This window comes from Methylobacterium phyllosphaerae, assembly GCF_001936175.1.
GTDB lineage: Bacteria > Pseudomonadota > Alphaproteobacteria > Rhizobiales > Beijerinckiaceae > Methylobacterium > Methylobacterium fujisawaense.
Genome location: NZ_CP015367.1, coordinates 444,446 through 502,116 on the forward strand (window position 1 = coordinate 444,446; position 57,671 = coordinate 502,116).

General features: G+C 70.6%; 45 protein-coding genes and 1 tRNA gene (2 of these 46 running past the window's edge). 26 read left to right on the forward strand and 20 right to left on the reverse strand.

Annotation, left to right across the window (positions count from 1 at the left end; translation table 11 throughout):
• A protein-coding gene (locus MCBMB27_RS02150; protein WP_043756023.1) for an MBL fold metallo-hydrolase crosses the window boundary here: on the reverse strand, positions 1-278 show its beginning. The gene continues 598 nt to the left of window position 1, outside the view; only the first 278 of its 876 coding nucleotides appear in the window; its start codon is at positions 276-278; the stop codon falls past the left edge of the window.
• Positions 279-336: 58 nt separating this feature from the next.
• Positions 337-1,347, reverse strand: a complete 1,011-nt coding sequence (locus MCBMB27_RS02155; RefSeq protein ID WP_075379759.1) for an SDR family oxidoreductase — start codon at positions 1,345-1,347, stop codon at positions 337-339.
• Positions 1,348-1,525: 178 nt separating this feature from the next.
• On the opposite strand from MCBMB27_RS02155, the gene MCBMB27_RS02160 reads away from it, so the two are divergent.
• The 4 genes from MCBMB27_RS02160 (at position 1,526) to pbpC (ending at position 7,947) form a co-directional block, all read left to right on the forward strand.
• Positions 1,526-1,774 carry a hypothetical protein gene (locus MCBMB27_RS02160; protein ID WP_043354976.1) on the forward strand — a complete coding sequence of 83 codons (249 nt, stop codon included), beginning with the start codon at positions 1,526-1,528 and terminating at the stop codon, positions 1,772-1,774.
• Between the two features lie 146 nt (positions 1,775-1,920).
• The gene (locus tag MCBMB27_RS02165; RefSeq protein ID WP_043388838.1) at positions 1,921-5,334 is read left to right on the forward strand and encodes an acyl-[ACP]--phospholipid O-acyltransferase; all 3,414 of its coding nucleotides are present in this window, start codon (positions 1,921-1,923) and stop codon (positions 5,332-5,334) included.
• Between the two features lie 111 nt (positions 5,335-5,445).
• Complete coding sequence (locus MCBMB27_RS02170; RefSeq protein WP_236952867.1) at positions 5,446-5,694, forward strand: hypothetical protein; 249 nt, start codon at positions 5,446-5,448, stop codon at positions 5,692-5,694.
• Positions 5,695-5,814: 120 nt separating this feature from the next.
• Entirely contained in the window at positions 5,815-7,947 is a 2,133-nt protein-coding gene (pbpC, locus tag MCBMB27_RS02175) for a penicillin-binding protein 1C (protein WP_075379761.1), read from the forward strand.
• A 64-nt stretch (positions 7,948-8,011) separates the two neighbouring features.
• On the opposite strand, the gene MCBMB27_RS02180 is transcribed toward pbpC, so the two are convergent.
• The 4 genes from MCBMB27_RS02180 to MCBMB27_RS02195 all read right to left on the reverse strand — a co-directional run bounded on the left by MCBMB27_RS02180 (position 8,012) and on the right by MCBMB27_RS02195 (position 11,484).
• Positions 8,012-8,455, reverse strand: coding sequence for a hypothetical protein (locus MCBMB27_RS02180; protein WP_075379762.1), 444 nt, complete (start codon positions 8,453-8,455; stop codon positions 8,012-8,014).
• On the reverse strand, positions 8,452-9,285 hold the full coding sequence (locus tag MCBMB27_RS02185; protein WP_043354968.1) for a nucleotide-binding protein: 834 nt from the start codon (positions 9,283-9,285) through the stop codon (positions 8,452-8,454). The genes MCBMB27_RS02180 and MCBMB27_RS02185 overlap by 4 nt, the downstream gene beginning before the upstream one ends.
• Positions 9,286-9,968: 683 nt before the next feature.
• The gene (locus MCBMB27_RS02190) at positions 9,969-10,682 is read right to left on the reverse strand and encodes a MarC family protein (protein WP_043354982.1); all 714 of its coding nucleotides are present in this window, start codon (positions 10,680-10,682) and stop codon (positions 9,969-9,971) included.
• Between the two features lie 67 nt (positions 10,683-10,749).
• The gene (locus MCBMB27_RS02195) at positions 10,750-11,484 is read right to left on the reverse strand and encodes a methyltransferase domain-containing protein (RefSeq protein ID WP_043354966.1); all 735 of its coding nucleotides are present in this window, start codon (positions 11,482-11,484) and stop codon (positions 10,750-10,752) included.
• A gap of 148 nt (positions 11,485-11,632) precedes the next feature.
• Here MCBMB27_RS02195 and gloB point away from each other — a divergent pair, with 148 nt between their 5' ends.
• The 10 genes from gloB to lpdA all read left to right on the forward strand — a co-directional run bounded on the left by gloB (position 11,633) and on the right by lpdA (position 23,964).
• Positions 11,633-12,409: a hydroxyacylglutathione hydrolase gene (gene gloB, locus MCBMB27_RS02200; protein WP_075379763.1), complete on the forward strand. Its 777-nt coding sequence runs from the start codon at positions 11,633-11,635 to the stop codon at positions 12,407-12,409.
• A 342-nt stretch (positions 12,410-12,751) separates the two neighbouring features.
• Positions 12,752-13,321 carry a TetR family transcriptional regulator gene (locus MCBMB27_RS02205; RefSeq protein ID WP_007560094.1) on the forward strand — a complete coding sequence of 190 codons (570 nt, stop codon included), beginning with the start codon at positions 12,752-12,754 and terminating at the stop codon, positions 13,319-13,321.
• A 400-nt stretch (positions 13,322-13,721) separates the two neighbouring features.
• Positions 13,722-14,684 carry a malate dehydrogenase gene (gene mdh / locus MCBMB27_RS02210; protein ID WP_043354955.1) on the forward strand — a complete coding sequence of 321 codons (963 nt, stop codon included), beginning with the start codon at positions 13,722-13,724 and terminating at the stop codon, positions 14,682-14,684.
• Between the two features lie 102 nt (positions 14,685-14,786).
• Positions 14,787-15,983 (forward strand): ADP-forming succinate--CoA ligase subunit beta, encoded by a 1,197-nt coding sequence (sucC, locus tag MCBMB27_RS02215; RefSeq protein WP_043354953.1) that lies wholly within the window; start codon positions 14,787-14,789, stop codon positions 15,981-15,983.
• A 2-nt stretch (positions 15,984-15,985) separates the two neighbouring features.
• On the forward strand, positions 15,986-16,870 hold the full coding sequence (gene sucD / locus MCBMB27_RS02220; protein ID WP_043354951.1) for a succinate--CoA ligase subunit alpha: 885 nt from the start codon (positions 15,986-15,988) through the stop codon (positions 16,868-16,870).
• Between the two features lie 172 nt (positions 16,871-17,042).
• Complete coding sequence (locus tag MCBMB27_RS02225) at positions 17,043-20,042, forward strand: 2-oxoglutarate dehydrogenase E1 component (protein WP_043388850.1); 3,000 nt, start codon at positions 17,043-17,045, stop codon at positions 20,040-20,042.
• A gap of 10 nt (positions 20,043-20,052) precedes the next feature.
• On the forward strand, positions 20,053-20,352 hold the full coding sequence (locus tag MCBMB27_RS02230; protein WP_075379765.1) for a YciI family protein: 300 nt from the start codon (positions 20,053-20,055) through the stop codon (positions 20,350-20,352).
• Positions 20,353-20,401: 49 nt separating this feature from the next.
• On the forward strand, positions 20,402-21,730 hold the full coding sequence (gene odhB, locus MCBMB27_RS02235; RefSeq protein WP_075379766.1) for a 2-oxoglutarate dehydrogenase complex dihydrolipoyllysine-residue succinyltransferase: 1,329 nt from the start codon (positions 20,402-20,404) through the stop codon (positions 21,728-21,730).
• Positions 21,731-21,737: 7 nt separating this feature from the next.
• Entirely contained in the window at positions 21,738-22,493 is a 756-nt protein-coding gene (locus MCBMB27_RS02240; protein ID WP_075379767.1) for an SDR family oxidoreductase, read from the forward strand.
• 67 nt (positions 22,494-22,560) lie between these two features.
• Positions 22,561-23,964, forward strand: a complete 1,404-nt coding sequence (gene lpdA, locus MCBMB27_RS02245) for a dihydrolipoyl dehydrogenase (protein ID WP_043354940.1) — start codon at positions 22,561-22,563, stop codon at positions 23,962-23,964.
• A 216-nt stretch (positions 23,965-24,180) separates the two neighbouring features.
• Here lpdA and MCBMB27_RS02250 read toward each other — a convergent pair whose 3' ends face one another.
• Both MCBMB27_RS02250 and MCBMB27_RS02255 read right to left on the reverse strand, forming a co-directional pair.
• Complete coding sequence (locus MCBMB27_RS02250; RefSeq protein ID WP_043354938.1) at positions 24,181-25,038, reverse strand: response regulator; 858 nt, start codon at positions 25,036-25,038, stop codon at positions 24,181-24,183.
• A 155-nt stretch (positions 25,039-25,193) separates the two neighbouring features.
• Complete coding sequence (locus MCBMB27_RS02255; RefSeq protein WP_043354936.1) at positions 25,194-26,162, reverse strand: tyrosine recombinase XerC; 969 nt, start codon at positions 26,160-26,162, stop codon at positions 25,194-25,196.
• A 113-nt stretch (positions 26,163-26,275) separates the two neighbouring features.
• On the opposite strand from MCBMB27_RS02255, the gene ruvC reads away from it, so the two are divergent.
• Positions 26,276-26,899 carry a crossover junction endodeoxyribonuclease RuvC gene (gene ruvC / locus MCBMB27_RS02260; RefSeq protein WP_075379768.1) on the forward strand — a complete coding sequence of 208 codons (624 nt, stop codon included), beginning with the start codon at positions 26,276-26,278 and terminating at the stop codon, positions 26,897-26,899.
• A 17-nt stretch (positions 26,900-26,916) separates the two neighbouring features.
• Here the strand turns inward: ruvC and MCBMB27_RS02265 are convergent.
• Positions 26,917-27,000: transfer RNA gene (locus tag MCBMB27_RS02265), tRNA-Tyr, on the reverse strand.
• Positions 27,001-27,256: 256 nt separating this feature from the next.
• On the opposite strand from MCBMB27_RS02265, the gene MCBMB27_RS02270 reads away from it, so the two are divergent.
• The 4 genes from MCBMB27_RS02270 to MCBMB27_RS02285 all read left to right on the forward strand — a co-directional run bounded on the left by MCBMB27_RS02270 (position 27,257) and on the right by MCBMB27_RS02285 (position 30,835).
• Positions 27,257-29,107, forward strand: coding sequence for a DEAD/DEAH box helicase (locus MCBMB27_RS02270; RefSeq protein WP_075379769.1), 1,851 nt, complete (start codon positions 27,257-27,259; stop codon positions 29,105-29,107).
• Between the two features lie 23 nt (positions 29,108-29,130).
• Positions 29,131-29,454, forward strand: a complete 324-nt coding sequence (locus MCBMB27_RS02275) for a hypothetical protein (RefSeq protein WP_043388869.1) — start codon at positions 29,131-29,133, stop codon at positions 29,452-29,454.
• 97 nt (positions 29,455-29,551) lie between these two features.
• Positions 29,552-29,953, forward strand: a complete 402-nt coding sequence (locus MCBMB27_RS02280) for a DUF3597 domain-containing protein (RefSeq protein ID WP_043388871.1) — start codon at positions 29,552-29,554, stop codon at positions 29,951-29,953.
• A gap of 42 nt (positions 29,954-29,995) precedes the next feature.
• Positions 29,996-30,835, forward strand: coding sequence for an ankyrin repeat domain-containing protein (locus MCBMB27_RS02285; RefSeq protein ID WP_236952870.1), 840 nt, complete (start codon positions 29,996-29,998; stop codon positions 30,833-30,835).
• Between the two features lie 147 nt (positions 30,836-30,982).
• Here the strand turns inward: MCBMB27_RS02285 and MCBMB27_RS02290 are convergent, their stop codons facing one another.
• Both MCBMB27_RS02290 and MCBMB27_RS02295 read right to left on the reverse strand, forming a co-directional pair.
• Positions 30,983-32,110, reverse strand: coding sequence for a polyamine ABC transporter substrate-binding protein (locus MCBMB27_RS02290; RefSeq protein WP_075379771.1), 1,128 nt, complete (start codon positions 32,108-32,110; stop codon positions 30,983-30,985).
• Entirely contained in the window at positions 32,107-32,463 is a 357-nt protein-coding gene (locus MCBMB27_RS02295; protein WP_043354990.1) for a RidA family protein, read from the reverse strand. The genes MCBMB27_RS02290 and MCBMB27_RS02295 overlap by 4 nt, the downstream gene beginning before the upstream one ends.
• Positions 32,464-32,645: 182 nt before the next feature.
• Here MCBMB27_RS02295 and MCBMB27_RS02300 point away from each other — a divergent pair, with 182 nt between their 5' ends.
• Positions 32,646-32,909 (forward strand): GlsB/YeaQ/YmgE family stress response membrane protein, encoded by a 264-nt coding sequence (locus MCBMB27_RS02300; protein ID WP_043354988.1) that lies wholly within the window; start codon positions 32,646-32,648, stop codon positions 32,907-32,909.
• An 80-nt stretch (positions 32,910-32,989) separates the two neighbouring features.
• On the opposite strand, the gene MCBMB27_RS02305 is transcribed toward MCBMB27_RS02300, so the two are convergent.
• From MCBMB27_RS02305 to rpsO, 3 genes are all read right to left on the reverse strand, one after another.
• Entirely contained in the window at positions 32,990-33,211 is a 222-nt protein-coding gene (locus MCBMB27_RS02305; protein WP_043354986.1) for a YgaP family membrane protein, read from the reverse strand.
• Positions 33,212-33,994: 783 nt separating this feature from the next.
• Complete coding sequence (gene pnp / locus MCBMB27_RS02310) at positions 33,995-36,214, reverse strand: polyribonucleotide nucleotidyltransferase (RefSeq protein ID WP_075379772.1); 2,220 nt, start codon at positions 36,212-36,214, stop codon at positions 33,995-33,997.
• Positions 36,215-36,422: 208 nt separating this feature from the next.
• A complete protein-coding gene (gene rpsO / locus MCBMB27_RS02315) occupies positions 36,423-36,692 on the reverse strand; it encodes a 30S ribosomal protein S15 (protein ID WP_012317943.1) in 270 nt (89 codons plus the stop codon).
• Between the two features lie 479 nt (positions 36,693-37,171).
• Between rpsO and MCBMB27_RS02320 the strand changes: the two genes are divergently transcribed.
• The 3 genes from MCBMB27_RS02320 (at position 37,172) to MCBMB27_RS02330 (ending at position 41,360) form a co-directional block, all read left to right on the forward strand.
• On the forward strand, positions 37,172-39,172 hold the full coding sequence (locus tag MCBMB27_RS02320) for a hypothetical protein (protein ID WP_075379773.1): 2,001 nt from the start codon (positions 37,172-37,174) through the stop codon (positions 39,170-39,172).
• Complete coding sequence (locus tag MCBMB27_RS02325) at positions 39,165-39,839, forward strand: hypothetical protein (RefSeq protein WP_075379774.1); 675 nt, start codon at positions 39,165-39,167, stop codon at positions 39,837-39,839. Before MCBMB27_RS02320 ends, MCBMB27_RS02325 begins: the two co-directional genes overlap by 8 nt.
• Before the next feature lie 132 nt (positions 39,840-39,971).
• Positions 39,972-41,360 (forward strand): amino acid permease, encoded by a 1,389-nt coding sequence (locus MCBMB27_RS02330; protein ID WP_418287723.1) that lies wholly within the window; start codon positions 39,972-39,974, stop codon positions 41,358-41,360.
• Here MCBMB27_RS02330 and MCBMB27_RS02335 read toward each other — a convergent pair.
• The 4 genes from MCBMB27_RS02335 to MCBMB27_RS02350 form a co-directional block, all read right to left on the reverse strand.
• Complete coding sequence (locus tag MCBMB27_RS02335; RefSeq protein ID WP_043348870.1) at positions 41,344-41,754, reverse strand: flagellar basal body rod protein FlgC; 411 nt, start codon at positions 41,752-41,754, stop codon at positions 41,344-41,346. The genes MCBMB27_RS02330 and MCBMB27_RS02335 overlap by 17 nt on opposite strands.
• 62 nt (positions 41,755-41,816) lie before the next feature.
• Entirely contained in the window at positions 41,817-42,677 is an 861-nt protein-coding gene (locus MCBMB27_RS02340; protein ID WP_075379776.1) for a formyl transferase, read from the reverse strand.
• The gene (locus tag MCBMB27_RS02345; RefSeq protein ID WP_043348866.1) at positions 42,677-43,444 is read right to left on the reverse strand and encodes an SDR family NAD(P)-dependent oxidoreductase; all 768 of its coding nucleotides are present in this window, start codon (positions 43,442-43,444) and stop codon (positions 42,677-42,679) included. Before MCBMB27_RS02345 ends, MCBMB27_RS02340 begins: the two co-directional genes overlap by 1 nt.
• A 109-nt stretch (positions 43,445-43,553) precedes the next feature.
• On the reverse strand, positions 43,554-44,861 hold the full coding sequence (locus MCBMB27_RS02350) for a capsule biosynthesis protein (protein WP_043348864.1): 1,308 nt from the start codon (positions 44,859-44,861) through the stop codon (positions 43,554-43,556).
• A gap of 335 nt (positions 44,862-45,196) precedes the next feature.
• Here MCBMB27_RS02350 and MCBMB27_RS02355 point away from each other — a divergent pair, with 335 nt between their 5' ends.
• The 3 genes from MCBMB27_RS02355 to MCBMB27_RS02365 all read left to right on the forward strand — a co-directional run bounded on the left by MCBMB27_RS02355 (position 45,197) and on the right by MCBMB27_RS02365 (position 49,786).
• Positions 45,197-46,699, forward strand: coding sequence for a capsular polysaccharide export protein, LipB/KpsS family (locus MCBMB27_RS02355; RefSeq protein WP_075381850.1), 1,503 nt, complete (start codon positions 45,197-45,199; stop codon positions 46,697-46,699).
• 218 nt (positions 46,700-46,917) lie between these two features.
• Entirely contained in the window at positions 46,918-48,408 is a 1,491-nt protein-coding gene (locus MCBMB27_RS02360; protein WP_075379777.1) for an LTA synthase family protein, read from the forward strand.
• A gap of 193 nt (positions 48,409-48,601) precedes the next feature.
• Positions 48,602-49,786 carry a polysaccharide biosynthesis/export family protein gene (locus MCBMB27_RS02365; RefSeq protein WP_083683321.1) on the forward strand — a complete coding sequence of 395 codons (1,185 nt, stop codon included), beginning with the start codon at positions 48,602-48,604 and terminating at the stop codon, positions 49,784-49,786.
• A 189-nt stretch (positions 49,787-49,975) separates the two neighbouring features.
• Here the strand turns inward: MCBMB27_RS02365 and MCBMB27_RS02370 are convergent, their stop codons facing one another.
• Both MCBMB27_RS02370 and MCBMB27_RS02375 read right to left on the reverse strand, forming a co-directional pair.
• On the reverse strand, positions 49,976-51,343 hold the full coding sequence (locus MCBMB27_RS02370) for an aminotransferase class I/II-fold pyridoxal phosphate-dependent enzyme (protein ID WP_043351049.1): 1,368 nt from the start codon (positions 51,341-51,343) through the stop codon (positions 49,976-49,978).
• On the reverse strand, positions 51,340-57,671 hold the 3' portion of the coding sequence (locus tag MCBMB27_RS02375; RefSeq protein ID WP_170861887.1) for a type I polyketide synthase. It continues 1,111 nt past the right edge of the window; 6,332 of the gene's 7,443 nt are visible here — the last part of the coding sequence; its start codon lies off the right edge, out of view — the gene reads right to left on this strand; its stop codon occupies positions 51,340-51,342. Before MCBMB27_RS02375 ends, MCBMB27_RS02370 begins: the two co-directional genes overlap by 4 nt.

The window sequence follows — 57,671 nt, forward strand, 5'->3', positions numbered from 1 at the left end:
TCGGTCTGGATCAGGTAGGCGGAGGGCCCGATGCCGGAGACCGGCTCGTTCCAGAAGCGCCAGACGCCCGGCTCCAGCTCCTGCCAGTGACAGGGGAAGGCCTCCTGCGCCTCGCGGGCGGTGCGGAAGCGCCAGCCATCCTGCGGCACCACGTGGCGGGCGTCGAGGCACATCGGGCAGGCGGCCGGCGTTTCGAAGTGTCGCTGCCAGAAGCCGCAATTGTCGCAGGTATAGGCGGGCAGCTTCAGGGCGCCCGCGAAGGGCAGGTAGCCGGGCATCGTGGTGGACCTTCCTCGAGGCGGATCGTGTAACAGGCGGCGCGCTCGGACGCAGCCGTCAGGTCCTCTGAGGCAGCCGGCGCGCCGAACGGGCGGCATGGACGGTGCCGGCAAGCCCGACGAGCGCCAGCCCGGCGAGGCCGGCGACCAGGAGATCGCGGGTGCGGCTCGTGGCGAACTCGGTCCGGCTCGCCTTGGTCCTGTCGGAGAATCGGCCGTCGATCCCGACGGAACCGGGCACGGGCTCGTAGAGGTTGCCCGCCATGGCGGGAATGGTCTCGTCGGAGAGCTGCGCCGACCACATGGATGCAGCCTTGCGGTCGGCGAGCGCCGGCGCCAGCGCCTGCGCTGCGGCCATCATCATCGACGAGCGTCCGACCCAGACCTCCCGGCGCGGATGCTCGACCGCGTACAGGATCGCCTCGGCGCAGAGCCGCGGGTCGAAGACCGGATCCGGCGCGAATTGGCGGTGCCCGGTGCGGTTGCGCGCCCAGTTGAACTGGGGCGTGTTGACCGCCGGCAGGTAGATCACGCTGAGGCTGACATTGACCCGGTCGTGCAGCAGCTCGCAGCGCAGGGCGTCGGTGAAGCCCGACACCGCGAACTTCGCCGCGCAATAGGGCGCCTGCAGCGGCGCCGCCCGGATCGCCAGACCGGACGAGACCTGGATGATCGCGCCGCGATCGCGCCGCTTCATGTAGCGCAGGGCGGCGAGCGTCCCGTAGACCTGGCTGAGATAGGTGGTCTCGGTGACCCGCCGATATTCGTCCGGCGTGATCCGATCAGCCGGGCTCACCACGGTCGACATGGCGTTATTGACCCAGGCGCGGATCGGGCCGAGTTCGCGCTCCACCTGTTCCGCGGCCCCGTCCACGGCCTGCGAATCGGCCACGTCGGCCCCGATCGCCAGGACCGGCTGGCCGTAGGCGGCCAGCGCCCGCTCCACCGCGGCGAGACGACCCGGATCCCGTGCGATCACCGCCACCGACCAGCCGCGCGCAGCGAATTCATGGGCCGTGGCGAGCCCGATCCCGGCCGTGCCCCCAGTGACGACCGCAACCCGTGCCATACCCACCTCACCGTCGACAGATCGAACCGGCAACACGGATCGACGCCCTCGGTTGCGTCGTCGGACCGGGCCGCATCGTCACGGGGCGGCCGAATTCCGTTCCGGCGACGCAACGTCCGACGGCCACAGCTGTTGACTGCCTGTACCGCGTCATGCCGAACCATCGAGGGTCGCAGCCATGCGCACCGGACGACGCTTCTCCCTGCCGATCGATCCCTGGCCGCAGGCCTCTCTGGCCGAGCGGACCGCCGTCGGGATGGTGCTGACGTTCCTGCTGCTGCTGCCGGCCTGTGCGGCCGGGGCCGCGCTCTTCGTGATCACGACGCTCGCGGCCCACATGTACTGGTCCTACGACCTCGGCGCCTCGCTGCACGCCCTCATCGCCCGGCACGTCGGGCGGAAGGAGCGCCTGGCCCCGAAGACCTGACGCGGCCTGCCGGCCGATCCGCCACGGGCGGTGCCGGTTCACACGGTCCGACACCGCGACGGCCGTGATCCCTGTGCGTTCGCATCGGTCCGATTTGACCTGACCGTCTCTCGTAGGCCAGTCAGGGTCGGAACCGAGAGAATGCCATGTTCCGTACCCTGATGACTGCGCGGCGGTTCGCGCCGCTGTTCTGGTGCCAGTTCTTCTCGGCGTTCAACGACAATTTTCTCAAGAACGCGCTGGCCTTCCTGATCCTGTTCGGCATCGGCGGCCAGGCGGATGCCCATGCCGGCGTCCTGGTGACCCTGGCGAGCGCCGTCTTCATCGGGCCGTTTTTCATCCTGTCAGGGCTCGGCGGCCAGTGGGCCGACCGGTACGATAAGGCCCTGATGGCCCGGCGGCTCAAGTTCGCCGAGATCTTCGCGGCCGGCGCCGCCGTGCTCGGCTTCCTGCTGCATTCCGTGCCGATCCTGTTCGTCGCGCTCGGCCTGTTCGGAACGATCGCGGCCCTGTTCGGCCCGATCAAGTACGGGATCCTTCCGGACCATCTCCGGCGCGAGGAGCTGCCCGCCGGCAACGCCCTGGTGGAGGCGGCGACCTTCCTGGCGATTCTGCTGGGGACGATCGCGGCGGGCGCGGCCTCGGCGATGGGCGGGTCCGGAATCGTGTTCGGCGCCCTGGTGATGGGCTTCGCCGTCCTGTGCTGGCTCTCGGCCCGGATGATCCCGGCGACCGGGGAGGGGGCACCGGACCTGCGCGTCGACCCGAACGTCGCCCGCTCCACCTACGCGCTGCTGCGCGACCTCTGGGCCGACACGCGCCTGTGGCGCGGCTCGCTCACCGTGAGCTGGTTCTGGCTCGTCGGCGTGGTGGTGCTGTCGCTGCTGCCCGTCCTGGTCCGCGGCGCCTTCAACGGCACCGAGACGGTGATCACGCTGCTCCTGGCGCTCTTCTCCATCGGCATCGCATTGGGCTCCGGCCTCGCCTCGTGGCTCGCCAGCGGCCGGATCGTGCTGCTGCCGACGCCGGTGGGCGCGGTTCTGATGGGGCTGTTCGGCCTCGATCTCGCCTGGACGGTCGGCCATCTCCCGGCGCCCCCCGCGGAGCCGATCGGGCCCCTCGCGTTCCTGCAGACCGGCCACGGCCTGCGCGCCGGGATCGACTTCCTCGGACTCGCGGTCTCGGGAGGCCTCTACATCGTCCCGTCCTTCGCGGCCGTGCAGGCCTGGGCCGAGAAGGCGATGCGGGCGCGAATCATCGGCGCGGTCAACGTCATGACGGCGGCCTTCATGGTGGCCGGCACCCTGGCGCTCGCGGGTCTGCAGGGCGCGGGCCTGTCGATCGCGAGCCTTCTCGCCGTGGTGGCGGTGCTGAACGTCCTCGTCGGCGCGATCGTGTTCGCGACCCTGCCGACCAGCCCGTTCCGCGACGCCCTGTCGATCCTGTTCCGGGCTTTCTATCGCCTGGAAGTCCGGGGCTTCGACAACCTCGCGGCGGCCGGGCCGAACGCCATCGTGGCGCTCAACCACGTCTCGTTCCTCGACGCGCCGCTGGCCCTGTCGCTCCTCGAGCAGGAGCCGGTCTTCGCCATCGACAGCGGAATCGCGCAGCGCTGGTGGGTGCGGCCGTTCCTGCGCGTCACCAAGGCGATGCCCCTGGACCCGACCCGGCCGCTGGCCACCCGGACGCTGATCAATGCGGTCAAGGGCGGCGAGACCCTGATCATCTTCCCCGAGGGTCGGCTCACCGTCACCGGCAGCCTGATGAAGGTCTATGACGGCGCCGGGCTCATCGCCGACAAGTCCGACGCGATGGTGGTGCCCGTGAAGATCGACGGGCTGGAGCGCACCGCGTTCTCGCGCCTCTCCCGCCGGCAGGTCAGCCGCCGCTGGTGGCCCAAAGTCGTCGTGACGGTGATGCCGCCGGTGCGCCTGACGGTGGACCCGGCCCTCAAGGGCAAGGCGCGACGGCAGGCGGCCGGTGCGGCCCTCTACGGCATCATGTCGGACCTCGTCTTCCGCACCACCGACATCGACCGCGGATTGATGGCGGCTTTGATCGAGGCGGGCGAGCTTCACGGCTGGCGCCGCAACGCCCTGGAGGACCCGGTCGGCGGAAAGCTCAGTTACGGCCGGCTCGTGATGGGCGCCAACATCCTCGGCCGCAAGCTGATGCCGCTCGCGCCCCTCGGCGGGCGGATCGGCGTCATGCTGCCGAACGCCAACGGCGCCGCCGTGACGCTCTTCGCGCTGGCTTCCGCGGGCCGGGTCCCGGCAATGATCAATTTCTCGGCCGGCCCCGCCAACGTCCTCTCCGCCTGCCGGGCGGCCGAGGTGAGCCGGATCCTCACCTCCCGGGCCTTCATCGAGAAGGGGCGGCTCGGACCGCTCGTGGAGGCGATCCGCGACTCGGTGGAGCTCGTCTACCTGGAGGACGTGCGGGCGGGCATCACCACCGGGGACAAGATCCGGGGCTTTCTCGCGCCCCGGCGCCCCCTCGTGGCCCGCCGCGGCGAGGATCCGGGGGCGGTGCTGTTCACCTCGGGCAGCGAGGGCACGCCGAAGGGTGTGGTGCTCGCCAACCGCTGCATGCTCGCCAACGTGGCGCAGGTGGCGGCCCGGATCGATTTCGGGCCGATGGACAAGGTGTTCAACGTCCTGCCCGTGTTCCACGCCTTCGGCCTGACGGCCGGGCTGATCCTGCCCTTGGTCTCGGGCGTGCCGGTCTACCTCTACCCGTCGCCGCTGCACTACCGGATCGTCCCGGAGCTGATCTACGGCTCGAACAGCACCGTTCTGTTCGGGACCGACACGTTCCTCACGGGCTATGCCCGGGCCGCCCATTCCTACGACCTGCGCTCGCTGCGCTACGTCGTCGCCGGCGCCGAGGCCGTGAAGGAGACGACCCGGAGGACCTATGCCGAGAAGTTCGGGCTGCGCATCCTGGAGGGCTACGGCGTCACCGAATGCGGACCGGTCGTGGCGCTCAACACGCCGATGTTCAACCGCTTCGGCACGGTCGGGCGGATCCTGCCCGGTATCGAGACCCGCCTGGACCCGGTGCCGGGGATCGACGAGGGCGGCCGCCTGTCGCTACGCGGCCCCAACATCATGCTGGGCTATCTGCGCGCCGAGAAGCCGGGCGTCCTGGAGCCGCCGCCGGGGGGCTGGCACGACACCGGTGACATCGTGGCGATCGACCCGATGGGCTTCGTGACGATCAAGGGCCGGGCGAAGCGCTTCGCCAAGGTCGCGGGGGAGATGGTCTCGCTCGCCGGCGTCGAGGCGTTGGCCGCCGAACTCTGGCCCGATCGTCCGAGCGCCGTGGCGGCGCTGCCGGACCCGCGCAAGGGCGAGCGGCTGGTCCTGTTCACGCAGGAGACGGGCGCCACCCGGGCGGCCTATCAGAGCTTCGCCAAGAGCCGTGGCGCCTCGGACGTGGCGATCCCGGCCGAAGTCGTGGTGCTGGAGGCGATCCCGATGCTCGGCACCGGCAAGATCGACCAAGTGGCCGTCACCAAGCTGGCCCTGGAGCGCGCGAAAGAGACGGCGGCCGCCTGACCGGAGGCCCTCACGCCCCGCGTCACCCAAACGGGGGATGCGGGGTGCCCCGGGATCCGATGGTATCGCGCATACAGCCGCGATTCGAGACGCTCGGCGCGTACGGGTTGCGTGTCTGAGGGGGACGCGGGTCGGTTCGACGAGGGGCAGATCATGCAGAAGGGCAGGCCTATTCCCGCTTGGCTGGCGAGGCGGACCTATTTCAAGCGGATCGGGCGCTGGACGAAGCCCGGCAAGGCGGCGGCGCCCTCCGAACCGGTGGCGGCCCCGATCCCCTCCAACGTCGTGCCCTTTCCGGTCCGGATGAACCGCCCGGATCGCCCCGTCCTCGAGGACCTGCGCGTGGTCGGCACGGCGTAGGGTCGGGCCTCGCCCGGACCGGACGGTCGCGCGCGGTCGGCGCCCGGGATCGCCGGGGGACTTGTCGGCCGCGCCGGAACGGTAAATCCTGCGCCGTCGGAGCCGGAACCGGGGGGATGCGTGCCGCACGACGGGTCCGATCCGAGCAGGCCGGCGCCCCCGCGGGCGCGGCGCATCGGTTCGCGGCTGGCTTTCGGAGCCGCCGCGCTCGGTCTGAGCCTCCTTGTGGCCGGCGTCGGCGCGCTCTGGCGTTTCGCCGACGCGCTTCCCCCCCTCGACCTCAGCCCCGCAGAGGCGCGCTCGACGGTGGTGCTGGACCGGGCCGGCACGCTGCTGCGCCCTTTCGCGACAGGGGACGGGCGCTGGCGCCTGCCGGTCACCACGGAGACGGTCGATCCACGCTATCGGGCCATGCTGCTCGCCTTCGAAGACCGCCGCTTCGCCGATCATCCCGGCATCGATCCGGCCGCGGTGTTGCGCGCCGCCCTCCAGTGGCTGGTCCGGGGCCACATCGTCTCGGGTGCCTCGACCCTGTCGATGCAGGTGGCCCGCCTGGTCGAGCCGCGACGGGAGCGCTCCCTCGCGGCCAAGCTCCGCCAGATGGTGCGCGCGGTCGCGCTGGAGCGACGTCTCGGGAAGTCCGGGCTCCTCGATCTCTATCTGGCGCTGGCCCCCTATGGCGGTCCGCTGGAGGGCGTCCGGGCGGCGAGCATCGCGTATTTCGGGCGGGAGCCGGTGCGGCTGACCGCGGCGCAGGCGGCTCTCCTCGTCGCCCTGCCGCAATCGCCCGAGACCCGCCGCCCGGACCGGTTCGCGGACCGCGCCCGCGCCGCCCGCGATCGGGTCCTAGCCGTCGCGCAGGCCCGCGGCATCCTCACCGCGGCCGAGGCCGAGGCCGCCCGGGCCGAGCCGGTGCCGACGGCGCGCCGGCCGTTCCCGATGCTCGCGGCGCATGCCGCCGAGGAGGCGGTCGCGGCCGACCCGGAGGCTGCAACGATCCGCCTTGCCATCGACGGCCGCCTGCAGGAGAGACTGGAAGCGCTGGCGGCCGAGCGCGCAGCCGCCGCCGGGCCGGACCTCTCGGCCGCGATCCTCGTCCTCGACAATCGTGACGGGCGGGTGCTCGCCCAGGTGGGCAGCGCCGGCTACCTCGACCCGTCCCGGCGCGGCGCCATCGATATGACCCTGGCGGTGCGCTCCCCCGGCTCGGCGCTGAAGCCGTTCGTCTACGCCATGGCCTTCGCGGACGGCCTCGCGCATCCCGAGACGCTGCTGGAAGACCGGCCCGCCCGCTTCTCGGCAAGCTACGCCCCGGAGAATTTCGACCTGACCTTCCAGGGCACGGTGACGGCCCGCCGGGCCCTGCAGCTTTCGCTCAACGTGCCGGCGGTCGAATTGATGGACGCGGTGGGGCCCGCCCGCTTCATCGCCCGGCTGCGCGCCGCCGGGGCCGGGATTCAGCTCCCCCGAGAGGCCGCGCCGGGGTTGCCGGTCGCACTGGGCGGGCTCGGAATCACGCTCACCGATCTCGCCCGTCTCTATGCCGGGCTCGCCCGCGGCGGCGCGGTTCCAGACCTGCTGCGCCGCGCCGACGGGGTCGCGGCCGAATCCCGGCACCGCGTCGCGGAGCCCGTGGCCGCCTGGTACGTCGCCGACATCCTGCGCGGGACACCGCCGCCGGAGAACGCCCTGCCCAATCGCATCGCCTACAAGACCGGCACCTCCTACGGGTACCGCGACGCCTGGGCGGCGGGCTTCGACCGTCACGTCACGGTCGTCGTCTGGGCCGGTCGGCCGGACGGCGCCGCGGTGCCGGGGCTCGTGGGCCGGACGGTCGCGGCGCCGCTCCTGTTCGACGCCTTCGCGCGCCTCGGGATCGAGCCCGAGCCGGTCCCGCAGCCGCGGGATGCGCTGGTCGTTGGGACGGGGCGCCTGCCGCCGCCGCTGCAGCACCTGCGCCGCGAGGCGGCCGAGACGGCGGGCCCGGCGCTGCGGATCGCGTATCCGCCGGACGGGGCGCGGATCGATCTCGGCCTCGGCGCGGACGCCCACGGCGCGGCGGATGGCGGTCCGGGCCTCGCCTTGAAGGCCCTGGGCGGGGTGCCACCGCTCACCTGGCTGGTCGATGGTCAGCCGGTCATTCAGACGCCGCGACGGCGGGCAGAATGGGTGCCGGGGGGCGCAGGCTTCGCCCGGATCTCGGTCCTGGATGCGACCGGCGCCAGCGACAGCGTGTCTGTCCGGCTCGAATAGGCTTACGCAATCCTGGCTGCCGGCGCAGCACCGGGCGCCGCAGTGGAATCCGGATGCGTCTGGATCAGCGGCCGATCCCGAACCCGCGCGGTGTGTCGGCGGCGCCGCGCTGCCCGCAGACCTCCAGCGCGGCGGCGATCCGCGTCGCGCTGGCCGCGGACCCGTGCGACAGGCTGAGGACGGTGCCGAGGATCCCGGCGCTCACGAGGACGCCGAGGGCTGCCACACCGAGCAGCACGTAGCTCATCAATCTGTTGCGGCGCAGGTCGCCCGTCAGCGCCCGGATCAGATCCTGGTTGTCTTCGGCCAGACGATTCCGCGCCGCCACCAGCTCGTTGTACATGTTGGTGATGGCGTTGGTGGACATGTACACGAGCAGCAGGTGGACGACGAAGTCGTCGTCCGTCGTGGTGTTGAGGGCGGCCGCGATCCGCACGGCGAGCTGGCGCTCCCAGGGCTGCAGATCGCGGCCATGGACCGACCGGTAGAACCGCTCGAGGTTGGTCACGGCCGAAGGGCATCCCGCCACGCCGTGTGGAAGTTGCGCCGCAGGCGGCGGCCCTCGACCCGAAGGCGCATCGGCGCGCTGTTCGCCAGGGCCTGCCAGGTCATGTGCTGGACCCGCAGGGCCTCGATCAGCCGCTCGCCGATCCGCTCCACCTCGATGACGCGGAAGTTCGACTGCTTGCGCAGGGAGCGCACGAGATCGGACGATTCGAGATAATCGAAATTCGTCGCCTGGGCGGTGTTCTTGGCCAGGATCGCCCGATCGCACTCGATCAGCATGGGCCGGAGTTCCCTGAGGACCTCCAGGGCGGTGGGATCGACCGCGCCGGCCGCGACGACCACAGCGAGGCGGATATTCGCCTCCCGGCAGCTCTCCACGATGATCTCGGCACAGCGGCGCGTCGTCTCGGTATCGCCGGCCGGGAAGTCGACCACGATGAAGCGTTCGGGGGTCTCGATGACCCGTTCGATCAGGTCTTGGCACAGGGTCGGGTCGACGCGCCCCGTGCTGTCTTCGGCACGCAGGCGCTGCCGGAAGCCGGTGATTCCGGACCTGCGCGCCACGAAATTGTCGCTGCCGGGGTTGGTCTCCTGCATGAGCGCGGTGTGGAAATGCCGGTTGGCCGGATCGGTGTCGATCGCCAGCACCGGACCCGCCTCCGCACAGAGATCGGCCACCTGAAGGGCGATGGTGGTCTTGCCGACGCCGCCCTTGCCGCCGAGGCAGAGGACGAGAACCTTCGCGGCAGAGCCCAGAAGATCGCGCTGGATGTCCTGGATCTCGTCCGGGCTGTACCAGGCCGGAACTTTACTCTGGGACGTGTCGGTCATGCGCTGTCTCCTTGCTGATTCATGCAGGACGGCCTCGGCACGCGCGGCACCGGGTCTGCGGGCATTCGGGGGTCACGGGACCAGCCCGCACGGGCGCTCCGGGGACGCGGTGCGGGCTCCCGACGGCGCGATCGCGCAAAGGGCTCTCGGGCCTTCGTGAGGGAAGGATCCGATCATGCCGGTGCCGACGGGGGCGGGGAGCCCCACCGGTGACGCTGGCCTGGGCCGAGCGCGGTCGCGTGCGCCGTCCCTTCGCGTCCCCCCGGCGATAGGCGTCTCGGATTGGCGTCCGTCGCCACGGTAGGCACTCCGTTCCTGGATCTCTTTCTTCGACGGTTGGACCCGGAAGCTTTCGCTTCGCCGCAGCCGAGTTCTGGAAAGATCTGGCGCGCCACAGGAAACAACGCAAGCCAGGTCTTATCAGTTTTACTCTTAAATCTCCGTCTAACGTGCGATCATTAAAAAACTTTTATATTTGATCACAACGCACTAATCGTCGATTAAATGAGTAATTTTCTTATACTCATCGATATACGGCAGACATAATCCTCAATTCGGCAGATTCGTCCGGACGGATAGCGAGCCCCTCCGCATATCCGGCATGTGACGGGAAAGGCCCGTCGAAACGATCCGATCCGGGGCGGCCCTCAGCACTTCGCGAATGACGGGTGCGCGCGCGGACGTCAGCGGGCCGCAGCGAGGGGGGCGAACACGTCCAGGAGGCCGTTCACCAGGATCTGCGTGCCAACGCACAGCAGCAGGAAGGCGAAGAGGCGGCCCATCACCCGGGCGCGGGCCGGGCCTATGAACGCCACCACCCGGTCGGCGGAGGCGTAGAGCACGGCGACCGTGGCGGCGACCGCGAGGGCTGCCAGCGTGACGCCGATGTAGAAGCTGAACCGCTCCGCATAGGCCGTCGGCCGGTTCGCCCCCAGGGTGATGGCAACCGCGATCGTCCCCGGTCCCGTGGTGAACGGCAGCGTCAGGGGGAAGAAGGCGATGTCGGAGAGGGGGCCCGGTGCCGGATCGCCCTGCGGCTCTGTCGAGACGGCGCCGCGGCCCGCCGAGCCCGAGGCCTCGGCCTGCTTGCGCGCCTCCCGCGCCTCCGGCCGGTTCAGCTGCGTCCAGGCCGACGACATGACCACGAGGCCGCCGGCGATGCGCAGCGCCCCCAGCGTCACGCCGAAGAAATTGAGGATCGGCGTGCCCGCCCAGAGGGCGCCGAGCATCACCAGGGCGGCGTAACCGCCGATCCGCCGCGACAGCAGCACGCGCTCGGCGTGGCTGAAGGCGCTCGTCACCTGCGCGAAGATGAACGCACCCCCAATCGGGTTCACGATCGAGAACAGGGCCGACAGGGCGAGCAGGAACTGCTGGGTGGTGAGGTCGAGGCTCATCGGGTCCAACCGGATCGCACGCTGTCCTGGACCATCGACCGCCGTGGATGGGGATCGCGCATCCGGATCAGCCCGGGGAGGGGGCCGGCACCAGCACACGGGCCGGCGCGAGACGGCGGGCGCGCCGCACCTGCTGCACGGCGACGGGCCGGTACAGCTGCTTCGTCGCGTCGACCACGTGCAGGCCCGCGAAGGGCAGGGACAGGCTGGTGCCGAGCCACTCCCAGGCGGGTCCGGTGCGCAGCATCAGGCGCGAGCGTGCCGGCGGCATGTACAGGGTCTCGGCCCAGCTCACCGGCGAGAACAGCGTATCCCGCATCAGCCGTCCGAGCTGCGAGCGGCTGTAGGGCTGGCCGTGACCGAAGGGCGTCGCCTCCCGGCGCGCCCAGACGCCCCGGCGGTTGGGCACCACCAGGATCATGCGGCCGCCCGGGGTGAGGGTCCGCCAGACCTCCTGCAGCAGCTCTGTCGGGCTCTCCACCGATTCGAGGGCGTGGACCAGGATGACCCGGTCGATGGCGGCCTCGGGCAGCGGCATCATGGTGGGATCGGCCAAAGCCGCGCAGGAACGCCCGGTGCTCGGCCAGTTCACCACGCCCTGCGTGGCCGGCATGAAGGCGAGCGTGCGCTCGGCGATATAGTGGACCGGCCCGAGATAGGGCGTCGCGTAGCCGATCCCGAGGACGCGCAGCCCCGAGACCGAGCCGAGGAAATCGTGGAGCGCGCGGCCGACCACACGATGCGTCGTGCGGCCCAGAGGGCTGGCGTAGAAGGCCCGCAAGCCGTTGACGTCGAGACGCATGGGAACAGAAGATCGCGATCGGAACGGTCGTTGTACTCAATGGTGAGCCGCGCGCCGCGCGGCAAGCGTCGGAGGAACCCGGCGGGACCATCACCTGTTCACGGCAACAGATTTCGCGCCCCTTCGCGTTCCTGGGAGACCCCGTCCGATGGCCGCCGAGACCGAGATTCGCACCTTCCTCTGCCGCAGCGACAATATCGGCGTGCTCATCCGCGATCCGGCGACCGGCGCCTGCGCGGCGATCGACGTCCCAGAGGCCGGGCCGGTCCTGAAGGCCCTCGACGAGACCGGCTGGCGCTTGACCGACATCCTCGTCACGCACCGGCACGGCGACCATGTCGAGGGCATCCCGGCGGTGAAGCAGGCGACCGGGGCCCGGGTGGTCGCCCCCGCCAAGGCCGGGGACGCGGTTCCGCAGGTGGACGTGACGGTGCGAGAGGGCGACACCGTCGCGATCGGCCGCCTGGAAGCCCAGGTCTGGGAGACGCCGGGCCACTGCGCCGACCATGTGACCTACTGGTTCGCCGAGGCCGGCCTCGTCTGCGCCGGGGACACCCTGTTCACCCTCGGCTGCGGTCGGGTGATGGAGAGCCCGCCCGAGACCCTGTACCGCTCCCTGCGGCGCTTCGACGATCTGCCCGACGCGACGCAGGTGTTCAGCGGCCACGACTACGTACTCTCCAACGCACGCTTCGCCCTGGCGGCCGATCCGGACAATCCGGACCTGAAGGCGCGCTTCGCCGAGGCCGAGCGCGCCAAGGCGGAAGGCCGCTTCCTGATCCCCTCGACCATGGGCGCGGAACGGGCGACCAACCCGTTCCTGCGCAGTGGACAGCCGGCCCTGGCCCGGTCCGTCGACCTACCGCCGGAAAGCGATCCCGAGGCGGTGTTCGTCGCCTTGCGAGCGTGGAAGAACCGCTTTTAACGCAGGTGATAACGAGAAAAATTTGTTGCCTTCTCAAGGCAAACTGACACATAGGGATGTTTAAGCGGTCCTAATCCGCTCAGGTAACCGGGCTCCCGGGGGGAAGCCGTAACGTCAACGCGAAGCGCCGGGACGCTTCAGCCGGTATGATGGGGGTCCGTCTCGCCCTACCACCTGTCCACTTCCCGCCTGCCGCTGCCTTTCCTCAGGCCAGAGTCCGACGGGTCCAAGGAGGAGGCGCTCAGCGCCAAGCCCAAGATTTCCGTCGCCGACGCACTCCGCGAAAATGGTGACGCGGCCAGTCCTGCGCGCCCGCGGGCGCCGGTTGCGGCCGACGTCCGGCTGCTCGGCATCGCCACCGAGCATCTGTCGCGGCTCGGCCCCAAGCGCGTGACGGTTGTGGCCGTTGCCGCTGAGGCCGGCATGACGCACGCCAACGTGTACCGTTACTTCCCGTCGAAGGACGCGCTCCTCGACGCGGTGGCGGGGCGCTGGCTGCGCGAGGTCGAAGCCCGGCTCGCCGGCATCGCCGACGCGCCCGATCCCGCCGACGACAAGATCGAGCGCCTGCTGACAGCCCTCGCGACGGTCCAGCGGGACGCCCTGTTCGACGAACCGAACCTGTTCGCGGTCCATCTCGACGCCACCGTGTCGGCCCGGCCGATCGCCCGGCGGCATCGCGTCCGCCTGCGCAGTCTCGTGGAGCGGGTGGTCGAAGAGGGGATCACGTCCGGGATCTTCTCGGCTCGCGATCGGGAGCGGGCGATCGCCTACATCTTCGACGCGAGCTACCGCTTCACGCATCCCCTGGCGATCCAGCACGATGCCGAAGTGCCCCGCGACCTGATCGAGGCCCGTTTCGGAGCCGTCATCCACGCGATCCAGCGGGTGCTCCGCTCCGGCATCCTCTGATCCACCGCTTTCGCGAACGCCGATCGCCGGGCCCGGACTCCCCTGTCCGGGCCCTTGTCGTTTCCGCGCTGCGGGCCGATCCGAGCGCCGCCCCCGACCGAAATGACAGGTTTCAGAATCTGTCATCGAGACTTCGGAGCGCCTGCGGAGCCGGGTGCACTGCACCTAAAACCTTCGCGACGTTGACGTTTCGGCACACCCCTCGCCTCGTTGAGAGGCCGCCGGATGCCTCGGACGCGCCGGCCGCGCACCCTGCATCGGGTTGAAGCCACGGTGCTTTTCGGCCACACAGCCGCGCAGATTTCAGAGTGACGAATCCGGTCTCGGACCCTGGCGGCCGAGCACGGCCGGCCTCGCGCACCGCATCACCGAAGTCGAACGCAGCGGAGACGAATCCGACATGGCTCGCAACAAGATCGCGCTCATCGGTGCCGGCCAGATCGGCGGCACCCTGGCACTTCTCGCTGGCCTCAAGGATCTCGGGGACGTGGTGCTGTTCGACATCGTCGACGGCGTGCCGCAGGGCAAGGCACTCGACATCGCCGAGGCCGCCCCGGTGGAGGGCTTCGACGCGACCTACGCGGGCGCGAGCGACTACGCCGCCATCAAGGGGGCCGACGTCGTGATCGTCACCGCGGGCGTGCCGCGCAAGCCCGGCATGAGCCGCGACGACCTGATCGGCATCAATCTCAAGGTGATGCAGGCGGTGGGCGAGGGCATCAAGACCCACGCGCCGGACGCCTTCGTGATCTGCATCACCAACCCGCTCGACGCGATGGTCTGGGCGCTCCAGAAGTTCTCCGGTCTGCCCACCAACAAGATCGTCGGCATGGCCGGCGTTCTCGACTCGGCCCGCTTCCGCCACTTCCTGGCCGAGGAGTTCAAGGTCTCGGTCGAGGACGTCACCGCCTTCGTCCTCGGCGGCCACGGCGACGACATGGTGCCGCTGACCCGCTACTCGACGGTGGCGGGCGTGCCGCTGACCGACCTCGTCAAGCTCGGCTGGACCACCCAGGAGAAGCTCGACGCCATGGTCGAGCGCACCCGCAAGGGCGGCGGCGAGATCGTCAACCTGCTCAAGACCGGCTCGGCCTTCTACGCGCCCGCCGCCTCCGCCATCGCCATGGCCGAGAGCTACCTGCGCGACAAGAAGCGGGTCCTGCCCTGCGCCGCCTATCTCGACGGCCAGTACGGCGTCTCCGGCATGTTCATCGGCGTGCCGATCGTGATCGGCGCGAACGGCGTGGAGCGCGTGCTCGAGGTGACCTTCGACGCGGCCGAGAAGACGATGTTCGACAAGTCGGTCGCCTCGGTGGCGGGCCTGATCGAGGCCTGCAAGGGCGTCGACAGCAACCTCGCCTGACCGGTAAGCGGATACCGGGCTGCGCGCAGCGTTCGGGGATTCGAATCCCAGTCGCTCCGCGCTGTTCGTTGCCACCTATTCGCTCCTCCCTACGAGGCTCCGATGAACATCCACGAATACCAGGCCAAGGCCGTGCTGAAGGAGTTCGGCCTGCCCGTCTCCCGCGGCGTGGCCATCTTCAACCCGTCGGAGGCTGAGGCCGCCGCCAAGGAGCTCGGCGGCCCGGTCTGGGTCGTGAAGAGCCAGATCCACGCGGGCGGCCGCGGCAAGGGCACCTTCAAGGGTGCACCCGAGGGCGCTAAGGGCGGCGTGCGCGTCACCAAGTCGATCGACGAGGTGAAGCAGTATGCGGGCGAGATGCTCGGCCAGACGCTGGTGACGATCCAGACCGGCCCGGCCGGCAAGCAGGTCAACCGCCTTTACATCGAGGAAGGCGCGCAGATCGCCGAGGAATTCTACCTCTCGATGCTGGTGGACCGCGCCACGGGCGGCGTCGCCTTCGTGGTCTCCACCGAGGGCGGGATGGACATCGAGGCGGTGGCCCACGACACGCCCGAGAAGATCCACACGATCGCGGTCGATCCGGCCACGGGCGTCATGCCCCATCACGGCCGCGCCGTCGCCAAGGCGCTCGGGCTGTCCGGCGCCCAGGCCAAGGAAGCCGGCGCGCTCACCGAGAAGCTCTACGCGGCCTTCGTCGCCAAGGACATGAGCCTCCTCGAGATCAACCCGCTGGTGCTCACCGCGGACGGGCATCTCAAGTGCCTCGACGCCAAGATGGCCTTCGATTCGAACGCCCTCTACCGGCACCCGGACATCGTGGCGCTCCGCGACGAGACCGAGGAGGACGCCAAGGAGATCGAGGCGTCCAAGTACGACCTCGCCTACATCGCGCTCGACGGCACGATCGGCTGCATGGTGAACGGCGCCGGCCTCGCCATGGCGACCCTCGACATCATCAAGCTCTACGGCGAGGAGCCGGCGAACTTCCTCGATGTCGGCGGCGGCGCCTCGGAGGAGAAGGTCACGGCGGCGTTCAAGATCATCACCGCCGATCCGAACGTGAAGGGGATCCTCGTCAACATCTTCGGCGGGATCATGAAGTGCGACGTGATCGCCAACGGCGTCATCGCGGCCGTGAAGGCGGTGGGCCTGCAGGTGCCGCTGGTTGTGCGCCTCGAGGGCACGAACGTCGAGGAGGGCAAGGCGATCATCCGGAATTCCGGTCTCAACGTGATCCCGGCGGACGACCTCGACGACGCCGCCCAGAAGATCGTCGCCGCCGTGAAGGGAGCCTGATCATGTCGGTGATGATCGACGCCAACACCAAGGTCATCTGCCAGGGTTTCACCGGCAAGAACGGGACCTTCCACTCCGAGCAGGCCATCGCCTACGGCACCAAGATGGTCGGCGGCACGAGCCCCGGTAAGGGTGGCTCGACGCATCTCGGCCTGCCGGTGTTCGACACGGTGGCCGAGGCCCGCGAGGCCACGGGCGCCGATGCCTCGGTGGTCTACGTGCCCCCACCCGGCGCCGCCGACGCGATCTGCGAGGCGATCGCCGCCGAGATCCCGCTGATCGTCTGCATCACCGAGGGCATTCCGGTGCTCGACATGGTCAAGGTGAAGCGGGCGCTCACCGGCTCGAAGTCGCGTCTGGTCGGGCCGAACTGCCCGGGCATCGTCACGGCGGGCGAATCGAAGATCGGCATCATGCCGGCCAACATCTTCCGGCAAGGCTCGGTCGGTATCGTCTCGCGCTCCGGCACGCTGACCTACGAGGCGGTGTTCCAGACCTCCAATGCCGGCCTCGGCCAGACCACCGCGGTGGGCATCGGCGGTGATCCGGTGAAGGGCACCGAGTTCATCGACGTGCTGGAGCTGTTCCTGGCCGACCCGAAGACCGAGTCGATCGTGATGATCGGCGAGATCGGCGGCTCGGCCGAGGAGGAGGCTGCGCAGTTCCTGAAGGACGAGGCCAAGCGCGGGCGCAAGAAGCCGATGGTCGGCTTCATCGCCGGCCGCACGGCGCCTCCGGGCCGCCGCATGGGTCATGCCGGCGCGATCATCTCGGGCGGCAAGGGCGGCGCCGAGGACAAGATCGCCGCCATGGAGGCCGCGGGCATCCGCGTGTCGCCGTCGCCGGCCCGGCTGGGCTCGACGCTCGTCGAGGTCCTGAAGGGCTGAGGGCAAGCGCGCCTGCGTTGCGGCCATCGCAGGGCCGCAACGCCCATATCGGGCGTGCAGACGATTTCAGCGGGGCGGTCACCCGCCCCGTTTCGGTTTGAGGGCGATCCGCCGCGCTGACGGGGAGCCCGAAGGGCAGGGGAGCCTGCCCGCGCGACAGGATGGACGCACCATGGCACGCCAGGACGTGAACGAAGCGCTCCTCGAAACCTCGTTCCTCTACGGCGCGAACGCCGCCTACATCGAGGAATTGCAGGCGGCCTACGCCCGCAACCCGTCCTCGGTGGATCCGGAGTGGCAGACCTTCTTCAAGGGGCTCGGCGAAGACGAGACCCTGGTCGAGAAGAACGCCGCCGGCGCCTCCTGGGAGAAGCCCAACTGGCCGGTGCCGCTGAACGGCGAGCTGGTCTCGGCGCTCGACGGCAACTGGGGTGCCCTGGAGAAGGCGGTCGGCGACCGCATCGTCGCCCGGGACGGCAAGGACGCCAAGGACGCGAAGCCCGGCAAGCCGCAGGATAGCGTCACCGCAACCACCGGCGTGTCTGTGGAGCAGGCGACGAAGGATTCGGTGCGGGCGATCATGCTGATCCGCTCCTACCGCATGCGCGGCCACCTGCACGCCAAGCTCGACCCGCTCGGGCTTGCCCCCCGCGGTGACCACGAGGAGCTGCACCCGCAGCATTACGGCTTCACCGAGGAATCCGACTGGGACCGCCCGATCTTCCTCGACAACGTGCTCGGCCTCCAGTTCGGCACGATCCGCGAGATCGTCGACATCCTGGAGCGGACCTACTGCCAGACGCTCGGCGTCGAGTTCATGCACATCTCCGACCCCGCCGAGAAGGCGTGGATCCAGGAGCGCATCGAGGGCAAGGACAAGGAGATCTCCTTCACGCCCGAGGGCCGCCGCGCGATCCTCAACAAGCTGATCGAGGCCGAGGGCTTCGAGAAGTTCCTGGACCTGAAGTACACCGGCACGAAGCGCTTCGGCCTCGATGGCGGCGAGTCGATGATCCCGGCGCTGGAGCAGATCATCAAGCGCGGCGGCGCGCTCGGCGTCCGCGAGATCGTGCTGGGCATGGCCCATCGCGGCCGGCTCAACGTCCTCACCAACGTGATGGCGAAGCCCTTCCGGGCGGTGTTCCACGAGTTCAAGGGCGGCTCGGCTTCCCCGGCCGAGGTCGAGGGCTCGGGCGACGTGAAGTACCATCTGGGCGCGTCCTCGGACCGCGCCTTCGACGGCAACAACGTCCACCTGTCGCTCACCGCCAACCCCTCGCATCTCGAGATCGTCGATCCGGTGGTGCTCGGGAAGGTCCGCGCCAAGCAGGACCAGTGGGCCAAACCCAACATCGAGCGCCGCACGGTGCTGCCGCTGCTGATTCACGGCGACGCCGCCTTCGCGGGCCAGGGCGTGGTGGCCGAGTGCTTCGGCCTGTCGGGCCTGAAGGGCCACCGCACCGGCGGCTCGATCCACTTCATCATCAACAACCAGATCGGCTTCACCACCGATCCGCGCTTCTCGCGCTCCTCGCCCTACCCGTCCGACGTCGCCAAAATGGTCGAGGCGCCGATCTTCCACTGCAACGGCGACGATCCGGAAGCCGTCACCTTCGCGGCCAAGGTGGCGGTCGAGTACCGGCAGAAGTTCGGCAAGCCGGTCGTGATCGACATGCTCTGCTACCGCCGCTTCGGCCATAACGAGGGCGATGAGCCGGCCTTCACCCAGCCGAAGATGTACCAGCGGATCCGCAAGCATCCCTCGGTGCTGGAGAATTACGGCCGCAAGCTCGTCGAGAACAGCTCCGTGACCCAGGAGGCGCTCGACGCCCGCAAGGCCGAGTTCCGCGGGATGCTCGACACCGAGCTCGACGTCGCCAACACCTACAAGGCCAACAAGGCCGACTGGCTCGACGGCCGCTGGTCCGGCGTGAAGGCGGTCCACGAGGACGTGGACGATCCGCGCCGGGGCCGCACCGCCGTGCCGGCCGAGACCCTGCAGGAGATCGGGCGCAAGATCACCCAGGCGCCGCCCGGCTTCCACCTGCACCGCACGATCCAGCGGTTCATGGACAACCGCGCCAAGGCGGTGGAGACGGGTGTCGGCATCGACTGGGCGACCGCCGAGGCCCTGGCCTTCGGGGCGACCCTGCTCGACGGCAACCGGGTCCGGCTCTCCGGCCAGGATGTCGAGCGCGGCACCTTCTCGCAGCGCCACGCGGTGGTGATCGATCAGGAGAACGAGCAGCGCTACACGCCGCTCAACGCCATCCGTGAGGGCCAGGCCTCCATCGAGATCATCAACTCGATGCTCTCCGAGGAGGCGGTGCTCGGCTTCGAGTACGGCTACTCCCTGGCCGAGCCGAACGCCCTGGTCCTCTGGGAGGCGCAGTTCGGGGATTTCGCCAACGGCGCCCAGGTGGTGATCGACCAGTTCATCGCGTCCGGCGAGCGCAAGTGGCTGCGCATGTCCGGCCTCGTGCTGCTGCTGCCGCACGGCTACGAGGGGCAGGGGCCGGAGCACTCCTCCGCCCGGCTGGAGCGCTACCTCCAGGCCTGCGCCGAGGACAACATGCAGGTCGCCAACGTCACGACGCCGGCGAACTACTTCCACATCCTGCGCCGGCAGCTGAAGCGCGACTTCCGCAAGCCGCTGGTGCTGATGACGCCGAAGTCGCTGCTGCGCCACAAGCGTGCCGTCTCCAGCCTCGACGCGCTGGCCGAGGGCTCGACCTTCCACCGCGTCCTCTGGGACGACGCGGAGGAGGAGGGCGCGCCGAACAAGCTCGTGCGCGACGACAAGATCCGCCGCGTCGTCCTGTGTTCCGGCAAGGTCTATTACGACCTGCTGGAGGAGCGGGAGAAGCGCGGGCTCAACGACATCTACCTGATGCGCGTCGAGCAGCTCTACCCGTTCCCGCTCAAGGCTCTGGCCAACGAGATGGCCCGCTTCCGCAACGCCGACGTGATCTGGTGCCAGGAGGAGCCCAAGAACATGGGCGCCTGGTCCTTCGTCGAGCCCTACCTCGAGTGGGTGCTCGGCCAGGCCGGCTCCGCGGTGAAGCGCGCCCGGTACGTCGGCCGTCCGGCTTCCGCCTCCACGGCGGTCGGCCAGATGTCGAAGCACCAAGCGCAGCTCCAGGCCTTCCTCAACGAGGCCCTGGCGGTCTGATCATCCGGCCATGGCTTATTTCCTGCTCCGTCTGGAACCGCCCCGCCCGAGCTTCCCGTTCGACGCGACGGAGGCCGAGAAGGCGCTGTTCTCGGCTCATTCCGGCTACTGGATGGAGCAGGCGGCCGCAGGGGCCGCCATCGCGGTCGGGCCCGTCTTCGAGTCCGGCGGCACCTGGGGCCTGGCCCTGGTCGAGGCCGACGACGCGGCCCAGGCCGAGGCGCTCGGCGAAGCAGATCCCGTCCTGATGGCGCAGGCAGGCTTCCGGTACAGCGTCTCGCCCGTTCCATCCCTGATCCTGCGGCGCTGACGTCGCGGCCCGACATCCAGAGGAGGCCCCCCGCGGGGCAGAAGAGAGCATGGCAACCGACATCCTCGTCCCGACCCTCGGCGAATCCGTGAGCGAGGCCACGATCGGCCGCTGGTTCAAGAAGCCCGGCGACACGGTCGCGGCCGACGAGCCGATCGTCGAGCTCGAGACCGACAAGGTCACCCTGGAGGTCAACGCCCCGGCGGCCGGCGAGCTCGGCGAGATCCTGGTCAAGGATGGGGAGACCGTGGAGCCCGGCGCCCTGCTCGGCTCGATCGTCGAGGCCGGCGCGGCCGGCAGCGGCAAGAAGGCCGCCCCCAAGGAGGCCCCGAAGGAGGCCGCCGAGATCAAAGCCGAGAGCCGGAGCGAGACCCCGAAGGCCGCCGCCCCCGCGAAGGCCGAAGCGCCCGCCCAGGAATCCTCTGCCGGCTACGGCAACCACGGCGACGCCGCCGCTCCGGCGGCAGCCCAGCAGCGCCCGGTGGGCGACAACGGCCCGGCGGTGGCGAAGCTCGCCCGGGAATCCGGCGTCGACCCGTCGGCGGTCAGTGGCTCCGGCAAGGACGGCCGCGTCACCAAGGGCGACATGCTCGGCGCCATCGCAAAGGGCCCGTCGGCCGCGCCCGCCAAGGAGGCCCGACCGACCCTGCCGCGCGCGCCTTCGGCGCCGGACGACGCCGCGCGCGAGGAACGCGTGCGGATGACGAAGCTGCGCCAGACCATCGCGCGCCGCCTCAAGGACGCGCAGGACACGGCGGCGATGCTGACGACGTTCAACGACGTCGACATGTCGGCCGTGATGGCGATGCGCAGCCAGTACAAGGATATCTTCGAGAAGAAGCACGGCACGAAGCTCGGCTTCATGGGCTTCTTCACCAAGGCGGTGATCGGCGCCCTCAAGGACGTGCCGGCGGTCAACGCCGAGATCGACGGGCAGGACCTTGTCTACAAGAACTACTACCACATCGGCATCGCGGTCGGGACCGATAAGGGGCTCGTCGTGCCGGTGGTGCGCGACGCCGACGACCTGTCGATCGCCGGCATCGAGAAGAAGATCGCGGGCTTCGGCAAGAAGGCCCGCGACGGCAAGCTCTCCATCGAGGAGATGCAGGGCGGCACCTTCACGATCACCAACGGCGGCATCTACGGCTCGCTGATGTCGACGCCGATCCTCAACGCGCCGCAATCGGGCATCCTCGGCATGCACCGCATCGAGGAGCGCCCGGTGGTCCGGGCCGGCAAGATCGAGGCCCGGCCGATGATGTACCTCGCGCTGTCGTACGATCATCGCATCGTCGACGGTAAGGAGGCCGTGACCTTCCTGGTGCGGGTGAAGGAGGCGCTGGAGGATCCGGCGCGGCTCGTGCTGGACCTCTGAGGTCGTCATGTCGGGCGCTGAGAACAGGGTTGCGATCGTCACCGGCGGCAGCCGCGGCATCGGCCGGGCCGTGTCGCTGCTTCTCGCGGAGCGCGGCTACGCGGTCTGCCTGAGCTACGTGTCGGACGCCGCCGCAGCCAAGACCGTGGTGGACGCGATCACCGCCCAGGGCGGCAAGGCGCGCGCCGTGAAGGGCGATGTCGGCAGCGAGGCCGACGTCATCGCGCTGTTCAGGGCGGCCGATGGGCTCGGGCGCCTCGCGGCTTTGGTCAACAATGCCGGCGTCGTCGACGTGAAGTCCGACGTCGCCGACATGACCGAGGGCCGGCTCCAGCGGATGATGACAACCAACGTGGTCGGCAGCTTCCTGTGCGCCCGCGAGGCGGTCCGGCGGATGTCGACCAAGCGCGGCGGGGCAGGGGGCGCCATCGTCAACCTGTCCTCGGTGGCGGCGCGGCTGGGCGGCCCCGGTCAGTTCGTGGATTACGCCGCCTCGAAGGGAGCCATCGACGCGCTGACGATCGGGCTCGCCCGGGAGGTGGCCGCCGAAGGCATCCGGGTCAACGCGGTGGCGCCCGGCATCATCGCCACCGAGATCCATGCCAGCGGCGGCGAGCCGGACCGGGTGGAGCGCCTCGGCCCGGGCGTCCCGATGAAGCGGGCCGGCACCGCCGAGGAGGTGGCCGCACCGATCGTGTGGCTGCTCTCGGAGGAGGCCTCCTACACCACGGGCGCCATCCTCGACGTCGGCGGCGGCCGCTGAGCCTCAGCCCGACCTGACATTCCCTGCCCGTCTCACACGCGGCACGACCGAGCGGAAGCGAAGCCTCATGTCCTACGATCTCGTCGTCATCGGCACCGGTCCCGGCGGCTACGTGTGCGCCATCCGCGCGGCGCAGCTCGGCCTGCGGACCGCCGTGGTCGAGAAGCGCGCGACCCATGGCGGCACCTGCCTCAATGTCGGCTGCATCCCGTCCAAGGCCCTGCTGCACGCCTCCGAGGCGTTCGAGGAGGCCAACACGCATTTCGCCGATCTCGGCATCGATGTCGGCACGCCGAAGCTCGACCTGAAGAAGATGATGGCCTTCAAGGCCGAGGGCGTGGCGGGCAACACCAAAGGCGTCGAGTTCCTGCTCAAGAAGAACAAGGTCGAGACCTTCCACGGCACCGGCCGGATCGCGGGTGCCGGCCGGGTCGAGGTCGTGTCCGAGGATGGCGGCAACCAGATGCTCGAGACCAAGAGCATCGTCATCGCCACCGGCTCGGACGTGGCGCGGCTGCCCGGCGTCACCATCGACGAGAAGGTGGTGGTCTCCTCGACCGGCGCCCTGGAGCTCGACCGGGTGCCGAAGAAGCTCCTGGTCATCGGCGCCGGCGTGATCGGGCTGGAGCTGGGCTCCGTCTGGCGCCGGCTCGGCTCCGAGGTCACCGTGGTCGAGTTTCTCGACCGGGTGCTGCCCGGCATGGACGGAGAGGTCGGCAAGCAGTTCCAGCGGATCCTGACCAAGCAGGGCATCGCCTTCAAGCTGTCCACCAAGGTGACCGGCGTCGAGGTCGGCAAGAAGGGCGGCGCGACCGTCACCGTGGAGCCGGCCGCGGGCGGCGCGGCGGAAACGCTCCAGGCGGACGCGGTGCTCGTCTGCATCGGCCGGGTCCCCTACACGGAGGGCCTGGGCCTCGACACGGTGGGCGTCCAGCGGGACGACAAGGGCCGGATCCTCACGGACTCGCACTACGCCACCAACGTCACCGGCATCTACGCCATCGGTGACGTGATTGCCGGCCCGATGCTGGCCCACAAGGCCGAGGACGAGGGCGTCGCGGTGGCCGAGATGCTGGCCGGCCAGTCCGGCCACGTGAATTACGGCGTGATCCCGAACGTGGTCTACACGTTCCCGGAGGTCGCCTCGGTGGGCAAGACCGAGGAGGAGTTGAAGAAGGACGGCGTCGCCTACAATGCCGGCAAGTTCCCCTTCACGGCCAACGGCCGGGCCAAGGCGAACGGCACCACGGACGGCTTCGTGAAGGTGCTGGCCGACGCCCAGACCGACCGCGTGCTGGGCGTGCACATCGTCGGCGCGGATGCCGGCAACCTGATCGCCGAGGCGGCGGTGGCGATGGAGTTCGGTGCCTCCTCGGAGGACATCGCCCGGACCTGCCACGCGCATCCGACGCTGACCGAGGCCGTCAAGGAAGCCGCCCTGGCGGTGAGCAAGCGCGCGATCCACGTCTGAGTGGCGGGCGGACGCACGAGCGTCCATCCGCAGGGGCGCTGGGACAAAAGGGGCGGCTGACCGAACTGCCCCTTGTCCTGAGTCGCCGGAGCGCAGCGCAGACCATGCGGGAGGGCGCCGGAGACCGTCGCGCTCCCCGAAGCCCTCCTTCGAGGCCCGCTTCGCGGGCACCTCAGAAAGAAGCTGGGAGATCGCAGCCGCCTGCCGGCGGCGGGATCAGGCGATCTTGCGCCTGGAGTTCGGCAGGTCGGCGATCCGCAGGAGGGCACTCGGTGCGGGCGGCGCCGTCAGGGCGTTGAGCAGGTAGGGCCTGCGCAGGCCCAGAGCGTTGTGCAAGGCGAGGTCGATGTCGCGGGCGTAGAACGGCATTCGCAGGACCGCATCGACGCCGAAGTAGCGGCCGGCCTGGGCGACGGGCTCCAGCTCGGACGTCGTCAACAGTGTGATCCGGGTCGGAAGGCTGAGGGGCTGGATCTGGCAGGCCAGTTCGAGCCCGTCGATGCCACCGAGCTTCACGTCGATGAAGGCGAAGTCGTAGGCGGCAAACTTCAGCTGCCTGAGGGCGTGGCGTCCGTCATCCGTCTCGTCGAGGTCGATGGCGAAGCCGCTGCGCGCCACGACACGGCTGATGGCCGAGCGCCCCGCCGGGGTCGAGCAGGCGAGCAGAGCCCGGGTCGGGGCGCGGCGCCGGGCATCGGCGTGGAGCAGCTGCTCGATATGGCCTGGATCGAGGGGGGTCTTCAGGACCTCGTAGGCCCCGAGGCTGGTGGCGATCTCCTGCCAGTGCGGCAGGACGCGGGTGGCGACCAGAACCAGACAGGGCGGCTCCGCACCCGCGCGACGCGCCACGGCGACGGCTTCGGGCCCGCTCAGGTCGTCAAGCTGAAGCCCGACGAAGGCCAGAGTCGGGCGGTGACGCAGCAGGATGTCGCAGAGCGCCTGACCGGAGGTCGCCTCGTCGATCACGGCGCGTGGATCGAAGCGCAGGACGATCTCTCGCAGGGAGAGGCGCCGGCCCGGATCGCAATCCGCGATCACGACACGTGCCGGCGCCCCTCCGTCCTCAAGCTCCATGACGCCCGCCCAAGCCGATCCGAATGTTCATGCTCATAGTGGCTGAAGATCGTGACGAAGCTCTTAAAAAGTGCGGTTGTGCAATGAGCCGATCGAATGACGCGTCTATAGATGATGTTGAACAGCCCCGAAGTCGAAACTTCCAGCACTCTTGATCAGCGACCCGCCCGGGGATGGGCCGCCGCGTAGGCGCTCATGAGACGGGCGGCATCGACCTGGGTGTAGAGCTGAGTGGTGGACAGGGAGGCGTGGCCGAGGAGTTCCTGGATCGCGCGCAATTCTCCCTGGCGGGCCAGCAGATGGGTGGCGAAGGAGTGCCGCAGGGCGTGCGGCGTGGCGCTGTCGGGCAGGCCGAGGGCTCCCCGCGCGCGGGCCACCGTATACTGGATGATCCGCGGCGACAGGGCCCCCCCGCGCGCGCCGACGAAGAGCGGCCCCTCCGGCGGCAGCGGCAGCGGGCAGGCGGCGACGTAGTCGGCCACGGCCTGCGCCACCACGGGCAGGATCGGCACCATGCGCTGCTTGCCGCCCTTGCCGAGCACGGTGACTTGGTCGACCCCGGGCAGGGGCGCGTCGCGGCGAGACAGTCCGAGGGCCTCGGAGATGCGCAGGCCTGCGCCGTAGAGCAGCGCCAGCACGGCGGCATCCCGGGCGAGAACCCAGGGCGCGCGTTCCTCGCCGGCGCGAATCGCCGTGTCGGTCAACGCCACGGCGGCGCTGACGGGCAGGGGTCGCGGAAGCCGCCGCGGAACCTTGGGCGAGCGCACGCCGCCCAGGGCCGAGACGGTGCCGAAGCCCTCGCGTTCGAGGAAGCGTGCGAAGGAGCGCAGGCCCGCGAGCATGCGCATCAGCGAGCGTCCGGAGACCTCCTCGGCCCGGCGCGCCGCCATGAAGGCGCGGATGTCCCGCACCTTCAAGCCGACGAGCATCGGGATGGTCGGCGTGCTCTGCCGCGACGCGAGGTGGTGGAGAAACTGACGGAGGTCACGCCCGTAGGCCTCGACGGTGTTGGGCGACATTCGCCGCTCGCGCGCCAGCCCCTCGATCCAGGCCTGGACGGCCGCGCGGAGGCGGGCATCGCCCGGAAACAGCAGCCGATCGCCTTCGGTTTCGTGCGCGCTCATGGTGCCACTCGACCGGATCATCCTTGCTGGGAGCTTAAGACCCTGCCTTGGTGAAACCGGGCGTTCACGATACGTACGGCAGCCTCGGGCCGTTCACCGAGCCGTGGAGCCCCATGACAACCCCCATCCGCATCCTCGGCATCGATCCCGGCCTGCGCCGCACCGGCTGGGGCCTGATCACCGCGCAGGGCACGAAGCTCACCTACGGCGATTGCGGCGTCGTGACCTCGGACGGCGACCTGCCGCTGGCCCTGCGCCTGCGCGAGCTGTTCGAGGGGATCGGCCGCATCGTCGAGACCGTGCGGCCCGACGAGGTCGCCGTGGAGGAGACCTTCGTCAACAAGGACGCGCAGGCGACGCTCAAGCTGGGTCACGCCCGGGCGATGGCGCTGGTGGTGCCGGCCCTCGCCGGCCTGCCCGTGTTCGAATACGCCGCGAACCTGATCAAGAAGACCGTGGCGGGCTCCGGTCACGCCGAGAAGGTACAGATCCAGGCGATGGTGCGCTTCCTCCTGCCGAAGGCCGAGTTTCGCGTGGCGGACGCCGCCGACGCGCTGGCCATCGCGATCACCCATGCCAGCCATCGGGACGCCCACGCCCTTCGGCAGGCGCATCTGCCGAAGGGCAAGCGCCGCACGCTCACCGGCCAGGCGGCCGCAGGACAGGGGCTCGAAGGGAAGGGATTCTCCGCCGCCGCAGCCGCGCGCATCGAGGCCGCATTGGCGAAACAGGGCTGACGGGATCGGGAAGAACTTGGTGGGGGAAGTAGGACTCGAACCTACGAAGCTTACGCAGCGGATTTACAGTCCGCCCCCTTTGCCGCTCGGGACATTCCCCCAAGGCAGGTTTCTCACCCGCGGCGCCCTTATGGTGAGGGGGCGGCCGGGTGTCAACGCTTATGGTGAGCTGATCCGCGTTGGCGCGTGCGGCAACCGTGGAGAGCGGTGCGGTTTCTATCGATCGCACCGCGCGAGCGCCTCCCTGTCCGCCCCTCGGGGAGGGGGACGAAAACGCGAACGTTCCGCGACTCCAGGGATTCACAAAGGAATCCGGATCGGCCACGGTGCGCGGATGTCATCCTGCTTCGCCAGTCCTTGACCCGCCCCGCCCCGTCTCTGCGGTCCCACCAGCGCACGCTGATGGCCCTGGTCGCGGCCATGGCGCGCGGCGAGGCGGCCCATGTCCGGAAGATCCTGGCCGCGGTGACGCCGGGCGGCGGCAAGTCGCTGCTGCCGGTGATCGCCGCGCACGGGCTGATCGCCGCCGGGCTCGTCGAACGCGTGGTCTGGGTGGTGCCGCGGGATTCCCTGCGATTGCAGGCGGAGGAGGCTTTCGCCGACCCACTCTGGCGTGCCGCGTTCGGGCACGCCCTCAGCGTGCGGGCGGCGGACAACGAGCGCGACCCGGCGCGGGGTCTCGCCGGCTACGTCACCACCTATCAGGCGGTCGCCGCCGCCCCGGCGCTCCACCTCGCGGAAGCCCGGGCGCACCGGACCCTGCTGGTCGTCGATGAGGTCCATCACCTGCCGGTGCCCGGACGGCCCGGCGCCGATGAGAACGCCGCCGAGGACGCGGAAGCGGGGGCGTGGTCCCGCGCGATGCTGCCCGTCATGGAGGCAGCGACCGTTCGCCTCTACCTGTCCGGGACGCTGGAGCGCGCGGACGGGCGACGCATCCTCGGCCTGCCCTATCAGCCCGCCGCGCCCGGCCGCGGGCCGGATCTCGACCTCGACGCGCCCGGCCTCGCGGTGATCGGCTATTCGCGGGCGCAGGCGCTGGCCGAGCGGGCGGTGCTGCCGGTGACCTTCGGCGCCATCGACGGCGAGGCCAGCTGGCTGGAGGGCGGCCGGATCGCCGGCGACAGTCCGCGGGTCGGCCCGCACCGGCTGGGTGCGGGCTCGGTCCGGATCACCACCCGGCCGGCCCTGTTCACCGCCCTGCGGACCGGCTTCGCCCGCGACCTGCTGAGCGAGGCCTTCTTCGCCACGAAGCGCCTGCGTGCCCGGCGCCGGGCCGAGCGGGATCTCCCGCCCGGCGAGCCGGCCCGGGGACTCGGCAAGCTCCTCGTGGTGGCGCCCGATCAGGCGAGCGCGCGGGCCTACCTCGCCACCCTGCGGGACTGGATGCCGGCCGGGCAGGGCGAGCGCGACGTCCGGCTCGCGACCTCCGGCCAGGGCGACGCCCACGCGGCGCTCGCCGCGTTCCGGCTCACGCCGGAACCGGCCGTGCTGGTGACGGTGGCCATGGCGTATGAGGGCCTCGACGCCCCCGAGGTCGCGGTGGTTGCGGCGCTGACCCATATCCGCTCGCGGCCCTGGCTGGAGCAGATGCTCGCCCGGGCCACTCGGGTCGATCCGCATGCGGGCCCCTACGACGGGCAGCAGGCCCTCATCTTCCACCCCGACGACCCGCTCTTCGCCCGGTTCCGCCTGGAACTGGAGACCGAGCAGGGCAGCAGCGTGCGGCCGCCCCGCGAGCGGCCGGCGAGCGCCATCGTGCCCGAGCGGACCCGCTGGCGCGACGACGAGCCGGCCGGGATCACGCCCCTGGAGAGCAACGCGATCGGGCTGCGCTACGCCCTGCTGCGCCCCCGCCTGCCCGAGCCTGTCCCCACGACACCCGCGCCCGAACCGCCGTCGATCACCGAGCGGACCCTGCGCCAGCGGCTCGCCGCCGCGGTGGCGGCCCAGGCGGTCGAGGACGAGACGTCCCTGCGGGTGCCCCGCGGCGGCAACCTCGCCCACCGGTACAACGCCGTGCTCAAGCGCGTCCTCGGCAAGGGGCGTGCGACCATGACCCTGCCCGAGCTGGAGGCGGCCTTGTCCTGGCTTGAACGCAACCGCCTCGCCGACCATCTCGACTGCCTCGACGGCGATGCCCGCTACGCGTGGTCCGCCCGCCAGCGCCGCGGCCGCTGGCAGCCGGAGCGCGCCGCCGGCCGCTGAACCGGCGCGGGAGGGAGAGAGCCGTGACCGAGAGCCTGCCCGCCGCCTTCACCGCGACACTCTCGGCGCCCGAGCCGCCGCCCGGCTGGCCCGCACCGCTCGCCGCGCTCTGGTGGCTCGCCCACGATCCGTCCGGACCCGCCTCTGCCGCCTGGGACCGGGCCCACCGCCTCGTTCAGGACGCCGCCGGGCCCGATGCCGCCTGGGTGCACGCCCATCTCCACCGGATCGAGGGCGATGACGGCAATGCGCGCTACTGGTACGGCCGCGCCGGCCAACCGGGCCCGCATGGCACGCTCGCGCAGGAGCGGGCCGCGCTCGTCGGCGCCCTCTTTAAGCCGATCTGATCGCCCGGCCCCCGCCGAGTCTCGGAACGCCCGGCCTCACAGCCAGTTGAATGGCCGCCCGGTGCGGAGATCGGGCCTCGATCATCGGAGCGGATCCATGAGCCTTCTCGGCAGCATCGTCAGCAAAATCCTCCATCCGTTCGGCGGGGGTAGCGCGGACGCGGCCCCCGCCCCCTCCGGCGGCACGACCGGCACGAGCGCCCCGTCCACCCCGTCGGCCCCCGGCACCGCCGGCGGCGAACCCGTGGACGTCGCGGCGGTCCTCACCGGCCTCGCCGAGAAGAACCCGCAGAAGCTCGACTGGCGCCACTCGATCGTCGACCTGATGAAGCTGCTGGGCCTCGATTCCGGTCTCGCCTCGCGCAAGCAGCTCGCCGACGAGCTGCACTACACCGGCGACAAGGACGATTCGGCCAGCATGAACATCTGGCTGCACAAGCAGGTCATGCAGAAGCTCGCCGAGAACGGCGGCAAGGTCCCGGACGATCTGAAGCACTAGATCGCCCGTTTCATCTTACCTGAGCATCGCCGCGGGCGGCCTGTGACGGCCGCCCGCGGCACTGTCCCGGACGATGCGGGCGGGAGAAGCGAGGCTGCCGAACGCCTGCGCTTGTCCCCGGCAGCGGGCCTTGCAGGGGCCCTCTCCTTTCCGATCACATGGACCGCGTCACACAGCGCCGAATCACGGGGCGCCGGGGAGCGATCGGTCATGTCCATACCGATGGGGCATCACAGGGACCCGTTCCGAGGGCTGCACCTTGCGCCCATCGCCGCCGCCGTCGCCCGCGGCGATCTCGCCGGCATCGCCGCGCTGGCCCCGGGCGTGAACCTGTCCGACCGCGGCGACCAGAACATGACCCTCCTCGAATGGGCAATCTGGAACGGGCAGCCGCGCGCAGTGTCCGCGCTTCTCGAGGCCGGCGCCGACCCGTCCGAACCGGGCCTCGACCAAGAGACCGTCATGCACATGGCGGCGATGGTCGAGGATCCGCACTATCTGGAGATCCTGCTGCGGCACGGCGCGCCGGTCGATCCCGTGAGCGTGCCCCGTCACTGGACGCCCCTGTTCCGTGCAGTCCAGAATCGCCGGGAGGCACAGATTGCGTCGCTGCTGCAGGCCGGCGCGGATCCGAACCGGGTCGATGACACCGGCAATTCCCTGCTCCATCTGGCAGCGCAGGTCGGTGCGGCCAATCCGTGGGTGCTGAGGCTGCTTCAGGCCGGCCTCGACCCGACGCTGCGCAATGCACAGCAGAAGACATTCCAGCCGTATTTCTTCACGACGCCCGATCATCTGCTGAACGATGCCGCGCGGCAGACCCGCTCCGCCGTCCGCACTTGGCTGATCAATCACGACATCCCGCTGGACGAGGCGTGCTGACGGGGCATCCACAGGGTCCGACGCGTCAGCGCGGCCAAGGCATGCCCGGGCCGGCCACGCGCGATCCGTCCGATCCGCCGCGAAGCCCCCGCGGGACATCGCATCGGCGGGGGGCCGAGAGGCACACGCCCCCCCGGCTCTCGCCCGTCAGCGCCCGGTGCGGACCCGGGTCCAGAGCCGGGTGACGAAGCGCTGGGTACGGTCGTCCCAGGCGGTGTTGATCGACAGGCGCTGCATCGTCGCCTCGTCCGGGTAGATGCCGGTATTGTTCAGGATCTCGGGCTTCACGAATTTCTTCGCCGCGAGGTTGCCGCTGGCATAGGACACGAAGTTGGTGTTGGCCGCCGCCACATCGGGCCGCATCATGTAGTCGATGAAGGCCAGGGCCTCGGCCGGGTGGGCGGCATCCTTCGGGATCGCGAAGGTGTCGAACCACATCAGCGCGCCCTCTTTCGGCACCACGTAGGCGATGTCGATCCCGTTCTTGGCCTCCTCGGCCCGGCGCTTGGCCTGCATGATGTCGCCGGAATAGCCCACCGCCAGGCAGATATCGCCGTTGGCCAGCGCCTGGATGTATTCCGACGAGTGGAACTTCCGCACGGCGCCGCGCACCTTGTAGAGGGCGTCGGTCACCAGGGTCAGGTCGTCCCAGCGCTTCGAATCCGCCTTGGCGCCGAAGACCGGGAGCAGGCTGGGGATCAGATCCTCGGGGCTGTCGAGCATCATGATCCCGCACTCCTTCAGCTTGTTCGCCGAAGCGGGATTGAGGACGACGCCCCAAGAGTTCAGCGGCGCATTGGGACCCAGCCGCTCGCGGACGGCGGCGACGTTGTAGCCGATGCCGGTCGTGCCCCACATGTAGTCGACGGCATAGGTGTTGCCGGGGTCGTAGGCCGCCAGCCGGCTGGTGACCTCCGGCCAGAGATTGCCGAGGTTCTTGAGCTTGGACTTGTCCAGCGGCAGGAAGGCGCCGGCCCGGATCAGCCGCTGCAGGTAGGGCCCCGACGGCACGACGATGTCGTAGCCGGACCGGCCGGCGAGCAGCTTGGTCTCCAGGATCTCGTTGTTGTCGTAGGTGTCGTAGACGACCTTGATGCCGGTCTCGCGGGTGAAGGCCTCGAGCACCTTCGGGTCGATGTAATCCGACCAATTGTAGATGTTGACGACCCGCTCCTCGGCGGCCGGGGCGGGCGGCACGAGGGGCAGGGCCGCCAGGACGCCTCCCAGCAGGGCGGCCGCGGCGGCCGCCAGCACCGAGCGACGGCGGCCGCTCATCGGCTCTTCGCGGCCACGATCACGATCTCCACGAGGTACTCGGGCGCCGCGAGCTTGGCCTCGACGGTGGCGCGCGCCGGCGGGTTCTCCGGGGAGACCCAGGCATCCCACGCGGCGTTCATCTCCGCGAAGGTCGCGATGTCGGCGAGGTAGATCGTGGCCGCGAGGATGCGCGCCTTGTCGCTGCCGGCGGCGGCCAGGAGACGGTCGATCTCCGACAGGATCTGCTGGGTCTGGATCGTCACCCCGGTGCCGACCGTGTCGGACGCGACCTGACCGGCGAGATAGACCATGTCGCCGAAGACGACGGCCTGCGACATCCGCTTGCCCGGCTCGATCCGCTGAATGTCCATACCCGCCTCCACAACCTTGAGAACCGGCGTATCTGCCGTCGCACCCACCCGGCCGTAAAGGGCCACACACGCACGCACCGCTGGAACACGCGGAAAATCGTCACCGCGGGGCAGGGTGCGGGCAACCGTCGCGGGTCTCGAAGCGTTCTGCCGCCATCGACAGTCATGCTTTGGGGTTTGTCATGGGTATCCTCTGGACCATCATCATCGGTTTCCTCGCGGGCGTCATCGCCAAGTTTCTCATGCCGGGACCGAATGAGCCGGCGGGCTTCATCCTCACGACGATCCTCGGCATCGTCGGCGCCTTCGTGGCGACGTTCCTCGGCCAGGCCGTGGGCTGGTACGGGCCGAACCAGGGAGCGGGCTTCATCGGCGCCATCGTGGGAGCCGTGGTGGTTCTGTTCATCTACGGCATGATCGCCGGCCGCCGCACCACCACCTACTGATCCTTCCGGCCGACCCGGAAACGATGAGGGGCGCCCCGCGGGGCGCCCCTTTTTCTTTGTCGTCCGATCGGCCTGCGCGCTCAGAAATGCTCGGAGGCGGCCTTCACGGCGCAGTGGCCGGTCGCGCCACGCACCGCCAGGCCGACGCCGACGACGAGCGCCAGCAGGCTCAAAAGCTTGTTGGGCCGCGGCTGCGCGGCCACGGCCGCGATCCCGAGTCCGAGAGCCACCGAGACAGCGCGCTCGGTGGTGGAGATGTTCGGCTCCCCGCTGAAGATGTCGTGCATCATGTCGTTGGCCATGGACGGATCCCTGTTGTGAAGGTCGCCGGTCGAACGCGGGCGCGCCGGCTGCGTTCCCTTCGCCGTCGGACGGGGCGGCCGCGGATGCCGCCGGACCCGTCGCGCAGGGTGTCGGACGCGGCGGCGATCCTGGTCCTCGCTTACGCTTCCGGTGTTCCAGCGCGGCGCCCTAGCGCTACGCCGGCCCGTGACCCGCCGCGGCGAGGCTGCGGGTGCTCGACGACGCCGTGGACGCGCCGCCGGGCCGGAGACTCCGCGGGCCGTGCTGCGGCACCTCGCGGAGGCCGCGCATGCGTGTCCTCCGGACTGGGTGATCGCCCTCGCGGAGCACCGGTCGCCGTCGATCAGGCCTCTTACACATCGGAGGCGCAGGGCCTGTATCCGCCGTTTGGCCTTCGGCTGGCGCCCTTGTCCGCGTGGATCGCGCAGACGCGCGATGTCCTGAAACCCGGAACGGCTTGGGCCGTCGCCCCACTCGCAAGATGACGAGCGACGGGCGCTGATCGCCAAGACAGGTCATGCGCAGGCGTGGCAGCAACGTCCGCTTCGGTGCGTGTGCAGCCGGGACGTGAACCGTCGCGAAGCCACCCATCGCAGCCCCCATGCAGTCGAACCGGGCAGGCTCCGTGCGGGTGCGCGTCGCCGCGCCCGCGATGAGGGAGGGGGCACCGCTCCGGGCGGAGGCGGGGCGATGCGCCATGAAAAAGGGCGCGGCCCCGTAGGACCGCGCCCATCTGAACCATCCCGCGCCGGCCGAAGCCCGCACGGGGTGCGTGCGCGCGCTTACTCGCCCGCCTCGCGGCGGCGCTCGCCGCGGTGACGGCCGCCCTCGCGGAGCTCGCGGGACTCGCCGTCCCGCTCGCCGCGGCTGGAATCGCGCTCGGCCTTCACCTTCTCGGTGATGTCCTCGCCGGTCTGCTGATCGACGACCTTCATGGACAAGCGGATCTTGCCGCGGTCGTCCTGACCGAGGAACTTCACCTTGACCTTGTCGCCCTCCTTGACGACGTCCTGCACCTTGGCGACCCGCTGGGCGGCGAGTTCCGAGATGTGGACGAGGCCGTCCTTGGCGCCGAAGAAGTTCACGAAGGCACCGAACTCCATGCACTTCACGATCGTGCCGTCGTAGATCACGCCGACCTCCGGCTCCGCCACGATCGAGCGGATCCAGTTGTAGGCCGCCTTGATCGCCTTGCCGTCGGCCGAGGCGATCTTGACGATGCCGGTATCCTCGATGTTGATCTTGGCGCCGGTCTTCTCGACGATCTCGCGGATCACCTTGCCGCCGGTGCCGATCACGTCGCGGATCTTGTCGGTCGGGATCTGCATCGTCTCGATGCGCGGCGCGTACTCACCGAGCTCCGGACGGGCAGCGGTCAACGCCTTGGCCATCTCGGCCAGGATGTGGGCGCGCCCGTCCTTCGCCTGATCGAGGGCGACCCGCATGATCTCCTCGGTGATGCCGGCGATCTTGATGTCCATCTGGAGCGAGGTCACGCCCTCGTCCGTGCCGGCCACCTTGAAGTCCATGTCGCCGAGATGATCCTCGTCGCCCAGGATGTCGGACAGGACCGCGAAGCGCTCACCCTCGAGGATGAGGCCCATGGCGATGCCGGCCACGGGACGGCGCAGGGGCACGCCCGCATCCATCAGCGACAGCGAGCCGCCGCAGACCGAGGCCATCGAGGACGAGCCGTTCGACTCGGTGATCTCCGACACGACGCGGATCGTGTAGGGGAACTCGTGGGCCGGCGGCAGGACCGGGCGGATCGCCCGCCACGCCAGCTTGCCGTGGCCGATCTCGCGACGGCCGGGGGAGCCCATCCGGCCGGTCTCGCCGACGGAATAGGGAGGGAAGTTGTAGTGAAGCAGGAAGCGCTCCTTGTAGGTGCCTTCCAGCGAGTCGATGAACTGCTCGTCCTCACCGGTGCCGAGCGTGGCGACCACGAGGGCCTGGGTCTCGCCGCGGGTGAACAGCGACGAGCCGTGGGCGCGGGGCAGGACGCCGACTTCGGAGACGATCGGGCGGACCGTCTTCAGGTCACGGCCGTCTATGCGCGAGCCGGTGTCGAGCACGTTCCAGCGCACGACCTTCGACTGGGCTTCCTTGAAGGCGGCCTTGACCTTCTCGGCCGGGAACTTCTCGGCACCCTCGGGGCAGAGGGCGGCCATCACCTTCGCCTTCACGGCGTCGACGGCGGCGTAGCGCTCCTGCTTGACGGTCTTGGTGTAGGCGGCGCGCAGCTCCGTTTCGCAGATCTCCAGGACCGCCTTCTCGACGTCGGCGTTCTCGGGGGCTTTGAAGTCGCGCGGCTCCTTGGCGGCCTTCTCGGCCAGGCGGATGATCGCCTCGATCACCGGCTGGAAATGCTTGTGGCCGAACATCACGGCGCCGAGCATCACGTCCTCGGAGAGCTCCTTAGCCTCCGACTCGACCATCAGCACCGCGTCCTGCGTGCCGGCGACGACGAGATCGAGGCTGGATTCCTCCTTGGTCTCGGTGACCAGCGGGTTCAGCCGGTAGCCGCCGTTGATGTAGCCGACGCGGGCGCCGCCGATCGGGCCCATGAACGGGACGCCCGACAGGGTCAGGGCCGCGGAAGCCGCCACCATGGCGACGATGTCGGGATCGTTCTCGAGGTCGTGGGTCAGGACGGTGACGACGACCTGCGTGTCGTTGCGCCAGCCCTCGACGAAGAGCGGACGGATCGGGCGGTCGATCAGGCGGGAGACCAGGGTCTCCTTCTCGGAGGGACGGCCCTCGCGCTTGAAGTAGCCGCCGGGGATGCGGCCGGCCGCGTAGGCGCGCTCCTGGTAGTTCACGGTGAGCGGCATGAAGTCGATGCCGGGCTTCGGCTCCTTCGTGGCGACCACGGTGGCGAGCACCGAGGTCTCGCCGTAGGTGGCGACCACGGCGCCGTCGGCCTGACGGGCGACCTTGCCGGTCTCGAGGACGAGCTTGCGGTCGCCCCACATCAGCTCTTCGCGTTGAACGTCGAACATTCTTGATCTCTTCCTTGCCTGCGACGGGCCTGGCCCGGCGCCGCCCGGGGGCAAGACGGCGCGACACTTCCCGCTGAAGTGTCGTGCGATCCTGCCCCGATGCCGGCGCCTCGAAGCGGCCCGTTTGTCGGGAGGCCGGACCCATTCCGGCAGCCCGCGATGGTGAAACGCGGCCCCGGGCCGGGCCCGGAACCGCGCGAAACGCGCCTTAGCGGCGGATGCCGAGACGCTCGATGAGGGCGCGGTAGCGGGCCTCGTCCTTGCGCTTGACGTAGTCGAGCAGCGAGCGGCGCTGCGAGACCAGCTTCAGGAGGCCGCGGCGGGAATGGTTGTCCTTGCCGTGGGTCTTGAAGTGGCCGGTCAGGTTGGTGATCCGCTCGGTGAGGATCGCCACCTGGACCTCGGGGGACCCGGTGTCCTTGGCGTCCTTGCGGTGTTCCTTGATGAGCGCGGTCTTGCGCTCTGCCGTGATCGACATCGCATGCCTTTCGGGTTGTGCTGGTCGGATGCGGCGCCCCGTTCGGGCGCGCGCGGGCTCGGCGTTCGGCCGGTGCCGGGATGTCGTCCAGCACGGTCACAGCGCCAAGCGGCTCAAGCCCCGCCCGGTAACCCGGGTCGAGGCCGCGCGATCCATACACGAAATCGCCAATTATGCCAGCCCTGGGCGAAGCGGTCGCGACTGGACCGTTCTCGCGGCGACCCGCGTGCCGGCCCCGCCGGGCCGGGGCGGGTCGTGCCAACCCGCGGCCCCCTGGCGCAGCACCCGTCCGGGAACGGGCGTCGGGCTCGCGACGCCCCCGCGGCCCCTGGCCCGGACAGGCGGAACGCTCGTGGAAACGGCCCCGATCCTGCGCAAGGACAGGGCGCGAAGCCGCCGCACTAGGGGCCCCGGATTTTCCAAGGGAACGGTTAACGCGTGCATGGTAGCCGAGCCGGAGCACGAAACGCGGCCCGGCGATGAACGGCACCCTCTCGGATGCGTGCGGCGTCGTGGTGGCGACGCTGCTCGGCATCCCCCTCGTCCTCCTGCCGGGCTACGCCCTGGGCAGGCTGACCGGCATCCTCGGCTTCCGTGCGCTCGCGGCCGGCGACCGCCTGCTGTGCGGGGCGCTCCTCGGGATCGGGCTCCTGCCCGCCCTCGACAGTCTGGTGATCCAGGCAGCGGGCGTCCCGGCTGCGGCATTGGCGAATGGCGCGTTGGGACTCGCCGCGCTGCTTCCGGCCCTGCGAAGCCTGCGGACGTCCCTCAACCGGGCGGTCCTGGCGCTCGCCGCACTCTGGCTCGGCGTCGTGGCCTATGCGCTGATCGACATCGACACCGGCACCGCCCTCTATCAGCCCGTGACGGTCATCGACCTCGTCAAGCACGCGGCCCTCACGCGGGCGATCGTCGCGCATGGGCTTCCGCCCGTGGATCCCTTCTTCGCCCGGCCCGATCGGGCGGGCTACTACTATGAGTTCTATACCCTCACCGCGCTGGTCGACGGGGTCGGAGGGCGCCTCGTCGACGGGCGCACCGCCTTCGCGGGGCTGGCCTTCTGGACCGGTCTCGCGCTCCTCGGCCTGCTGGACCGGCTCCTGGCCGCGACCGGCCTCCTGGGAGACGCCGCGCCCCGGCTCGTCCGCCGCGCGGTGCTGTTGTTGCTGCCGGCGGGCGGCCTCGACATCCTGCTGGTCCTCGCCGATCGGGCCGCGTCCGGGACCTGGCTACCGGTTCCGGAATGGGTGAACGAGCAGGTCCTCAACTGGCCCGCCTCCCTGGTCTGGGTGCCGCACCACGTGGCCGGCGCCCTGGCCGGATGGCTCGGCCTCCTGGCGCTGGCCGAGGTGGCCGACCGCACGCAGCCGAGTCGGCATACGGAAGCCGTGGCGATCGGTGTCGCGGGCCTGGCCTTCGCGGCCTGCGCGGGCCTGTCGGTCTGGGTCTGTCTCGGCACGGCGATCGCCGCGGGGATCTGGCTGGTGCTGCTGGGCCTGGAGCGCCGCTGGCGCGCCGCGGCCCGGTTGGCGGTCGCCGGCCTGCTCAGCGCCGCGCTGGCCGCGCCCTGCCTGCTGAGCATCCTGGCGAACCGGACCGATGGTGGCTCGCCGATCCGATTCGCGATCCGGCGATTCGGGCCCCTCGACGGGCTCGTCGACGAGCCGGCCCTGAGCGCGCTCCGGATCGTCCTGCTGCCGCTGAACTACTACGTGGCGCTGGGCGTCTTCGCCGCCGGGACGCTGCTGTTCTGGCGGCTCGTCCCGCGCCGTGAAGCGCATGCCCGGGAGGCGGGACGGTTGCTCACCCTCTGCGCAGCGGCCAGCCTGCTCCTCGGCGGCTTCCTCCGCTCGGCGATCCTCAACAACGACCTCGGCGCCCGCGTGGTCCTGCTGGCGCAGGTCGCGGCCCTCGTCTGGACCGTCGTGGCCCTGAGCCGCCTGGTCGAGGCGCGGCGACTCCGGTTCCCCGGCCTGCTCGCCACGCTGTTGATCCTCGGATACGCGACGACCCTCTACGGCTTCGTCGGGTTGCGCGCCTATTCCGCCTCCGACCGGCCCGCCTTCGCCCGCTTGGCCGGCCGTCCCGACATCGACCGGGCGCTGCGCGCGGCCTATGCCTGGGCCGGCCTGCACCTGCCCCGGGATCTGGTGCTGCAGCAATCGCCCGTGCCGCGGCGGGTGTTCGATTTCGGCCTCTACGGGCTCCAGCCGACGGGAGTGGCCGACGCAGAGGCGCGGCTGTTCGGCGCCCCGCCCGAGGCCGTGGCGTCCCGGCTCGCCGATGTCGCGCCGATCTTCCGCGACCGCCTGGACGGTCGCGAGGTGCGCCGCCGGGCCGAAACGGCCGGGATCGGCGCCCTGGTCGTCACCGCGCAGGATGCCCCCTGGAGCAGCCAGGATTCCTGGGTCTGGCGGCACCGTGCGGTCTATGCCGATCCGCTCGTCCGGATCCTGCGGGTCGAGGATCTTCATGACTGACGCCGGCTCCAGGCCCCCCGCAGGCCGGCGCGCCGGACAGGTCGTGCGCTGGCTCTGCGCCCAGGCGCTGCTGCAGGCCGGCGCCGTCGCCCTCGGCCTCGGCTGCTTCGTGCTGCTGTTCCAGACGGATCTCTGGTCCGGCGTGACCATCCTGTTCTACCGCGGCCTGATCCTGCTGGGCGTGGCCTTCCTGCTGACCCTGGCGGCGACGGCGGCGCTGGCCGGCCTCGGCCGGGCCTGGGGGCTGCGCCGCCGGGACGCCCTCGGCGCCTGCGTCCTGTCGCTGGCCCTCAACCTAAGCGCCTTCGTGATCCTGCCGGTGACGGTCGACCGCTCGATCAGCGTATTCCTGCTCGCCCAGATGGCGGCCCATCCCGAGGAGCGCTTCACCCCGGAGCGGGCGCGGACGGTGTTCGAGACGGTCTATCTCGGCGCCTTCCGGCAGATGGAGCGGCGCCTGTCCGAGCAGCAGGCCTCGGGCAACGTCGCGCAGACGGCCGACGGCTACGTCATCACCCCCCAGGGCCGCGCCTTCATCCGCTTCTGCGGCCTCGTGGCCCGGGCATTCCGGACCGACACCCGGATGATCGACGCCGCAGCGTCCGCCCCGTCTGCCGCGCGCGATCCGGGAGCGCCCGACGGGTCCGCGGGCGTGGTGCCGCGATAGGCTGGTCCGCCAACGACAGGACTTGGACCGGACCGGATTTGGTCACGCCTCCGGGGAGGCCGGCATCCCGGCATGGACTGTGCCAGATGACCATCCGGGCGAGGGAGAAGGGACGCGATGGCGGATCCCGCGATGACCAGGAATGAGCGCGCGGATGCCGGGGAGGGGCGTGAGCTCGCCCGGAGCCTCACCGCTCCGGGCCTCGTCGCCATCGGCCTCGGCGCCACGATCGGCGCCGGCATCTTCGTGCTGACCGGAACGGCGGCGGCGCAGTATGCGGGTCCCGCGCTCAGCCTCTCCTTCGTGATCGGCGGCATCGCCTGCGGCTTGGTCGGCCTGTGCTACGCCGAATTGGCCGCCATGATCCCGGAGGCGGGATCCACCTACACCTACACCCGCGCCAGCCTCGGCCGCCTCCCGGCCTGGATCATCGGCTGGGACCTCGTCCTCGAATTCGCCGTGGCGGCGGCGACCGTGGCGGTCGGCTGGTCCGGCTACGCGCAATCGCTCGCGGCGGAGTTCGGTCTGCATCTGCCGCCGGCTTTGGCCAGGGCGCCCGGCGATGGCGGGCTCGTCAACCTGCCGGCCGTCGGCATCGTGCTGCTGCTCAGCGCGCTCCTGATGCGCGCGACGAAGCAGGCTTCCCTGGTCAACGGGCTGCTGGTCGCCTGCAAGGTCGCGATCATCCTGGCCTTCGTGGGCGTCGGCGCCGCCCATCTCCGGCCCGAACTCTGGCACCCCTTCGTGCCCGAGAATACCGGCGCCTTCGGCGCCTATGGCTGGAGCGGCGTGTTCCGCGGCGCCGCGGTGGTGTTCTTCGCCTTCGTGGGCTTCGAGACCGTGGCGACGGCCGCGGGCGAGTGCCGGGCGCCGCAGCGCGACGCGCCGGTCGGCCTGATCGGATCGCTCCTGATCACCACGATCCTGTACGTGGCCATGGCGGCCGTCCTCACCGGCCTCGTGCCCTATCGCGATCTGAACGTTGCCGACCCGGTGGCCAAGGCGGTGGACGTGATCGGCCTGTCGGGGTTCTCGACCGTGATCAAGGTCGGCGCCCTGATCGGCCTGACCACCTCGGCGCTGACCGCCCTCTACGGACAGAGCCGGATCTTCTTCGCCATCGCCCGGGACGGACTCCTCCCGGAGATCTTCTGCCGGGTCCATCCGGTCACGCGGGTGCCCGTGACGAGCCAGCTCGTCATCGGCGTGTTCACCGCTGGTGTCGCGGGGCTCGTGCCCATCGACGTGCTCGGCGAGATCGTCAGCATCGGCACGCTCCTGGCGTTCTGCCTCGTCTGCGCCACGGTGCTGATCCTGCGCCGCACCGCCCCGGACCGGGCGCGTCCGTTCCGCGTGCCGGTGGTGACGCTCACGGCGGGGCTCGGGATCCTGTCCTGCGTGACGCTGATGGCCGCCCTTCCGGCCGACACCTGGATCCGCCTCGCGATCTGGCTGGCGATCGGCCTCGCGATCTACGCCGGCTACGGCCGGCGGCACGCCCGGTTCAGCCGATCAGGTTGATCGTGGCCTGCGTGAGCGTTTTGATCGACGACGAGGCGTTGAGGCTGAGCTCGTAGTTCCGGATCACCCGCTGCAGGTCGGCCGATTCCACCGCGATGTTCACGTTCGGCAGGCGGACATAGCCCTGGAGGTCGGCACCGGGATTGGTCGGGTCGTAGCGGCTGCGGAAGCCGGTGGTGTCGCGGACGATCCGGCCGACCGGGTCTCCGGGGGCGTCGGCGACCACGGGGGCGAACACCGCGATCTTGCGCGCATAGGGGGCACCGCCGGGGGTGGTCGGGACCGAATCGGCGTTGGCGAGGTTCTCGGAGATCGCGCGGATCCGCCCGCTCTGCACCTGCCGGCCGGCGGCCAGCGCGCTGGAGGCCGAGTGGAGGGCGCTGGAATCCGGCATGCGCGGGCCCTGTCGACGGCGAGGATCTGACCGAAACCTTGCCGAACAGCCTTAACCCGCGGTTAAGACGCCCGGGCGGAGAGGCTCAGCGCCTCGCGGAGATCCTGCCCATCCGTCAGACGCAGCCCGCGGCGGCGCAGGGAGGCCAGCATCGCGCGGTCCGGGAATGGGCAGTAGGGCAGCACCGGCTCGGTCCGCCCCTCGGGCAGGCTACCGGTCCGGTCGATCGTGTCGAGCAGCCCGTCCAGCATGCCGCGCCCGTGGGCATGCAGCGCCACGGCGGCCCGGGTGGCGGTGGTGCCGGCAGGCAGCGGCACGGCCTCCTGGGCGAGGATCGCCCCGGTATCGATCGCGGCCGCCAGCCGGTGCAGGGTCATGCCGAAGTTGCCGGGGCCCTCGGCGAGGGCGTGGATCGTCGGCACCGGACCACGGTGGCGCGGCAGCAGGCCGGGATGTCCGTTGATGCCGCCGAGCCGCGCCAGCCCGATCGTCTCGGGCTTGAGGATCTGGTCGAAATGGTAGGTGAGGATCAGGTCCGGCGCCGTGTCCCGCAGGGTCCGCGCGACCTCGGGACCGTTGACGTCGTCGACCGTCACGGTCGGGATGCCCATGCGGCGGCACAGGGTCTTGAGCGGTGTCGCCTCCGGCGCATCGCCGCTTCCGGACGCCGCCTGGGTCAGGGGCGCCAGGGGGCGCAGCAGGTCCGGCAGGCCGAAATTGACCGCCAGATACGGCAGGATCCCAGTGCCCGAGCGCGCGAGGTGTCGCCGGATCTGGCCGGTGAGGCCGCCGCTCGAGGGCCGCTCGGCATTGGAGAGGCCCACGAACGCGATGTCGGCCCGGTAATCGGCGACGAGCCGGCGCACCACGCGGGCGTTCGGCAGCGCCTCCAGGACGAACAGCGCGATCCGGGGCCGCGCCATCAGCGCCGCTTCCGGCGCTGGAATCGGAAGGCGTAGAGACCGGCCTTGCGGACGTTCTCCGGCAGGAGCAGCACGGTGCGGGCGAGCGCCGTGAGGATGAAGGGGAAGGCGATCACGTCGCGGTTGGCCGCGATGCCCTTGGCGATGCGCACGGCGGCCGCCTCGGCACTGATCTCGAGGGGGCGCCAGCCCTTCAACTCGCCGCCCATCGGCGTCTTCACGTAGCCGGGCGTGACGACGTTGACCTTCACGCCCCGGGGCGCGACCTTCTGGCGCAGGGCGAGGCCGTGGGCGACGAGCGCCGCCTTGGCGCCGCTATAGGCCGGCGCGTCCTGAAGCGGCGCGTAGGCCGCCAGCGACGACAGCAGCACGATCTGACCGCGCCCGCGCTCCAGCATCCGCGTCAGGGCGGGCAGCATCACGTTGAGCGAGCCGGTGTAGTTGATGTCCGCGGTCTCGAAGGCGACGTCCTCGGCCTCCACCTGGCCCTCTTGATTGCCGCCGTTCACCGCCGCATTGGCGATGACGAGGTCGAGGGGCGCCTCCGTGTCCGACTGCCGCACGAGCGCCACCGTGGCGGCCCGGTCGCGGGTGTCGAGGCGGGCGGTCTCGGCGGTGGCGCCGCTGGCACGGCAGTCGCGGGCGACCGCCTCCAGGCGTTCGGCGTTGCGTCCGACGAGGACGAGGCTCACGCCGGGTTGCGCGTAGTGGCGCGCCAGCGCGGCGCCGATGCCGCTCGACGCGCCGGTGATCAGAATGCGGGGCATGGGGCGGGTTACGCCGCCGCGCATGGAAAGATCAAGGTCGCGAAAGACTCACCGGCGGCGAAAGCCGCATCAAAGGCCGCCGAATGAAGACGGGTCGGCGGCCGGCCGGTCAGTAGACCGGCGCGAGTTCGCCGTCCCGCTCGGCCGCCTCGACGACCGCCCGCGCCGCCGCCAGCATCGAATCGGGCAGGGCCGATTCCATCCGCGGAACCGAGCCGGCCACGGCCCGGTCAATCGCTTCCTTGGAAAAGAAGCCGCCATTGACCTGGGTCCGGTGCAGGACGACGCGGCGGAAATCCGCCATCAAGTCCATTTCCGGCGGCGTCGGGCTCTTCCAGAAGCTGTCGAGATCGCCCTGATGGGTCAGGCCGGCCATGTTGTAGATCGCGGTGCCGACCGCGTGGGTCGGACAGCCCATCTCCAGGGACAGCATCCCCACCGTCGAGTTGACGATGACCACGCCGCGGGCGCTCTTGATCAGGGCCGGGAGGTCGCCGCCGTCGATGAAGTCAAGCCGATCGCTGACGCCGTGGCGGCGGGCCGAAGCGCGGGCGAACTTGCGCCAGTTGATCAGGCCGCTGTCGAGCGGATGCAGCTTCACCAGGAGCCGGGTCGGCGCCGAGGAGCCGTCCGCGAAAGACTTGATCACCCGGTCCATGAAGCCCTCGACGCCGAGGAACGGCGAGTGGACCCGGATCTGGTAGTCGCTGTCGAGCTGGAGCGGCAGCAGGAAGTAGTCGCAGCCGACCGCGCGGTAGATCTCGTCGCAGCGCGCCGCCTCGCGGCGGGTATGGGCGCGGCGGGCGAACTTCTTGACCCAGCCGGCATACTCGGCGGCGATATGGGTCGGCCGGTGGCTGCGGAAATGCGGGAAGAGGTACGGGAACAGGACGTTGGCGAGGTTGTAACCGACGTCCCAGACGCTGCGGCGGGCCATGTCGCCGGTCGAGGGCATCGCTCGGCCGGGCTGCGGCAGGCGCCGCGCCAGAGCCCGGATCTCGGCGGCCGTCCGGGGGAGGGACGAGAAGCCGTTCACGCCGCCGAGTTCGCAGGTGATCCAGTTCGGCCGGATATAGCCTTCCTCGAACACATGCACCCGCAGGCCGCGATACTCGGCGATCATGCGGGCGGCCTTGTGGAACGGCCGGCAATCGCCGAACAGAACGATGTCGGTCACGGTTTCGCGGTCGAGATAGGCCTCGAGATACTCGCCCCAGGCCTCGCGGCGACCGCGGTAATTGTCAGCGTCGCCGCTCCAGAACAGCCAGTCGCCGGGGCAGAGATTGATGCGCCGGACAGTGTGTCCCCGTGCGCGCAGCGCCTTCCCGAGGTCGGAGAAGAACGGCGTCGCGATGCCCTGCAGGAAGAGGAAGGTCGCGGGGCGGTCGCGAGGGACGTCGAGGGCGGGCTGTTGCATTCCGCGGCGCTTCTGTCCTTGACCCAGGGCCGGATGAACCGAACCGACGAGAGACTCTTGAGGTGGCACGGCGCCCGGCGGGCCCGCAATCCGAAGCCATGCCGCGGCATGGCATTTCCGCGCCTGCGTGGCCCGTCTGCAACGGTCGCACGCCTGCGGCTCAGCCTTCGGATTAGGCGGGCAATCGCGGCGACGATATGTCCAAATCCTTTCCAGGACGTGGCGACGGCGACGCGCGCTCAGGTTGTCCCCGCCTTGCACCACATCCCAGGCCGACGAAAATGCGCTACAGGCGGGCCCAGCACCTCACCCGACCGGAGCCGGACGCACCGACCATGCCCCCTGACCCGACCTCGTCGCTCTACGCGACCGGCCGCACGATCCGCCGCCTGCGGGCGGAAATCGAGGCCGCGACGGGCCTCGCCTTCGGGGCGGCGCGTCCGGGCGCGATCGGCGCGGTCTGGGGCGCGGGAAGCTTGGCCGCGCGGATTCTGGCGCTGACGGGCCGGCGCCGCCTCGTGGCCGCCCCCGGGCCGCTCCTGAGTCCGTACGACTCGCCGGAGACCGGCTTCGCATCCCTGCGGATCAGTCTCGACGGGGCGCCGGTCGGCGGGGAGGGGGGCGTCCACTACCTCGACCCCTGGACCCGGCTGCCGATCGACCGCGCGGCCTGCGCCGAGCGGGTGGCATGGCTCGCCGCGCGCTTCGCCGAGAACGACCGGCGGGTGGTCTATGTCGGGATGTCTCGCTGGAAGCGGCCCGCCTTGGACGTCCTCGGCGCCGGGCCCGCCGGCCGGCCGATCCACACCATGACCACCGAGGCCGCGATCGCGGCGGGGCGGCGCCATGACGGCCGCCTCCTCGCCTGGGCGACGCGGGCCCCGGGCCAGCTCGAGGAGGCCTGCGCGCGGGCCGGCCTGCCCCTCGCCCGGGTGGAGGACGGGTTCCTGCGCTCGGTGGGCCTCGGCGCCAGCCTTCAGCCCGGCGCCTCCGTGGTGGTGGACGACCTCGGCATCTACTACGACCCGCGCCGGGAGAGCCGCCTGCAGCGCCTGCTGGCCGAGGCCGACTTCACCCCGGACCTCGTCGCCCGGGCGCGGCGCCTGCGCGAGGAGGTCGTGGCGCGCCGGCTCAGCAAGTACAATGTCGGCCTCGACGCCGCGGCCCTCGACTGGCCCGCCGGACGGCGGATCGTGCTGGTGCCGGGACAGGTGGAGGACGACGCCTCGGTGCGTCACGGTTCGCCGCTGGTCCGCTCGAACCGGGCCTTGCTGGAGGCGGCGCGGCGGCGGAATCCGGACGCGTTCCTGCTCTACAAACCGCATCCCGACGTGGAGGCCGGGTTCCGTCCCGGCATCATCCCGGAGGCGGAGGCCCTGACCCTGGCCGACCGGATCGTCGCGGGCATCAGCATCGTCGACCTCCTCGACCGGGTGCATCACGTCGAGACCATGACGTCATTGGCCGGATTCGAGGCCCTGATCCGCGGACTCAGCGTGGCGACGCACGGCCGGCCGTTCTACTCGGGCTGGGGCCTGTCGGAGGATCTCGCGCCGGGCGCCGATCGCGGCCGCCGGCTGAGCCTCGACGAGTTGGTGGCGGGCGCCATGATCCTCTATTCGCGCTACCTCGACCCCGTGGCGATGAAGCCGTGCAGCCCGGAGCAACTCCTCGACCGCTTGAGCGCGGCCCGGGCGGCGGCGCCGCGCAACGCCCTCTCCCTCGGCCGGACGGCCCATTTGGTGATGCGCGCGCGCTACGGCCTCCTCAATCCCGTGGTCCGGGCCCTGCGCCTCCGGCGCGGCGTCGGCCGCGAGGCCGGAGGCGGCCCGCGCTAGACCGGGGCCGTCGCGCGGAATCCGGTTTCACGAGACTCTGATGTGACACCAAAGCGATAGCGCGCGCTGCTAGAGTCAGACCTCAGCAGCCAGCCCCGGGGCCGGTCCCGATCATTCCGGATCAGGAACGGCTCGCAACTCCTTGCTCCCGCGCGCTGTTTCCCGCCGGACCGGATTCCGGCGGAGAGCAGGCCCGCCCCACGCCGAGTGTCCGAGTCTTGACGACGTTCCTCATCGCCACCGGTCTCGCGCTCGCCGTCTGCCTCGCCCTGGAGGTTTTGGCGGGCGACTCGCTCAGCCGGGCGAGCCTCGCGCCGCGGGATCTCGGCCTTCGGCTGCTCGGCTACCTGCTGATCCTGCTGTTCTGGTTCGCATTCTCCTGGCGCCCCTGGCTCGCCGGGCTGACCTGCGTGATCACGGTGGCGATCCTCATCGTCGTCAGCCGCGCCAAGCGTTCGGTGATCGGCGAGCCGCTGCTGTTCAGCGATTTCGCCCTGCTGCCCCAGGTGCCGCGGCATCCGCAGCTCTACTACATCCCGCCCCTGTGGGATCCGCGCATCGCGGGTCCGGTCCTGCTCACCCTGGCGGTGACCGTGTTGTGGTACCGGACCGAGCCGAGCGTGCTGCCCGCCGCCACGCTGCCGCGCGTCCTGGCCCTGCTCGGCCTGCCGCTCGCGCTCTGGCTGCTGGTCAAGGCCGCGCCGCGCCCGCCGCTCGCAGGGCTGATCGCCCGGTGGTTCCCCCAGCCCGACCTGGAGTCGGACGTGACCCGGGTCGGCCTGCCGGCGAGCCTTCTGGGCTACACCGCCCGGGCGATGGCGGGCGGTGAGCCCGTGCCCGAGGCGCCGGCGCTGCCGCACGGGCCGGGCGACGACGTCGTGGTGGTGATCCAGCTGGAATCCTTCGTCGATCCGGAGCGGCTGGGCGGCGCGAAGCTGCCGGTGATGGACCTGTTCCGCACCCGGGCCGCCCAGTACGGGCGCCTTCGGGTCCCGGCGCACGGTGCCTACACGATGCGCAGCGAGCACGCGGTGCTCACCGGCCGGCCCTCCGACAGCCTCGGCTTCGGCCGGTACGACCCCTACACGTCCCGGAGCGGGGACGAGCCGACGAGCCTCGCCAGGCTCGCCCGCGGACGGGGCTACGGCACGTTGTTCCTGCACCCGTTCCACAGGGACTTCTTCCGCCGGGCACGGGTGATGGAGGCCTTCGGCTTCGCCGACCTCGTGATGGGCGAAGCCTTCACGGACACGCCGCGAGTCGGCCCCTATGTCGGAGACATCGCCCTCGGCGACCGCCTCCTCGCGGAGGTCCGGGCCCGGCAGACGCCGCTGTTCCTGTTCTGCGTGACCATGGAGAACCACGGCCCCTGGAAGCCGGGGCGGCTGCCGGACATCGACGACCCGCAGGCCCAGTATCTCCACCACGTCGCCAATACCGGACAGATGGTGGAGGACATCGTGGCGGGCCTCGACGTCATCGCCCGCGAGCGCCACCAGACCATCACGCTCTGCGTGTTTGGTGACCACGCACCGTCGCTGCCGAGTTGCAAGCCGGGCTTTGGAGGCCGGACCACCGACTACGCCCTGTTCCGCTTCGGCCAACCGCAGGGCGCTCCGGCTCAGGTCGACATCGCCGCCGACGAGCTCGGGCGGGCGCTGCGGGGGATTCTCGCGAGCGCACCGGCGGACATGGCTGCCGGGACATGATAAGGTTAAGCTTGCGCGCCATAAGCGTGGCTGTGCCACGCTGGTGACGCATTGCCCACGGATAGCGCGACCGTCCGCGAGGCGGCCGCCGGTTCGGCGCGGCCGTTAAAGCGATCGCAGCGTTTGGCGGTCAAACTGGATGTCCCGGCCCGGGCCAGCGATGGCGCGGGGTCGGCGAGGAGAAGTCTCTGTGATGCTGCGTAAGACGGCGCGCACCGCCCTGATGGCCGCTCTGGCGGCGGGATCTGCAGGGGGTTGCACCTACCTGCCTGCGGCGGGTCCGACGGCGAGCGCGATCCAGGCGGGGGCGGAGGTGGCCACCGCCGACGGCGGCCTGCTCGCCCGCTACGAGATCATCGACGTCACGCCCTCGGTGGTCGAGGCCCTGCGCGGCCGGCCGCTGGACAGCCTGCTCGCCTCCTTCGGCGACCACCGTCCCTCCTCGGAGCCGGTGATCGGCGTCGGCGACATGGTCTCGGTCTCGATCTGGGAAGCCGGGTCGGGCGGCCTGTTCTCCGGGCCGCTGGTGGCCGACCGCTTCTCGGCGGGCTCCAAGTCCGCCCTCATCCCCGAGCAGCCCGTCGGGCGCGACGGCGCCATCTCGGTGCCCTATGCCGGCCGCATCAAGGTCGCCGGCCGCCGCACCCAGGACGTCCAGGCGCTCATCGAGAACGAACTCGCCGGCAAGGCCATCCAGCCGCAGGTGCTGGTCTCGGTCACCCGGCCGATCAGCCAGGCGGTGACCGTCACCGGCGAGGGCGCCGCCGGCGCCCGCCTGCCGCTCTCGGGCCACGGCGACCGCATCCTCGACGTCATCGCCGCCGCCGGCGGCAACCGCGCGCCGGTCAACGAGACCTTCGTGCGGCTCTCGCGCGGCCCGGTGACCGCGACCGTGCCGCTGACCACGGTGGTGTCGAACCCCAAGGAGAACATCTACCTGCGGCCCAACGACGTGCTCACCCTGGTGCGCGACCCGCAGACCTTCATCGCGGTGGGCGCGCTGGGCAACAGCACCGAGCTGCCGTTCCAGGCCGACGGCATCACCCTGGCCCAGGCGCTGGCGAAGGCGCGCGGCCTGTCGGACTTCGCCGCCGACCCGGCCGGGACGTTCATCTTCCGGTTCGAGCCGGCCAGCGTCGTGCGGCGCCTCAGCCCCAGCTCGCGGCTGCTCGGCACGCCGCTGGTGCCGGTGGTCTACCGGATCGACATGCGCGATCCCAACAGCCTGTTCGTCTCCCAGGCGTTCCGCATGCGCAACCGCGATCTGATCTACGTGTCGAACGCGCCGTTCACCGAGGTCCAGAAGGTGCTCACCGCCTTCAGCGGCGTCACCGGACCAGTCTCCTCCGCCGCCTTGGCCTACTCCTACGCCAAGTAGGGAGCGGCCCGCATAGGGGACGATCGGGATCGCGGCGCCGCCTGTGCGCGCGATCCCGGATCCCGGCCCTTCCTTATCGAGCCTGCGGACACCCTGGGTTCAAAGCGAAACGGGGCGCGGATGTCATCCGCGCCCCGTTTCCCGTCATAACGCTCGTCGTGGATCCGGGGCCCACGGCCCCGGACGGGCTCAGACCCGCTTGGCCAGCAGCTGCTCGATCAGCGAGCCGCCCTTGTCGATGGCCGCCAGTTCCTCGGCCACCGCGTTCACGGTGTCGCGGATCTGGTCGGGGGTGTGCTCGGAGGTCAGGAAGAAACGCAGGCGCGATGCCCGCTCCGGCACCGCCGGGTGGATGATCGGCTGGACGTTGATGCCCCGGCGGAACAGCCGGTCCGACAGGGTGACGGCTTTCAGCGAGTCACCGACGATGATCGGCACGACCGCGAGGCCCAGGCTGAAGCCGGTATCGAGGCCCAGCTTCTTGGCGGTCGCCAGGAACAGGGTGCCGTTCTGGCGCAGGCGCTCGACCCGCTCCGGCTCGGCATGCATCACCGCGAGGGCCACCTCGGCAGCGGCGGCGAGCGGCGGCGACATGCCGACGCTGTACACAAATCCGCCCGCCGTGTGCTTGAGGTACTCGATCAGGGCAATCGGCCCGCAGATGTAGCCGCCGCAGGTGGACAGGGTCTTCGACAGCGTGCCCATCCAGATGTCGACCTCCTTCGGGTCGACACCGCAATGTTCGAACAGGCCCGCGCCGGTGCGGCCGGTGACGCCGAGACCATGGGCCTCGTCGACCATCAGCCAGGCGTCGTAGCGCTTCTTGAGGGCCACGAGCCCGGCGAGGTCCGGCGCATCGCCGTCCATACTGTAGAGGCCCTCGACCACGATCAGCGCCCGGCGGTGCTCGTGGCGGGTCGACTGGAGCAGAGTCTCCAGGGCATCGAGGTCGTTATGCGCGAAGGAGCGTCGCTGCGCCCCCGAGAGTTGCGCGCCCGTGACGATGCTGTTGTGGGAGAGGGCGTCGTGGAAGATGACGTCGCCGGATTCCAGCAGGGCGCCGATCGTCGTGACGTTGGTGGCGTGCCCGCTCACCATCACGACGCAGCCCTCGGACTGATAGTGCTTGGCCAAAGCCTGTTCGAGGCTGATATGGCCCGGCCGCTCCCCCGCCACGACACGGCTCGCCGACGAGGAGGTGCCGTAGGCATCGATCGCCTCGCGGGCGGCGTTGCTCACCCGCGGATGGCCGTTCAGGCCGAGATAGTCATACGACGAGAAGTTGGTGAAGGCCTTCTGGTCGATCCGGGTGGTTGCTCCGGCCTTGGCGTCGTGGACGCGGAAGAACGGGTTGCCCAGGCCGATCAGCTCCGCCGCCTGCCGCTGAAGCTTCAGCTCCCGGTAGCCCGGCAGGTTCTCGAAGTTCTGCGCCGCCGACTTCCCGGCCGGCGAGGCCGCTTTGACGGGGGCCGGGCGCGGCGTGGCGCGCCCGAGCCGGTTGGTCACGAAGCCGGCGAGCGCCGCCCGCCCGCCGTCCGGCCGTGCCGTGTCGGTCATGAGTTGGTCTCTTTGATCCCGCTGGACGTCTGCTCGATGAGTTCCTTGAGAGGCGCGATCATCTGCGCATCCACCTCACCGCCGACATGCTTCGCCACGAGGCTCATCGCGACGCCGGCGGTCTCATCCATGGGCGCGGAAACCGCCTGAATTAAGGACTCCGACAGTTCGGTGACGGTCATGCCCGAGGACAGGCCCGCGGGCGGCGCGTCGAGGGCGAAGCGCTCCTGCAGGCTGGCGCCGAGTTCGACGCCCATCAGCGAGTCGAGGCCGATCTCCGAAAGCTGGCGGACGCGGCTGATGTCGTCCTTCGGCAGGCGCAGGATCCGGGCGATGTCCTCGACGATCGCATCCGACACGGTCTTGCGGACCGCGTCGAGGTCGCCCCCCTTGAGGAGCGCCCCGATGTTGATCGCCTGGACGCCGCCGGCCTCGACCTGCTGGTCCGACCCGAGTTCCGCGTAGCTCGGCGAGCGCATGGTGGCGAGCCGCTCGCGCGCCTTGCCCCAATGCATCGCCGCGATGGCGATCACCGCCTCGTCGGGGGACGTCCCCTGGCATTCCAGCGCCTCGGCCATCAGGTCGAGGCAGCGGCGGGCCTCCATCGGCGTGACGCCGACGCGACCGGCCAGACCTTCCATGACCGCCCTGTTGCGGGCGAGCATGCCGACATCACCGATGGCCCCCCAGGCCACCGCCAGGGCGGGCAGACCGCGGCGGCGGCGCTGGCGCGCCAAGCCCTCCATGAAGCCGTTGGCGGCCACGTAGGAGCCCTGACCGGGATTGCCGATGAAGGTCGTCGCCGAGGAGAACAGGACGAAGTAGTCGAGGCTCCGGTCACGGGTCGCGGCGTCCAGGTGCTGGGCGCCGATCACCTTCGGGCCGATCACCGCGTCGAGCGCAGCCGCGTCGATGTTGGAGATCAGGCCGTCCTGGAGCACCGCCGCGGCGTGGAGCACGCCCGCGAGCTTCTTGCCCTTCTGCTCGATCTCGGCGAGCAGACGGTCCACCGAGGCGCGGCTGGTGATGTCGACGGCCTTCGCCTCGACGGTCACACCCTGGGCCGACAGCTCGGCGACGATCGCCTTGGCCTCATCGGTGGCCGCCCCCTTGCGGCCGGCCAGCACGAGGTGCTTGGCACCCCGGTCGATCAGCCACCGCGCCGCCTCGAGGCCGAAGCCGCCGAGGCCGCCGGTCAGCAGGTGGACGCCCGTCTCCGAGACCGTGAACGGCTTCGCCGTATCCTTCATGATCGTGCCGGCCTTGGGCGGGCTGATCACGATCTTCCCGATGTGACCCGACTGCTGCATCAGCCGGAACGCGTCCGAGGTCTCGGCCGCCGTGAAGGGCTGGTACGGCAGGGGCTTCAGGCCACCGTCGTTGAACAGCGCCATCACCTCGCGGAACATCCGCGCGCCGTCGTCGCCCTGGTGCTGGATCACCTGATCGAGGTCGACGCCGAAGTAGCTGAGGTTCCGCCGGAACGGGCGCAGGCCGATATGGGTGTTGGCGACGTAGTCGCGCTTGCCCAGCTCGACGAAGCGGCCGAAGGGCCGCAGCGCGTTGAGCGAACGCTCCATCGCCTCGCCGAACAGGCTGTTCAGCACGATGTCGACGCCGTCGCCGGTGATCGCCCGGACCTCGTCCACGAAGGCGAGCGAGCGGGAATCGAGCACATGCTCGGCGCCCAGCGCCTTCACGAGGGCCCGCTTCTCGCGGGAGCCGGCGGTGGCGATGACCCGCGCACCCTTCAGCTTGGCGATCTGCAGGGCCGCGAGGCCGACGCCACCCGCGCCGCCGTGGACCAGCACCCACTCGCCGCGCCGCATCCGGGCGCAGGAAACGAGGCCGTAATAGGCGGTGAGGAAGGCCACCGGCACGGTGGCGGCCGCCATCGGGTCGAGGCCCTGCGGCATCGGCGCGACGACGAGGTCGGGCACCACGATATGCGTGGCGAAGCCCGACTGGGCGAAGGCGACGACCGGATCGCCGACCTTGAAGCCCTTCACGCCCGGGCCGACGGCCGTGACGCGGCCGGCGCATTCGAGGCCGAGGCGCGGGCCGGCGAAGCCGTCCTCCAGGATTTCCTCGGGGAGCATCGAGAGCGCCCAGAGCACGTCGCGGAAGTTGAGGCCGGTGGCCTCGACCGCGATCTCCATCTCGCCCTTGCCGGGGGCGCGGCGCTCGGCCGGACCCCAGACCATCTCGCTGAGGCCGCCGGTGTTGCTGCGCTCCAGCCGCGCGGCCTCGGCCGGGACGGTATCGGCCGGATCCCGGTGCTGCGGCCGGCCGGCATGGAAGCGCACGACCTGGGTCCGCTCGTCGTCCAGCACGATCTCGGTCTCCGGCGTGCCGGAGAGGATCAGGTCGCGCAGACGCTCCGAGGCGCGCTTCGACGACATCTCGGGGGAGAGGTCGATGCGGCGGACGTCGAGGTTCGGGGCCTCGTTGGCGAGGGTGCGGGAGAAGGCCCACACGCCGGCCTCGATGTTGGTGGTCTGGCCGCCGCGGTCGCGGGTGGCCCCCGGCGCCACGACCCACAGCCGGGTCTGGCGGGCGCCGAGATGCTCCGTGCAGCGCTTCAGGCTGAGGCAGCGGTCGCGCAGCCGCTCGGCCGCCTCGCCGCCTCGGGTGAAGGCGCCGGCCAGGAACACCACCGTGTCGGGGGTCTCCTTCTCCAGCTCCATCAGGGAGGTCTCGGAGTCGAGGATGATCGAGACATGCACGCCGCCCGCGACCAGCAGCGTCGCCAGGGACGAGGCGGTCTCGGCCGCGAACTCGTCGTCGGAGCCGATGATGAAGGCGAAGCTCTGTGCCGGAGCCGGGCCCGGACGCACCGGCGCCTCGGCCGTCAGCAGGAGGTCATCGCCGTTGGCGGAGGCCGCCCGCTCGACCTCCACCTTGACGAGGCCGTGGGCGCTCAGCGTGCGCTGCCAGCCCTCGATGTCCTCGAGCCGGCCCACAGGCATGCCGCCCACGGCCTCCTCGAACCAGCCGGCCGTGAGACCGAACACGAGGTCGCGGAACAGGGACGCTCCCGGCTCGACCGCCACCAGCAGGCCGCCGGTGGCGAGCGCTCCGGCGAGCTGGCCCGGAAGGGACCGGTCGCCCCGGTGGAGGCTGCCGGCTGCCAGGATCAGGTCGAAGCTGCCGGGAGCGAGCTCCTCGGCGGTCTCGACCACGGCGGCGGCGCGTCCCAGGGACAGGCGGGCGCGCTCGGCGAGCCGGCGATCGGTCTCGAAGACGGTGAGCCGGGCCTCGGCGGCGGCCGCGAAGGTCGCGGTTTGCGCCGAGAGCGGGCCGAAGCCGACCTGGAGGACCCGCAGCGCCCGCTCCTTCGGGAGCTGGGCTCGGCTCCGTTCGATCAGGCTGGCGACCACGTCGGCGCCGTGGCGCGCGGTGGCCGAGCGCAGCACGAAGGCGTCGATCGCCCCCTGCGGCAGGGCGGGCGCGTCGGTCAGCTTCCCGGCGAGCAGCCGGTCGACCAGGGCGCCGACATCGGCGATCAGCACCAGTTCGGCCGAGAGATCCGGATGGTCACCGGCGATCCAGCGCATGATCTCGTCGGGCGCCGGCAACGCGGAGCCGTCGCCCAGCGTCCAGTTCTGGCCCGCACGCTCGGCGAGGCCGCTGCTTTCCAGGGCGTAGAGGGCGTTCAGCAGCCAGGGGCGCAAGGCCTCGGGCACGCGGCTGTCGGTGACAGAGACGGTCGCACCCTGGGCCAGACCGGAGGCGAGGCGGTAGGCGAGCGAGGTCGCCCAGCCTTCCAGCAGGAGGTGCCCCGGAGACAGGGCGGCGTCGGCCGGCCCCTTCGCCTCGGCGGCCAGCGGGCGCAGCCGCGCGGCCACGCTCGGACGGCGTTCCATGGGAATCGCGGTCGGCTCGGTGGCGAGTTCCGGCACCTGTGAGATCGCGAAGGCCGCGAGGTCACCGCCGCTCTTGGCGCGCAGGGCCTGGAATCGGCCCTCGCGGATCGTGGCGACCACCGCCCCCTCGGCATCGAGGAGGGTGAAATCCGCCAGGATCGAACGCTCGTTGCAGCGGCGTGTCCGGATGATCGAACGGGCGATCACCGCGCCGGGGCGCAGCAGTCGTACCTCTCCGAAGCGGACCGGGATGTAGGCCTTGCCGCCATTCTCGCCGAGGAGATCGGCGAAGAGCAGGATCAACCCGTGAAAACAGGCATCGAGCCGGTTCGGCACCAGGGCGTAGCGGCTGTCGGGCTCGGCCGGCAGCAGGTCGGACACGATGGTGGCGTCGTCCAGCCGGGCGCTCATCGCCACCTGCTGGAAGCTCGGGCCGAAGGCCAGACCCGAGGCGAGGGCCTTGGCGTAGAGCGCGTCGCCGGTGAGCACGTGCTCGCCGGCGGTCTCGAAGCTGAAGCCGTTCAGATCGGGGGCCTTCGGCGACGAGAAGGTGCCCTCGACGATCTTCGCCTGGGCGTGGAGCTGCCAGGGCGTCTGCGTCAGGCGCGGACGGCTCAGCACCTGGATGCCGTTGCCGGAGCCCGAGAGGCGCACCGCGACCTCGCGCAGGGCCTCCTCGGCGAACACCATCGGCGCCACGATCTCGAAATCAGCCAGCACGACCTCGTCGTCGCGCAGGGCCTCGCGAACGCAGGCCAGCGCCATCTCGACGAAGCCGGCGCCGGGCATGATCACCTGGCCGTCGACCTTGTGGTCCTCCAGCTCCGGCACGGTGACCGGATCGACGAAACCGTTCCATTCCAGTCCGTCGAAGGTCGTGCGCGACCCGATCAGCGGATGGTAGGGGCGAGGGCTCATCGCGCCGACGCCTTCGGTGGTGTCGGCGAGACGGAACGGCCGGCGCTGCCACGGATAGGTCGGCAGGCGGACATCGCCCTTGGGCGCGTCGCCGAACAGCAGGGTCTCGTCGACCTGCGCGCCCTGGACCAGCGCGGCGCTGACCGCCTTGGCGATCGGATCGCCACCGGAGGCCTTGCGGTGCATCACGCCGACCGTGGCGGTCTCGATGCCCAGCGGCTCGACCGCGTCGCCGACATGGGACATGAGGGTCGCGCGCGGGCCGACTTCGACGAAGACGCGGGCGCCGCGGCGGGTCGCGTCCTGCACGGCTTCGCAGAAGCGCACCGGCTCGCGGATGTTGCGCCACCAGTAGCCGGCGCCGAAATGGCTGCCGTCCAGCACGCTGCCGGTGACGGTGGAGACCATCGCGGTGGTGCCGGCCTTGGCCTTCAGCCCGGCGAGATCGCGCAGGAGCGGCTTCTCGGTCGGGTCCATCAGCCGGCCATGGAAGGCGTAGGCGAGGTCGAGCTTGCGGCCGCGGCGGCGCTTGCGCGACAGCGCCTTGAGGGCGGCGTCGATATCGGCCACCGGCCCGGCGACCGTGACGGCCTTCGGGCTGTTGTAGGCGGCGATGTCGAGGGACGGGTAGTCCTTCAGGAAGGCCTCGACCTCCTCGGACGGCATCAGCAGCACCGCCATGGTGCCCTGGCCGTGCGTCGTCTCCTGATGGTGGCTGCGGTAGTAGATGACCCGGACCGCGTCCTCCAGGCTCAGGATGCCGGCGGCCTCGGCGGCCGCGATCTCGCCCACGCTGTGGCCGAGGACATAGGACGGGATCAGACCCTTGGCCTTGAGGGCGGCCGTGGAGGCGCTCTCGATGGCGAAGATCAGCGGCTGCGAGACGCTGGTGAGCACGAGGCGCTCGTCCAGGTCGTCGGCGTAGAGGGCGTCCTTGAGCGACCAGTCGGAGTAGCCCTGGAACAGGGTGTCGATCCGGTCGAAGGCGGCGCGGAAGGCGGGGTTCTCCTCGTAGGCCTCGCGGCCCATGCCGGCCCACTGGCTGCCGTTGCCGGAATAGACGAAGGCCACCTCGGCGACGCGGTCGACGGCGGTGCCGGTGAAGGCGTCCTGCGTGTCCTCGCCCTCGCCGACGGCGCGCAGGGCGGCAACCACGTCGGCCTTGCCGTCGAGGGCGATGGCGAGGCGGGCCGACATGCGCTCGCGGCGGTGGGCGACGGCGGCCGCGATGGTCGGAACCTGGGCGGGCTCGGCCTCCAGGCGCTCGGCGTAATCGAGGGCCAACTCGTTCAGTGCGGCCCGGCTCTGGGCCGAGAGCAGCAGCACCTGGGCTTCCGGCGCCGGGGCCGACTCGGCGGCCCTGGACCAGGCCGGGGCGTCGGTGATGACGACATGGGCGTTGGTGCCGCCGAACCCGAAGGAGTTCACGCCCGCGAAACGCTCGCGCGCGCCGCGGGTGATCGGCAGGGCCTTCCGCACCACGTGCAGGTTGAGGTCGTCGAAGGGGATCTCGGGATTCAGCTCAGCCGCATGCAGCGACGGCG

Bases quoted from the DNA above. Each gene is read 5' to 3' on its own strand.
- MCBMB27_RS02155 (WP_075379759.1), bottom strand. From the start codon at position 1,347: ATGGCACGGGTTGCGGTCGTCACTGGGGGCACGGCCGGGATCGGGCTC.
- MCBMB27_RS02160 (WP_043354976.1), top strand. From the start codon at position 1,526: ATGCGCACCGGACGACGCTTCTCCCTGCCGATCGATCCCTGGCCGCAG.
- MCBMB27_RS02165 (WP_043388838.1), top strand. From the start codon at position 1,921: ATGTTCCGTACCCTGATGACTGCGCGGCGGTTCGCGCCGCTGTTCTGG.
- MCBMB27_RS02185 (WP_043354968.1), bottom strand. From the start codon at position 9,285: ATGACCGACACGTCCCAGAGTAAAGTTCCGGCCTGGTACAGCCCGGAC.
- MCBMB27_RS02190 (WP_043354982.1), bottom strand. From the start codon at position 10,682: ATGAGCCTCGACCTCACCACCCAGCAGTTCCTGCTCGCCCTGTCGGCC.
- MCBMB27_RS02195 (WP_043354966.1), bottom strand. From the start codon at position 11,484: ATGCGTCTCGACGTCAACGGCTTGCGGGCCTTCTACGCCAGCCCTCTG.
- gloB (WP_075379763.1), top strand. From the start codon at position 11,633: ATGGCCGCCGAGACCGAGATTCGCACCTTCCTCTGCCGCAGCGACAAT.
- mdh (WP_043354955.1), top strand. From the start codon at position 13,722: ATGGCTCGCAACAAGATCGCGCTCATCGGTGCCGGCCAGATCGGCGGC.
- sucC (WP_043354953.1), top strand. From the start codon at position 14,787: ATGAACATCCACGAATACCAGGCCAAGGCCGTGCTGAAGGAGTTCGGC.
- sucD (WP_043354951.1), top strand. From the start codon at position 15,986: ATGTCGGTGATGATCGACGCCAACACCAAGGTCATCTGCCAGGGTTTC.
- MCBMB27_RS02225 (WP_043388850.1), top strand. From the start codon at position 17,043: ATGGCACGCCAGGACGTGAACGAAGCGCTCCTCGAAACCTCGTTCCTC.
- MCBMB27_RS02230 (WP_075379765.1), top strand. From the start codon at position 20,053: ATGGCTTATTTCCTGCTCCGTCTGGAACCGCCCCGCCCGAGCTTCCCG.
- odhB (WP_075379766.1), top strand. From the start codon at position 20,402: ATGGCAACCGACATCCTCGTCCCGACCCTCGGCGAATCCGTGAGCGAG.
- MCBMB27_RS02240 (WP_075379767.1), top strand. From the start codon at position 21,738: ATGTCGGGCGCTGAGAACAGGGTTGCGATCGTCACCGGCGGCAGCCGC.
- lpdA (WP_043354940.1), top strand. From the start codon at position 22,561: ATGTCCTACGATCTCGTCGTCATCGGCACCGGTCCCGGCGGCTACGTG.
- MCBMB27_RS02250 (WP_043354938.1), bottom strand. From the start codon at position 25,038: ATGGAGCTTGAGGACGGAGGGGCGCCGGCACGTGTCGTGATCGCGGAT.
- MCBMB27_RS02255 (WP_043354936.1), bottom strand. From the start codon at position 26,162: ATGAGCGCGCACGAAACCGAAGGCGATCGGCTGCTGTTTCCGGGCGAT.
- ruvC (WP_075379768.1), top strand. From the start codon at position 26,276: ATGACAACCCCCATCCGCATCCTCGGCATCGATCCCGGCCTGCGCCGC.
- MCBMB27_RS02280 (WP_043388871.1), top strand. From the start codon at position 29,552: ATGAGCCTTCTCGGCAGCATCGTCAGCAAAATCCTCCATCCGTTCGGC.
- MCBMB27_RS02290 (WP_075379771.1), bottom strand. From the start codon at position 32,110: ATGAGCGGCCGCCGTCGCTCGGTGCTGGCGGCCGCCGCGGCCGCCCTG.
- MCBMB27_RS02295 (WP_043354990.1), bottom strand. From the start codon at position 32,463: ATGGACATTCAGCGGATCGAGCCGGGCAAGCGGATGTCGCAGGCCGTC.
- MCBMB27_RS02300 (WP_043354988.1), top strand. From the start codon at position 32,646: ATGGGTATCCTCTGGACCATCATCATCGGTTTCCTCGCGGGCGTCATC.
- MCBMB27_RS02305 (WP_043354986.1), bottom strand. From the start codon at position 33,211: ATGGCCAACGACATGATGCACGACATCTTCAGCGGGGAGCCGAACATC.
- pnp (WP_075379772.1), bottom strand. From the start codon at position 36,214: ATGTTCGACGTTCAACGCGAAGAGCTGATGTGGGGCGACCGCAAGCTC.
- rpsO (WP_012317943.1), bottom strand. From the start codon at position 36,692: ATGTCGATCACGGCAGAGCGCAAGACCGCGCTCATCAAGGAACACCGC.
- MCBMB27_RS02320 (WP_075379773.1), top strand. From the start codon at position 37,172: ATGAACGGCACCCTCTCGGATGCGTGCGGCGTCGTGGTGGCGACGCTG.
- MCBMB27_RS02325 (WP_075379774.1), top strand. From the start codon at position 39,165: ATGACTGACGCCGGCTCCAGGCCCCCCGCAGGCCGGCGCGCCGGACAG.
- MCBMB27_RS02330 (WP_418287723.1), top strand. From the start codon at position 39,972: ATGACCAGGAATGAGCGCGCGGATGCCGGGGAGGGGCGTGAGCTCGCC.
- MCBMB27_RS02335 (WP_043348870.1), bottom strand. From the start codon at position 41,754: ATGCCGGATTCCAGCGCCCTCCACTCGGCCTCCAGCGCGCTGGCCGCC.
- MCBMB27_RS02340 (WP_075379776.1), bottom strand. From the start codon at position 42,677: ATGGCGCGGCCCCGGATCGCGCTGTTCGTCCTGGAGGCGCTGCCGAAC.
- MCBMB27_RS02345 (WP_043348866.1), bottom strand. From the start codon at position 43,444: ATGCCCCGCATTCTGATCACCGGCGCGTCGAGCGGCATCGGCGCCGCG.
- MCBMB27_RS02350 (WP_043348864.1), bottom strand. From the start codon at position 44,861: ATGCAACAGCCCGCCCTCGACGTCCCTCGCGACCGCCCCGCGACCTTC.
- MCBMB27_RS02355 (WP_075381850.1), top strand. From the start codon at position 45,197: ATGCCCCCTGACCCGACCTCGTCGCTCTACGCGACCGGCCGCACGATC.
- MCBMB27_RS02365 (WP_083683321.1), top strand. From the start codon at position 48,602: ATGCTGCGTAAGACGGCGCGCACCGCCCTGATGGCCGCTCTGGCGGCG.
- MCBMB27_RS02370 (WP_043351049.1), bottom strand. From the start codon at position 51,343: ATGACCGACACGGCACGGCCGGACGGCGGGCGGGCGGCGCTCGCCGGC.